This is a genomic window from Dongia sp. (genome assembly GCF_041909655.1).
GTDB lineage: Bacteria > Pseudomonadota > Alphaproteobacteria > Dongiales > Dongiaceae > Dongia.
In genome coordinates, this window is record NZ_JAYRDA010000002.1 from 285,012 (window position 1) to 342,682 (window position 57,671).

51 protein-coding genes (2 of these 51 cut by a window edge) are annotated in these 57,671 nt (G+C 62.1%); 24 read left to right on the forward strand and 27 right to left on the reverse strand.

The genetic code is table 11. The annotated features are described in order from the left end of the window. The 10 genes from ACE3PR_RS04505 to ACE3PR_RS04550 form a co-directional block, all read left to right on the forward strand. Nucleotides 1–575, forward strand: partial view of a circularly permuted type 2 ATP-grasp protein gene (locus ACE3PR_RS04505; protein WP_374368650.1) — the end only. The gene continues 856 nt to the left of window position 1, outside the view; 575 of the gene's 1,431 nt are visible here — the last part of the coding sequence; the start codon falls outside the window, past its left edge; it ends in the stop codon at nt 573–575. 1 nt (nt 576) lies between these two features. Then, nucleotides 577–1,518 carry an alpha-E domain-containing protein gene (locus ACE3PR_RS04510; protein WP_374368652.1) on the forward strand — a complete coding sequence of 314 codons (942 nt, stop codon included), beginning with the start codon at nt 577–579 and terminating at the stop codon, nt 1,516–1,518. Between the two features lie 11 nt (nt 1,519–1,529). Next, complete coding sequence (locus ACE3PR_RS04515; protein ID WP_374368654.1) at nt 1,530–2,420, forward strand: transglutaminase domain-containing protein; 891 nt, start codon at nt 1,530–1,532, stop codon at nt 2,418–2,420. Between the two features lie 116 nt (nt 2,421–2,536). After that, nucleotides 2,537–3,355, forward strand: coding sequence for a peptidase (locus ACE3PR_RS04520; RefSeq protein WP_374368656.1), 819 nt, complete (start codon nt 2,537–2,539; stop codon nt 3,353–3,355). A gap of 6 nt (nt 3,356–3,361) precedes the next feature. Then, nucleotides 3,362–4,798 carry an FAD-binding oxidoreductase gene (locus ACE3PR_RS04525; RefSeq protein ID WP_374368658.1) on the forward strand — a complete coding sequence of 479 codons (1,437 nt, stop codon included), beginning with the start codon at nt 3,362–3,364 and terminating at the stop codon, nt 4,796–4,798. Between the two features lie 48 nt (nt 4,799–4,846). Beyond that, nucleotides 4,847–6,637, forward strand: a complete 1,791-nt coding sequence (locus ACE3PR_RS04530) for an acyl-CoA dehydrogenase (protein ID WP_374368660.1) — start codon at nt 4,847–4,849, stop codon at nt 6,635–6,637. 141 nt (nt 6,638–6,778) lie between these two features. Continuing rightward, nucleotides 6,779–7,876, forward strand: coding sequence for an ABC transporter ATP-binding protein (locus ACE3PR_RS04535; protein ID WP_374368662.1), 1,098 nt, complete (start codon nt 6,779–6,781; stop codon nt 7,874–7,876). A 5-nt stretch (nt 7,877–7,881) separates the two neighbouring features. Beyond that, nucleotides 7,882–8,814: an ABC transporter permease gene (locus tag ACE3PR_RS04540; RefSeq protein WP_374368664.1), complete on the forward strand. Its 933-nt coding sequence runs from the start codon at nt 7,882–7,884 to the stop codon at nt 8,812–8,814. A 2-nt stretch (nt 8,815–8,816) separates the two neighbouring features. Then, a complete protein-coding gene (locus ACE3PR_RS04545; protein ID WP_374368666.1) occupies nt 8,817–9,632 on the forward strand; it encodes an ABC transporter permease in 816 nt (271 codons plus the stop codon). A gap of 24 nt (nt 9,633–9,656) precedes the next feature. Beyond that, nucleotides 9,657–10,700, forward strand: a complete 1,044-nt coding sequence (locus tag ACE3PR_RS04550) for an extracellular solute-binding protein (protein ID WP_374368668.1) — start codon at nt 9,657–9,659, stop codon at nt 10,698–10,700. Nucleotides 10,701–10,742: 42 nt separating this feature from the next. Here ACE3PR_RS04550 and ACE3PR_RS04555 read toward each other — a convergent pair whose 3' ends face one another. The 4 genes from ACE3PR_RS04555 to ACE3PR_RS04570 form a co-directional block, all read right to left on the reverse strand. Next, on the reverse strand, nt 10,743–11,846 hold the full coding sequence (locus ACE3PR_RS04555) for an ABC transporter ATP-binding protein (RefSeq protein WP_374368670.1): 1,104 nt from the start codon (nt 11,844–11,846) through the stop codon (nt 10,743–10,745). A gap of 11 nt (nt 11,847–11,857) precedes the next feature. Then, on the reverse strand, nt 11,858–12,724 hold the full coding sequence (locus ACE3PR_RS04560; protein WP_374368672.1) for an ABC transporter permease: 867 nt from the start codon (nt 12,722–12,724) through the stop codon (nt 11,858–11,860). Continuing rightward, nucleotides 12,721–13,605 (reverse strand): ABC transporter permease, encoded by an 885-nt coding sequence (locus ACE3PR_RS04565; RefSeq protein WP_374368674.1) that lies wholly within the window; start codon nt 13,603–13,605, stop codon nt 12,721–12,723. Before ACE3PR_RS04565 ends, ACE3PR_RS04560 begins: the two co-directional genes overlap by 4 nt. Nucleotides 13,606–13,683: 78 nt before the next feature. Then, entirely contained in the window at nt 13,684–14,829 is a 1,146-nt protein-coding gene (locus ACE3PR_RS04570) for an extracellular solute-binding protein (RefSeq protein WP_374368676.1), read from the reverse strand. A gap of 174 nt (nt 14,830–15,003) precedes the next feature. Between ACE3PR_RS04570 and ACE3PR_RS04575 the strand changes: the two genes are divergently transcribed. Next, nucleotides 15,004–16,581, forward strand: a complete 1,578-nt coding sequence (locus tag ACE3PR_RS04575) for an alkaline phosphatase family protein (protein WP_374368678.1) — start codon at nt 15,004–15,006, stop codon at nt 16,579–16,581. 5 nt (nt 16,582–16,586) lie between these two features. Here ACE3PR_RS04575 and ACE3PR_RS04580 read toward each other — a convergent pair whose 3' ends face one another. The 5 genes from ACE3PR_RS04580 to hisD all read right to left on the reverse strand — a co-directional run bounded on the left by ACE3PR_RS04580 (nt 16,587) and on the right by hisD (nt 23,920). Continuing rightward, a complete protein-coding gene (locus ACE3PR_RS04580) occupies nt 16,587–18,794 on the reverse strand; it encodes a N,N-dimethylformamidase beta subunit family domain-containing protein (RefSeq protein WP_374368680.1) in 2,208 nt (735 codons plus the stop codon). Nucleotides 18,795–18,874: 80 nt separating this feature from the next. Further along, on the reverse strand, nt 18,875–19,189 hold the full coding sequence (locus tag ACE3PR_RS04585) for a hypothetical protein (protein ID WP_374368683.1): 315 nt from the start codon (nt 19,187–19,189) through the stop codon (nt 18,875–18,877). Nucleotides 19,190–19,279: 90 nt separating this feature from the next. Further along, a complete protein-coding gene (pgi, locus tag ACE3PR_RS04590; protein ID WP_374368685.1) occupies nt 19,280–20,926 on the reverse strand; it encodes a glucose-6-phosphate isomerase in 1,647 nt (548 codons plus the stop codon). Next, a complete protein-coding gene (locus tag ACE3PR_RS04595; protein ID WP_374368687.1) occupies nt 20,923–22,572 on the reverse strand; it encodes an alpha-D-glucose phosphate-specific phosphoglucomutase in 1,650 nt (549 codons plus the stop codon). Before ACE3PR_RS04595 ends, pgi begins: the two co-directional genes overlap by 4 nt. 10 nt (nt 22,573–22,582) lie before the next feature. Further along, the gene (gene hisD, locus ACE3PR_RS04600) at nt 22,583–23,920 is read right to left on the reverse strand and encodes a histidinol dehydrogenase (protein WP_374368689.1); all 1,338 of its coding nucleotides are present in this window, start codon (nt 23,918–23,920) and stop codon (nt 22,583–22,585) included. A gap of 404 nt (nt 23,921–24,324) precedes the next feature. Here hisD and ACE3PR_RS04605 point away from each other — a divergent pair, with 404 nt between their 5' ends. From ACE3PR_RS04605 to ACE3PR_RS04645, 9 genes are all read left to right on the forward strand, one after another. Continuing rightward, nucleotides 24,325–24,489 carry a hypothetical protein gene (locus tag ACE3PR_RS04605; RefSeq protein ID WP_374368691.1) on the forward strand — a complete coding sequence of 55 codons (165 nt, stop codon included), beginning with the start codon at nt 24,325–24,327 and terminating at the stop codon, nt 24,487–24,489. A gap of 201 nt (nt 24,490–24,690) precedes the next feature. After that, the gene (gene rimO / locus ACE3PR_RS04610; RefSeq protein ID WP_374368693.1) at nt 24,691–26,019 is read left to right on the forward strand and encodes a 30S ribosomal protein S12 methylthiotransferase RimO; all 1,329 of its coding nucleotides are present in this window, start codon (nt 24,691–24,693) and stop codon (nt 26,017–26,019) included. Between the two features lie 83 nt (nt 26,020–26,102). Next, nucleotides 26,103–26,741 (forward strand): alanyl-tRNA editing protein, encoded by a 639-nt coding sequence (locus tag ACE3PR_RS04615; RefSeq protein WP_374368695.1) that lies wholly within the window; start codon nt 26,103–26,105, stop codon nt 26,739–26,741. Next, nucleotides 26,738–27,463: a hypothetical protein gene (locus ACE3PR_RS04620; RefSeq protein WP_374368697.1), complete on the forward strand. Its 726-nt coding sequence runs from the start codon at nt 26,738–26,740 to the stop codon at nt 27,461–27,463. Before ACE3PR_RS04615 ends, ACE3PR_RS04620 begins: the two co-directional genes overlap by 4 nt. A gap of 151 nt (nt 27,464–27,614) precedes the next feature. Further along, entirely contained in the window at nt 27,615–29,174 is a 1,560-nt protein-coding gene (locus tag ACE3PR_RS04625) for an ABC transporter substrate-binding protein (RefSeq protein WP_374368699.1), read from the forward strand. Between the two features lie 63 nt (nt 29,175–29,237). Further along, complete coding sequence (locus tag ACE3PR_RS04630; protein WP_374368701.1) at nt 29,238–30,257, forward strand: ABC transporter permease; 1,020 nt, start codon at nt 29,238–29,240, stop codon at nt 30,255–30,257. A 13-nt stretch (nt 30,258–30,270) separates the two neighbouring features. Beyond that, entirely contained in the window at nt 30,271–31,173 is a 903-nt protein-coding gene (nikC, locus tag ACE3PR_RS04635; protein WP_374368703.1) for a nickel transporter permease, read from the forward strand. A gap of 9 nt (nt 31,174–31,182) precedes the next feature. Beyond that, a complete protein-coding gene (locus tag ACE3PR_RS04640) occupies nt 31,183–32,022 on the forward strand; it encodes an ABC transporter ATP-binding protein (RefSeq protein ID WP_374369324.1) in 840 nt (279 codons plus the stop codon). After that, nucleotides 32,019–32,792 carry an ABC transporter ATP-binding protein gene (locus tag ACE3PR_RS04645; RefSeq protein WP_374368705.1) on the forward strand — a complete coding sequence of 258 codons (774 nt, stop codon included), beginning with the start codon at nt 32,019–32,021 and terminating at the stop codon, nt 32,790–32,792. The genes ACE3PR_RS04640 and ACE3PR_RS04645 overlap by 4 nt, the downstream gene beginning before the upstream one ends. A gap of 6 nt (nt 32,793–32,798) precedes the next feature. Here ACE3PR_RS04645 and ACE3PR_RS04650 read toward each other — a convergent pair whose 3' ends face one another. After that, a complete protein-coding gene (locus ACE3PR_RS04650) occupies nt 32,799–33,641 on the reverse strand; it encodes an LOG family protein (protein WP_374368707.1) in 843 nt (280 codons plus the stop codon). Nucleotides 33,642–33,759: 118 nt separating this feature from the next. On the opposite strand from ACE3PR_RS04650, the gene ACE3PR_RS04655 reads away from it, so the two are divergent. Next, nucleotides 33,760–34,392: an FkbM family methyltransferase gene (locus ACE3PR_RS04655; protein WP_374368709.1), complete on the forward strand. Its 633-nt coding sequence runs from the start codon at nt 33,760–33,762 to the stop codon at nt 34,390–34,392. Nucleotides 34,393–34,451: 59 nt separating this feature from the next. On the opposite strand, the gene ACE3PR_RS04660 is transcribed toward ACE3PR_RS04655, so the two are convergent. The 13 genes from ACE3PR_RS04660 to ACE3PR_RS04720 all read right to left on the reverse strand — a co-directional run bounded on the left by ACE3PR_RS04660 (nt 34,452) and on the right by ACE3PR_RS04720 (nt 49,141). Further along, complete coding sequence (locus tag ACE3PR_RS04660) at nt 34,452–34,688, reverse strand: hypothetical protein (RefSeq protein ID WP_374368711.1); 237 nt, start codon at nt 34,686–34,688, stop codon at nt 34,452–34,454. Nucleotides 34,689–34,711: 23 nt separating this feature from the next. Beyond that, complete coding sequence (locus ACE3PR_RS04665; protein WP_374368712.1) at nt 34,712–36,115, reverse strand: ammonium transporter; 1,404 nt, start codon at nt 36,113–36,115, stop codon at nt 34,712–34,714. 482 nt (nt 36,116–36,597) lie between these two features. Then, nucleotides 36,598–37,905, reverse strand: a complete 1,308-nt coding sequence (gene glnT, locus ACE3PR_RS04670) for a type III glutamate--ammonia ligase (protein WP_374368714.1) — start codon at nt 37,903–37,905, stop codon at nt 36,598–36,600. Between the two features lie 74 nt (nt 37,906–37,979). Then, nucleotides 37,980–39,317: an FMN-binding glutamate synthase family protein gene (locus tag ACE3PR_RS04675; RefSeq protein ID WP_374368716.1), complete on the reverse strand. Its 1,338-nt coding sequence runs from the start codon at nt 39,315–39,317 to the stop codon at nt 37,980–37,982. A 14-nt stretch (nt 39,318–39,331) separates the two neighbouring features. Further along, a complete protein-coding gene (locus ACE3PR_RS04680) occupies nt 39,332–40,015 on the reverse strand; it encodes a protein glxC (RefSeq protein ID WP_374368718.1) in 684 nt (227 codons plus the stop codon). A 2-nt stretch (nt 40,016–40,017) separates the two neighbouring features. Continuing rightward, nucleotides 40,018–40,917 carry a glutamine amidotransferase family protein gene (locus tag ACE3PR_RS04685; RefSeq protein WP_374368720.1) on the reverse strand — a complete coding sequence of 300 codons (900 nt, stop codon included), beginning with the start codon at nt 40,915–40,917 and terminating at the stop codon, nt 40,018–40,020. Between the two features lie 138 nt (nt 40,918–41,055). Next, the gene (locus ACE3PR_RS04690) at nt 41,056–41,766 is read right to left on the reverse strand and encodes a helix-turn-helix domain-containing protein (protein ID WP_374368722.1); all 711 of its coding nucleotides are present in this window, start codon (nt 41,764–41,766) and stop codon (nt 41,056–41,058) included. Between the two features lie 91 nt (nt 41,767–41,857). Beyond that, nucleotides 41,858–42,850, reverse strand: a complete 993-nt coding sequence (locus ACE3PR_RS04695; RefSeq protein WP_374368724.1) for a GlxA family transcriptional regulator — start codon at nt 42,848–42,850, stop codon at nt 41,858–41,860. A 19-nt stretch (nt 42,851–42,869) separates the two neighbouring features. Further along, a complete protein-coding gene (locus ACE3PR_RS04700) occupies nt 42,870–43,604 on the reverse strand; it encodes a hypothetical protein (protein ID WP_374368726.1) in 735 nt (244 codons plus the stop codon). A 1-nt stretch (nt 43,605) separates the two neighbouring features. Further along, entirely contained in the window at nt 43,606–46,524 is a 2,919-nt protein-coding gene (locus ACE3PR_RS04705) for a 2Fe-2S iron-sulfur cluster-binding protein (RefSeq protein WP_374368728.1), read from the reverse strand. Then, a complete protein-coding gene (locus tag ACE3PR_RS04710; protein WP_374368730.1) occupies nt 46,521–46,820 on the reverse strand; it encodes a sarcosine oxidase subunit delta in 300 nt (99 codons plus the stop codon). Before ACE3PR_RS04710 ends, ACE3PR_RS04705 begins: the two co-directional genes overlap by 4 nt. A 13-nt stretch (nt 46,821–46,833) precedes the next feature. Beyond that, nucleotides 46,834–48,090, reverse strand: a complete 1,257-nt coding sequence (locus tag ACE3PR_RS04715; protein ID WP_374368732.1) for an FAD-dependent oxidoreductase — start codon at nt 48,088–48,090, stop codon at nt 46,834–46,836. A 118-nt stretch (nt 48,091–48,208) separates the two neighbouring features. Next, nucleotides 48,209–49,141 (reverse strand): LysR substrate-binding domain-containing protein, encoded by a 933-nt coding sequence (locus tag ACE3PR_RS04720; protein WP_374368734.1) that lies wholly within the window; start codon nt 49,139–49,141, stop codon nt 48,209–48,211. 171 nt (nt 49,142–49,312) lie between these two features. Here ACE3PR_RS04720 and ACE3PR_RS04725 point away from each other — a divergent pair, with 171 nt between their 5' ends. Next, nucleotides 49,313–50,491, forward strand: coding sequence for an aromatic ring-hydroxylating dioxygenase subunit alpha (locus tag ACE3PR_RS04725; protein ID WP_374368736.1), 1,179 nt, complete (start codon nt 49,313–49,315; stop codon nt 50,489–50,491). Nucleotides 50,492–50,545: 54 nt separating this feature from the next. Next, entirely contained in the window at nt 50,546–52,240 is a 1,695-nt protein-coding gene (locus ACE3PR_RS04730; RefSeq protein WP_374368738.1) for a glycosyltransferase family 4 protein, read from the forward strand. 5 nt (nt 52,241–52,245) lie between these two features. On the opposite strand, the gene msrP is transcribed toward ACE3PR_RS04730, so the two are convergent. From msrP to ACE3PR_RS04750, 4 genes are all read right to left on the reverse strand, one after another. Next, on the reverse strand, nt 52,246–53,223 hold the full coding sequence (gene msrP, locus ACE3PR_RS04735) for a protein-methionine-sulfoxide reductase catalytic subunit MsrP (protein WP_374368740.1): 978 nt from the start codon (nt 53,221–53,223) through the stop codon (nt 52,246–52,248). Nucleotides 53,224–53,386: 163 nt separating this feature from the next. Beyond that, nucleotides 53,387–53,857: a Dps family protein gene (locus ACE3PR_RS04740; RefSeq protein WP_374369326.1), complete on the reverse strand. Its 471-nt coding sequence runs from the start codon at nt 53,855–53,857 to the stop codon at nt 53,387–53,389. 173 nt (nt 53,858–54,030) lie between these two features. Then, complete coding sequence (locus ACE3PR_RS04745; RefSeq protein ID WP_374368742.1) at nt 54,031–55,233, reverse strand: pyridoxal phosphate-dependent aminotransferase; 1,203 nt, start codon at nt 55,231–55,233, stop codon at nt 54,031–54,033. 111 nt (nt 55,234–55,344) lie between these two features. Beyond that, a complete protein-coding gene (locus ACE3PR_RS04750; RefSeq protein ID WP_374368744.1) occupies nt 55,345–56,238 on the reverse strand; it encodes a DMT family transporter in 894 nt (297 codons plus the stop codon). 113 nt (nt 56,239–56,351) lie between these two features. On the opposite strand from ACE3PR_RS04750, the gene ACE3PR_RS04755 reads away from it, so the two are divergent. Next, a protein-coding gene (locus tag ACE3PR_RS04755) for a PLP-dependent aminotransferase family protein (RefSeq protein ID WP_374368746.1) crosses the window boundary here: on the forward strand, nt 56,352–57,671 show its 5' portion. The gene runs 114 nt beyond the window's last position; only the first 1,320 of its 1,434 coding nucleotides appear in the window; it begins with the start codon at nt 56,352–56,354; the stop codon falls past the right edge of the window.

Sequence of the window (57,671 nt, forward strand, 5' to 3'; positions counted from 1 at the left end):
CCATGCTGGGCGTTCCCGGCCTTTTTGCCGCCTATGCCGCCGGCAATGTGACGCTGGCCAATGCCGTGGGCACCGGCGCCGCCGACGACAAGGTCGTCTATTCATATGTCCCCGACATGGTGCGCTTCTATCTCGGCGAGGAACCGATCCTGAAGAACGTGCCGACCTGGCGCTGCCGCCAGAAGGACGATCTTGCCTACGTGCTCGATCACCTTTCCGAACTCGTGGTGAAGGAAGTCCACGGCTCGGGCGGCTACGGCATGCTGGTGGGGCCGCATGCGACCGGGGCAGACATCGAGGAATTTCGCGCGCGGCTCATTGCCGCGCCCAACAATTACATCGCCCAGCCGACCCTCTCGCTCTCCACCTGCCCTGCTTTCGTCGATCAAGGCATCGCGCCCCGGCACGTGGATCTCAGGCCCTTCGTCCTCACCGGCGCCGACGGCATCCGCATCGTGCCCGGCGGCCTCACCCGCGTCGCCTTGCGCGAAGGCTCTCTTGTGGTGAATTCCAGCCAGGGCGGCGGGACCAAGGATACCTGGGTGATCGACGAACCCGACACGGCGGGTGCGTGAGATGCTGAGCCGCACTGCCGATTCCCTCTTCTGGCTGTCGCGCTATGTCGAGCGCGCCGATTACCTCGCCCGCGTGCTCGAAGCCGCGACCCGGCTCTCCGCGCTCCCAAAGGCCTATGGCAGCGGGACCAATGAATGGCAGAGCGCGCTGGCGACCGCCGGCTGCAGCGATCTATTTCACCGCTTTCACGATGAGCCCACGGCCGCGACGGTGATCGATTTCCTCGCTTTCTCCGAAGACAATCCCGCATCCATCCGCCGCTGCCTGGAAATCGCCCGCACCAATGCCCGCGCCGTTCGCACGGCGCTGACCGCCGAAATGTGGAATGCCATCAACGGCGCCTGGCTGGAATTGCAGCAGATGCCCAACAAGGCTTCTGACCCGGACGGCCTGATGCCGTTCCTCGATTGGGTCAAGGAAGTCTCGCTGCGCTTCGACGGCTCCGGCTATCGCACCATGTTGCGGAATGACGCCTATTGGTTCGCGCGGCTCGGCATCTTCATCGAACGTGCCGACAACACGGCCCGCATCCTCGACGTCAAATATCATGTTCTGCTGCCGGAACATGCCGCGGTCGGCGGCGGCATCGATTATGCGCAATGGTCGGCGATCCTACGCGCGGTCTCGGCACTCACCTCCTATCACTGGGTCTATCGGCAGGGATTGCAGCCCTGGCTCATCGCCGATCTGCTGATCCTCAACGAGCAGATGCCGCGTTCTCTTGCGGCCTGTTATGACGCGATCGTCGGCAATCTCGAGCGTCTGGGCGGCGCCTATGGCCGGCACGGCGAGTCGCAGCGCCTGGCGCGCTCGATCCATGTGCAGTTGGAGAACAGCCGTATCGAACAGATCTTCCAAGGTGGGTTGCACGAATTCATTTCCACCTTCATCGTGAACAACAATCGACTCGGTGGTGCTATTGCCACGCAATATCTGAGCTGAGGGATGACTTGATGCTGATCCATGTTCGCCACCGCACGCGGTATCATTACGATCAGCCGGTCCAATCGATCATCCAGGCGTTGCGCCTCATGCCCCGCAATCACGAAGGCCAATATGTGCGCCGCTGGCAGATCGATCTTGACCACGACAGCACCCTGCGTCCGGGTGAGGATGCCTTCGGCAACGTCCTCCACATGCTTTCGCTGGACGGGCCGTTAAGCGATCTCTGTCTCACCGTTGAGGGCGAGGTCGACATGCAGGACACCAATGGCATCCTGCGCGGCACCTGCGAACGTTTTCCGCCGGAATTCTATCTGCGTGAAACGCCCCTCACCCAGCCCGACGAAGCGATCAGGGACTTTGCCCACACAACGTCGGGAAAATGTGGCGGCAATGCATTGAAGACGCTGCACGCCTTCCTGGCTGCGCTTCATCTCGACATGGTTTTTGACACGCAGCAGACCGACACCACCACAAGTGCGGCGGTCGCTTTCGCCATGAAGCGCGGTGTCTGCCAGGATTTGAGCCATGTCTTCATCGCCGCGGCGCGGGTACTGGGTATTCCGGCGCGGTATGTCGGCGGCTATCTGATGCGCTCGGATGACGCCATTCACCAGGAAGCCGGTCATGCCTGGTCCGAGGCCTATATTCCGGGCCTTGGCTGGGTCGGATTCGACCCGGCCAATGGCGTCTGCCCCACCGAATCCCATATCCGGGTCGGGATCGGCCTGGATTATCTCGGCGCCGCCCCGATCCGGGGTGCGCGGCTGGGCGGCGCCACCGAGAACATGGCGGTCGAAGTCACCGTCGCCGATTCCTATCAGGGCGAGCCGACCCACCAGATCCAGTGGCAGAAACCGGCCTCCGCCATCGAACAGGCCGGCCAGCAATTCCAGGCATAACCTGTGGATTTTCCCTGACGATGATTGGCAGGGGATGGTTGGCGGCGCTATAACTGGGCAAGACTCGCCCGAAACGGGGCATCTTGAACCGACCCGAGCAACAGAAGACCGCCGAGATGACGTATTGCGTTGGATTGAAGCTGCGCGACGGCCTGGTGATGATTTCCGATACGCGCACCAATGCCGGCATCGACAACATTTCCTGCTTCCGCAAGCTGCACCTGTTCGCTGAACCGGGCGAGCGCTGCATTGCCATTGCCAGTTCCGGCAATCTGTCGATCACCCAATCCGTGATCAGTCTGCTGATGGAAGGCATGACCGATCCGGAAACCGGCAAGAAGCAGACGTTGATGAACATCCCCACCATGTTCAAGGCGGCGCAATTGGTGGGTGCCGCGGTGCGCGAGGTCTATCGCACCGACGGCCCCAGTCTCGAACAGCATCAGGCCGGCTTCGACGTCGCCCTACTTTTAGGTGGGCAGATCAGGGGCCGCCGCATGCGGCTCTTCATGGTCTATTCCGCGGGCAATTTCATCGAGGCCACGGGCGACACGCCCTATCTGCAAATAGGCGAGCACAAATACGGCAAGCCTATCCTGGACCGTGCCATCACCTTCGAGACCGATCTATCCGAAGCGTTGAAGATCGGCCTCATATCGATGGATTCGACCATGCGCTCGAATCTGGCCGTTGGCCTCCCACTCGACCTCATGGTCTTGCGGCAGGACGCCTACACGCCGGAACTGGTGCACCGGATCCATGCCGGCGATCCCTATTTCGAGCAATTGCGGCAGAGCTGGTCAGAGGCCCTGCGGGCCAGCCATCAGGCGATTCCGCGCCCGCCCTATAAAGGCGTCGCCGGGCCGATGGCTGATGGCGCGTCGAAGGATAAAGGCGCTGTCAGGAAAACCCGGAAATCGACGAAGCGCAAATAGCCGACAATGGCCGTGTCCGATACCCCCAGCGATGAGCAGATCGCCCACTTTCAAAAGGCGGCGACCGACCTGCTCGGCGCGAAGGGCTTCCTCATCGCCCCCGATATGCTGGCCCCACACGTCAAGGACTGGCGCGGCATCTTTCTGGGACGGGCCTGCGGGCTCGCCCTCCCCGCAAACACGGCGGAAGCGGCATCCCTGGTGAAGCTCTGCCGGGAATACCGGGTTTCCATCGTGCCCCAAGGCGGCAATACCGGGCTTTCCGGGGCAGCGACGCCGGATCAAAGCGGGCGCAGCGTCATCGTCAACATGCGCCGTATGAACCGCATCCGGTCGGTGGATATCGCCAACGACACGATCATGGTCGAAGCCGGCTGCATCCTGGCGGACATCCAGAACGCCGCCAACGAAGCGGACCGCTTCTTTCCCCTGAGCCTTGCTGCCGAAGGCTCGTGCCAGATCGGCGGCAATCTATCCACCAATGCCGGCGGCATCAACGTCCTCAAATACGGCAATGCCCGCGATCTGACGCTGGGCCTCGAGGTCGTCCTGCCGGATGGCAGCGTGCTCGACGATCTTGATACCCTGCGCAAGGACAATACCGGCTATGATCTGAAGCAGCTCTTCATCGGCGCTGAGGGCACCCTCGGTCTCATCACCGCGGCGACGCTGAAGCTCTTCCCGGCTTTGCGCGCGCGGGCGACGGCACTCGTCGCCCTGGCCGGAATCGACGCGGCACCCAAGCTGTTGACGCGTTGCCGCGCAGCCACGGCCGATCAATTGATCAGCTTCGAATTGCTGCCCAGATTCGGCCTGGAACTCGCACAGAGGCATTTCTCCGCGCGCAATCCGCTGGAAACGGCAGCCGATTGGTGCCTCCTCATCGAAGCCGCGACGCCTGCCAGCGACTTCGACATCACCCTCGCTTTGGAGCGCTCGCTCGGTGAAGCGCTGGAGGCCGGAGAGATTGCGGACGGATTGCTGGCCGAAAGCGAGACACAACGGCGCGAATTGTGGCGTCTGCGCGAAGCCATGGTCGAGGCCCAACCGCGCGAAGGCGCCGGCATCAAGCACGACATCGCCGTCCCCGTGGCCGCCATCCCGGACTTTGTTCGGTCGGCTGGCGCCGCACTGGCAGCGCTCGATCCCACTTTGCGCCCCCTGATCTTCGGCCATGTCGGCGACGGCAATCTGCATTTCAACATCCTGCAGCCGGTTGGAATTGAGGCTGCCGCATTCCAATCGCGGACGACGGAAATCAATCTTATCGTGCATGACAAAGTGGCTGCCCATCGTGGCTCGATCAGCGCCGAACACGGGATCGGCCAGCTGCGCCGCGCGGAACTGGCGCGGCTGAAATCACCCGTAGCGCTCGCTGCAATGCGGCAGATCAAGCACACCCTGGATCCCGACAACCTCTTCAATCCAGGCAAGGTCATCTGACGTAAAAGACGCTATACTGGCGCCATAAAAGCCGATCGGGGGAACGTCATGAGTGGCTATGAAGCACCTTTGGCTGACATCCTCTTCATGCTGGAGGAAATCGCTGGTCTGGGCGAAATAGCCGCTTTGCCGGGCTATGAAGAGGCCAGCCCCGAGACCATCGCAGACATCCTTACCGCCGCCGGCACCTTCGCTGGCGAGGTCCTCGGCCCCATCAACCGGAATGGCGACAAAGGCTGCGTCTTCAAGGATGGCAAGGTCACGACGCCGGAAGGCTATCGCGACGCCTATCAGCGCTTCGTCGCCGATGGCTGGAACGCCGTGGCGTTCGACCCGGAATATGGCGGCCAGGGCATGCCCTGGGCAGTCACGACGGCCTTGCAGGAGATCTGGAACGGCGGCAGCGTCGCCTTCGCGGCTTGCCCGATGCTGACCCAGGCGGCGGTCGAGGCGATCTATCATCACGGCAGCGAGGCGCAGAGGGCAAAATACCTGCCCAAGCTGATCAGCGGCGAATGGACCGGCACCATGAACCTCACCGAGGCGCAGGCCGGTACCGATCTCGGTGCTATCCGCACCCGCGCCGAAGAGGATGGCAAGGGCGGTTATCGCCTTACGGGCCAGAAAATCTTCATCACCCATGGCGAGCATGATTTCGTCGAGAACATCATCCATCTGGTCCTGGCCCGGCATCCGGGCGGACCGGAAGGCCATAAGGGGCTCTCGCTCTTCGTGTGCCCGAAATTCCTGGTGAATGACGACGGCTCGCTGGGTGCGCGGAATGACGTCGCCTGCGTCTCGATCGAACACAAGCTTGGCCTTCACGGCTCACCGACCTGTGTCATGGCCTATGGCGAGAACGGCGGCGCCTATGCCGAGCTGGTGGGCGAGCCGCTGCAAGGCCTGCCGCATATGTTCACCATGATGAACAATGCCCGTCTTACCGTCGGCGTCCAGGGCCTCGGCATCGCCGAGCGGGCAACCCAATTGGCCTCTGGTTACGCGCATCAGCGCGTGCAGAGTGCGGTCGTGGGTGCCCCGGCGGATGCCAGGCTGCCGATCCTGCATCATCCCGATGTGCGCCGGAATCTTGCCACCATGCAGGCGCTCACCCAGGGGGCGCGTGCCCTCGCCATTTTCACCGCGGGCGCCCTCGACCGCGCCAAGCGCCATCCGGATGCGGCGGAACGGGCGCGGCAACAGGCCCTGGTCGATCTCCTCATCCCGATCACCAAGGCCTGGAGCACAGATCAGGGCATCCGCGTGAGCTCGCTCGGCATTCAGGTCCATGGCGGGGCCGGCTATATCGAGCAGACGGGCGCCGCCCAGCATTACCGCGATGCCCGCATCTTTGCGATCTATGAGGGCACCAACGGCATCCAGGCGATTGATCTTATCGGCCGCAAGGTGCAACGCGACGAGGGCAAGGCCATGCAGGCGCTCATTGCCGCGATGACCGATTCCCTGGCAAAATTCGGCGTGGCGGGCGAGGATCTGCCGGCCCTGCGCGAACGTCTGCAGCCGGCCCTGCAGCGCCTCGGTTCGGGCACCGATTACGTCCTGCTGGCCGGCAAGGGCGATCCGCGCCGGGCGCTGGCCGTGGCGCAGCCCTATCTCAACCTTTGCGGCACCGTTATCGCCGGTTGGCTCCTGGCACAAGCGGCCCTGGCCGCCAGCAGGCGCCTTGCGGACGGTCAAGGAGATCCTGCCTATCTCCGGCGCAAGATCGCCCTGGCGCGCTTTTATGCCGACAACATCCTCGGCGACAGCAGCGCCTACCTGACCCAGGTCACCGCCGGCGGCGACAGCCTTCTGGCGATCGATCCCGAGGCGCTATAGCCACAATATCGCTGCGGCATAGGTGCAATGTCGGCGGGTTCCGCTTGCCAAGGTGTCGCCGAACCGACACATTTAAATCTCGGGGGTCGGGGCCAAAAGAGTGCCGGCTGGAGGCTATAAAACGGGAAAACCGATCGCGTCATGAATTCGCAATCCCTGCGGCGGGATGCCGTTGGCATCGACCAGGTGGTCAAGATCTATGGTGAGGGTGGCAATGCGGTCACGGCGCTGAAAGGCGTCTCGCTCGCCATTGCCGATAACGAATTCTTCACCCTGCTCGGCCCCTCAGGCTGCGGCAAGACCACCTTGCTGCGCATCATCGCCGGCTTCGAGCAGGTGAGCGGCGGGCGGGTGTTCCTGTTTGGTGACGAGATCGAGCAATTGCCGCCGAACAAGCGGCCGGTCAATACCGTCTTCCAGCATTACGCCCTCTTCCCGCATATGACGGTCGAAGAGAACATCGCCTTCGGCCTCAAGCGCCTCGGCCGCTCGGGCGCCGAGCTTCGCCAGCGCGTTGGTGAGATGATGGAGATCACCCAATTGAGCGGCTTTGCCGGCCGCCGACCCGGGCAATTGTCGGGCGGCCAGCAGCAGCGCGTGGCTCTGGCCCGCGCGCTTGCTCCGCAACCCAAGATCCTGCTGCTCGACGAACCGCTCTCGGCGCTCGATCTCAAACTGCGCCAGCAGATGCGCCTGGAGTTGAAACAGATCCAGGAGAATACCGGCATCACCTTCATCTTCGTCACCCATGACCAGGAAGAAGCCCTCGCCATGTCGGACCGCATCGCGGTCATGAGCCAGGGCGAAGTGCAGCAATTGGGCACGGCCGAGGAAATCTACGAACGCCCCAGCAACCGCTTCGTCGCCGATTTCATCGGCGATACCAATATCCTCGCGGCGACCATCCTCGCGCCGGACGGTACCGATCGCCGCCTGTGCCGGACGGCTCATGGCCTGGAAGTGATCGCGCGCGGCCAGGGAGATGCCGGCGCCAGCGTGCATATCTCGATCCGGCCGGAACGCATCGCGCTTGCCCCGGCCGGCATGGGACATCCCGGTGTTCCCTGCGTGATCGACCGCATCGTCTATCTCGGTACCAACCGGCAGGTGCTGGTGCGCCTGAATGACGGCGCGCGCCTCACGGTGCTGGTTCCCAATGCCAGCAATCTGGATCTCCAGCCCGGCGACAACGTTCTTGTGCAGGTGCCCCCGGGCACTGCGCAATTGTTGAAGGATTGACGGCAGTGGCCGCCCTCGCCCCGCTATCGACACAGCAGCAGACGGCCGCCGGCCTCACCGGCCGGGACCGCGCCTTGCTGCTGGCACCTGCCATGCTTGCCATCTTCGTCTTTCTCGTTCTCCCGCTTGGTTTCATCCTGGTCTATTCCTTTCTGACCAAGGGCACCTATGGTGGCGTCATCTGGGAATTCTCGGGCGCCGCCTATGAGCAATTCCTGTTCGAACGCGACCTCTTCACCGACGAATTGCTCTTCCACACTTCCTATTTGCAGATCTATGGCCGCTCCGTCCTGCAGGCCGTGGTGGCAACGCTCGCCTGTCTCGCCATAGGATTCCCCACCGCCTATTACATCGCGACGCGACCACCTTCGCAGCGGAACATGTGGGTCTTCCTGATCACCGTTCCCTATTGGGTCAATCTGCTGATCCGCACGGTCTCGATGCTGTTCATCATCCGCGACGAAGGCCCGCTCAATTCCTTCCTGATTGGCCTGGGATTGGTGGATCAGCCGATCCGCCTCGCCTATACCGATTTCGCGATCGGCCTCGGCCTCGTCTACAGCTATCTCCCTTTCATGGTGCTGCCCATTTACGCCGCCATCGAACGCTTCGATTTCCGTCTGGTCGAGGCTGGCCACGACCTCTATGGCGATCGCTGGGTGATCCTGCGCCAGATCGTAATCCCGCTGACCAAGCCCGGTATCATCGCCGGTGCTCTGCTTGTCTTCATCCCGAGCCTCGGCTCCTTCATCGCCCCCGATCTCCTGGGCGGCGGCAAGAATTTGATGATCGGCAACACCATTGCGCTGCAATTCCAATCCTCGCGCAATTGGCCCTTCGGATCGGCAGCCGCCATCATCCTCCTCACCATCGTGCTGATCGTCCTGGTCATTTTCGCCCGCCGCGCCCAGCAGGCGGCGGTGGCGGCGGGGAGATAGAGATGGCTGCAGCCCGCATCGATCTTAAACGCTATCCCGGCTTCGGCGCGCTCACCTGGCTCTGTATCGTGCTGCTCTATGCGCCGATGCTGGTGATCATGATCTATTCCTTCAACGAGCTCCGCTCGATCACCACCTGGGGCGGATTCAGCCTGGCTTGGTATTGGAAGGCACTGACCAATCCGCAATTGCATGCCGCGACGTTCAACTCGGTCGTGGTAGCGGTGGTGGCGGCGACTTTGGGCACGATCCTGGCACTTTGCGCGGCGCTCGCCATGGCGCGCGGCCGGCGGATGCGCTACCAGGATGCCGGCTTTGCGCTCATCAATTTGCCGCTCATGGTGCCGGAGATCGTCACCGCCATCGGCAGCCTGGTCTTTTTCCTGGCGATCGGCATCCAGCTCGGCCTCGGCACGATTATCATTGCGCATACGGTTTTTTGCATTCCCTTTGCCTATCTGCCGATCGCGGCAAGGCTGCAGGGCCTGGAAGGCTATTACGAGGAAGCGGCGCGCGATCTCTACGCCACGCGCTGGGAGACCTTCCGCTATGTGACACTTCCACTGACGCTGCCGGGCATCATCGCGGGCTACATGCTGGCCTTCATCGTCTCGCTCGACGATTTCATCATCACCAATATGGTGGCCGGACCCGGCGCCACAACCTTGCCGATGGCGATTTACGGCATGGTGCGCACGGGCTTTACGCCGGAGATTAACGCCATCTCGACGATGATGCTGCTGGTTTCGGCATTGTTCGTTTCCGCGTCCTATCTGATCGGGCGCCTCGGTGACAAACAAAAGAACACGATCAACTGAACTCAAGACAACAGGGAGAGCGACATGTCTAGCAAGATGAGATTGATGGCGGCCTCGGCACTCTGCGCCGCGACGCTGGTTTGCGCATCCGGGGCCCAGGCCGCCGGGGAGCTCAAGATCTACAATTGGTTCGATTACATTCCGCAGGACCTCCTCGACAAGTTTGCCAAGGAATACGACGTCAAGGTGACCATGGACACCTATGCCTCGAACGAAGATCTGCTGGCGCGCCTCAAGGCCGGCGTCACCGGCTATGACGTGGCGATGCCGGGCGACTACATGGTGGCAATCCTCGTTCAGGAAGGCTTGCTGGAGAAGGTGAATGCCTTCGAACTGTCGAACTTCAAGAATGTCCGCGAGGACATGCTGGGTGTCTATTGGGATCCGAAGCGCGAATATTCCGTGCCCTATCAGTGGGGCTCGACCGCCTTCATGGTCGACAGCGCCGTCTATGGCGGCGACATCAATACCTGGCAGGTGATCTTCGAGCCGCCCGCGGAGCTCAAGGGCAAGATCAACATGCTGAAGGAAGTGAACGAGGTCCTGAATGCGGGCCTCCGTTATCTCGGCTATCCCCGCTGCAACGACAATCCGGAGCAATTGAAGGCGCTCAACGACCTGCTGCTGAAATCCAAGGCCGATTGGCTGTCCTTCAACTCCGACGGCGCCAAGGAAGTGCTGGTGACCGGCGATGCCGCCGCCGGCCAGATCTATAACGGCTTCGGCAAGCGCGCCCGCGATGAGCGCGCCTCGTTGAAATACGCCTATCCGAAGGAAGGCTATACCGGCTGGTCCGACAACATCGTCGTCATCAAAGGCGCCCCAAATATCGAGAACGCCAAGCTCTTCATGAATTTCATGCTGGAGCCGGAGAATGCCGCCGCTCTCACCAATTTTGCTAAGTACTCCGCTGGCGTGAAAGGTGTCGAGCCATTCCTCGACAAGGATCTGGTGGAGGCACCTGAGCTCAACCCGCCAGCCGACGCGCCGAAGGCGGAATTCGTGCCGCCCTGCCCGGAAAATGTCGTGCTGATGTACGACAAGATCTGGACCAATCTGCTGAAGTAATCGCGATCAATCGACGCCGGGGCGCGATCCGCCCCGGTGTCGCTATTGCCGTGCCAATTCGCCTTCAGGAAGCGCAATCGCCGCCGCCGCCGCGAACGTGACCGCCACCCGCTCCTGACTTCCCAGGCCAGCCAGCGCACCGTCATTCGGCAATTGCACCTGCAAGGGCTGCGCATCCTGTGTGAGCAGCCGCAGATTCATGAAATTGCCTTCGAAATCCATGTCGACGATCTTGGCATCGAGACGGCCGCCATCGGCACCGGTGCCATTGGCGTCCGCGATGCTGGATCGTTCCGGCCTGACGAACAGCATGGCGCGATCGCCCTGCTTCAGCGCACCGTTATGACGGGCGCGCATGCGGCCCCAGGCGGTGTCCAATTCAATATCGCCGCCGCCCACATTCAGGACCCGGCCGCGAAAGACATTGGCCTCACCCACGAAGCTCGCTGCGAAGGCCGTCGCCGGTTGGTTGTAGACCACATCTGGCCGCGCTACCTGTTCGATCCGCCCATGGCTCATCACCGCGATCCGGTCCGACATGGTGAGCGCTTCGCCCTGGTCGTGAGTGATGTAGATGAAGGTGACGCCGGTGCGGCGCTGGATGGCGCGCAACTCTGCCCGCATGTGCTGGCGCAATTTGAGATCGAGCGCCGAGAGCGGCTCGTCGAGCAGCATGACCTTGGGCTCGACCGCGAGCGCCCGGGCGATGGCGACACGCTGGCGCTGGCCGCCGGAGAGATCGGCAACCTTCTTGTCGGCGGCATCCCGCAGCGCCACCAGATCCAGCAATTCCTCCGCCCGCTCCCGCCGCCGGGATTTTGCTATACCGCGCATCTCAAGACCAAAGGCCACGTTCTCCCAGACCGGCATCAGGGGAAACAAAGCGAGGTTCTGAAAGATGAGCGCTGTGGGCCGCCGGTTAGGCCCGATCCCGCGCATATCCTGTCCGCCGATCCGCACCACACCCGAGCTGGGCTCAGTAAAGCCGGAAATCAGCCGCAGGATCGTCGTCTTGCCACAGCCGGATGGCCCCAGGAAGCTGAAGAATTCGCCCGCCTCGATATCGAGCGAAACATTGTCCACAGCGGTGAAATCGCCAAAGCGCATCACCACACGGTCCAGTTCGACCTTTTCGCCAATGCTCATGATTTCGTCTCCTATTCGGCCGGCACGGGGGCGGCCTGGTCGATTGTGGTGGCTGCAGCCGCACGACGTTTCCGCGCCGGGCGCATCTCGGCGCGGCGCCGCCATTCATAGAGGACTGCGGCAAGAACGGTCAGCAGGATAAAGATGACCGAAAGCGCGTTCACCGCCGGCGTGAGGCCGATGCGCACCTTGCCGGCAAGATAGATAGTCAGCGTGCGATCGCTGCCATAGACAAACAAGGTCGTGTTGTAATTCTCGAAAGACTGCAGGAAGGCGATCACGGCAGCGCCGATCGCGGTCGGCATCAAAAACGGCAGGATGATTCGCCGCATCACCTGAAGGTGGCTGGCGCCTAGATCGAGCGCCGCTTCCTCCCAGTTGGGATCAAGGCGCTGCAGCCGCGCCTGAAACATCATCAGGCAATAGGAGGCAATGAAGGTCGTCTGCGCAAAGATCGAAAGATGGAGGCCGCCGCCGATATCGAAACCCCGCCAGAAGACCAGGGTGGAGATGCCCAGAATCACGCCCGGCATCAGGATCGGTGAGACCATGATGCCATAGGTAAAGGTGCGGGCACGCTTCTCCAGGCTGTGCAGCAGCAGGGCCGCATTGAGCCCGATCGGGATCGAGAGTGCCACAACGCCGATCCCGACCAGCACGCTGTTGACGAGGCTGTCCCACAGCATCGAGTCCTTGAAGAGATCGCCGAACCATTGCAGCGTGAAGCCCTGCCAGGGAACCGCCGCCGGCAGGCGGCTGTCGTTGAAGGCGGCGGCTGACATGTAGAGCAGCGGCAGGAACAGATAGGCGAAGAAAAGGCAGAGATAGAGCCCGATGAATATCCGCAGGATCTGCCGGGAAGAAAGAAAGGAGGTCATTTCGCCACCTCGCCCAGACTGACGCGGAAGATCCGCATCATCATGATGATGAAGCTGATGCAGATGATGAGGAGCAGGAAGGCAAAGGCCGCACCCCTGTTCCAGTTCATGCCCTCAAAGAATTGCGAATAGATCACCTCGGTGAACCAGCGCGATTGCGGCCCACCCAGGATCGTCGGCACGGCATAGCTGCCCGCTGCCAGCATGAAGGTCGAGATGCAGCCGACGGCGATGCCGGGCTTGGCATGCGGCAAGGCGATGCGCCAGTGAATGCGCCACCAGGGGGCGCCAAGATCCCGCGCCGCCTCGATCTGCGCATGATCGAGCGTGTCGAGGATGTTGTAGATCGGGAAGACCATGAAAAGGACATAGGCATAAACCATGCCCAGCACGATGGTGGGCGTCTGGCCCAGGAACACGATCGGCTGGTCGATGATGCCAAGGCTGAGCAACATCGTGTTGATGAGACCGCCGCGCGCCAGGATCAGCATCCAGGCGAAGGTCCGCAGGATCTCGTTGATCCAATAGGGCACAATTAGCGCCACGATCAGCAGCCGCGCCCGGCTGAGGCTGGTACCGCGCGCCAGGTAATAGGCCAACGGATAGCAGATCAGGAAAGCCGCCACCGTCACCAGGATGCTGGACCAGATGGTCTTGATGAAGATGGTGAGGAAGCCCGCATTCTCGAAAAGATACGCATAATTGTCGAGGCTGTAGACGTCCTTCGGCCCGCCGATCTCACCCACCGGTAGGGCCGGGCGGAACGAGTAGTCGATCATGGTAAGCTGCGGCAGCAGTAGCAGGCCGACCACCCAGGCGAGGGATGTGAAAATCATGAAGGCGGTGATGGGACCGCCATATCGCGTGATCAAAGCCTGCATGATTTACCTGACAGTCTTGGGAATAAAGCCGCCCCACCGTTCACTGAACGGTGGGGCGCGTCGTCATCTACCGGCCGTTTACGAGGCCAGCAGCTTGTCGCGGTATTCGTTGCGGATATTGGCAAGCGCCGTTTCCTCGGGCGGCCACCACCACAGATTGGCAATGGCATCGTCCGGATAGGCCGCGGCGAAGTTCTTGGCGTAGACGTCGCCGGCGAACTTGTCGGCATCCGCAGTGCAGCTGTTGTAGCCCGACTTCATCACATGGATGGCGGCATTTTCGGGCGTGTAATACCAGTTGATCCAGGCATAGGCCTGTTCGAGGTTTTCGGCGTTCTTCGGCAAAGCGATGCCGTCGAGCCAGGTGATGGCGCCTTCCTTGGCGGCGAGATAGGCGAACCGGTCGGGTTCCTCGGTCATCATGCGCATGCCGGGACCGTCCCAGATCTGGCCGATGACGCAGCCATTCTGCTTGAAGGCCGCTTCGGTTTCCTGCGCATTGGTCCAGAACTGGCCGACCGATGCCTTGTTTTCCAGGGCGAATTTGACGATCTCGTCATAGACCCGGCGCAAAGAGGCTTCGTCCTTGTAGGTGTCGACCATACGGCCCGACGGAACTTTGCCCGAGGCATCGAGATAGAGGCCGATGCCGGTCATGATCGAATTGGCGCGGCAGGTGACCTTGCCGGCGAATTCCGGCTGCCACAACGTGCCGTAGCTCGCCTCGCCATAGCCCATCTTCACGGCCGTCTTGTCGAAGCAGAGCGATTCGGTGCCCCAGTTGAACGGCAGGTTGAAGCGCTTGCCGGCGCTCTCGCCGCCCAGGGATTTCGACGATTCGTAGATCGACGGGATGATCTTGTCGATATTGACCTTCGCTTCGTCGATCGGCTGCAGCAGGTCGAACTCGACGTATTGCGGGGTGCGTGTGACCGAGGGGTTGATCACGTCATAGCCGGCGCCGCCCGAGGCGCGGATCGTGTTGAACACCTCGTCATTGGTGCCATAGGTCGCCAGATTGACCTTGATCCCCGTGCTCTTCTCGAAACCCTCGATCATTTCCGGGTAGATGTAATCGCCCCAGCTGAAGAGGTTGAGCTCGCCCGAGGTGGCAAAGGCCTTGCGGACGATCATCGGCGCGCCGATGGCCGCAGCACCCAGAAGGCCGGCGGATTTGAGGATTGTGCGGCGGGACGCCGCATCGGTCAGAAACGACCTGGTCATGAAATGTCTCCCTGAGGGTGTGACCTTGAAATAAGGGCGCCAACCTAGTCGGCGGGAATGTCAGTTCGATGACCGGTCGATGGATGTTCCGTGTCGACGAGCCATCTTCCAGGGCGCGATTCGGCACGATAGGATGCGCGCCATGCCGATTGACCGACATCAAGGACCGACCACATGACATCGCGGCGCAAAGTATTGTTCATTTCAGCCGACCAATGGCGTGGCGAATGCCTTTCGGCCCTCGGTCATCCCGTGGTCAAGACACCCCATCTCGATGCCTTGATCGCCAACGGCGCCCTGTTCAAGCAGCATTTTACCGTCGTGGCGCCCTGCGGGCCGGCCCGGGCCAGCATGCAAACCGGGCTTTACCTGATGAACCACCGCTCCGGGCGCAACGGTACGCCGCTTGATGCGCGCCACACCAATATCGCCCAGGAAGTCCGCAAGATCGGCCTCGACCCGACGCTCTATGGCTATACCGACACCAGTGCCGATCCCCGCGGCCGGCCGGCCAACGACCCGGCTTTGCGTACCTATGAAGGGCCCCTGCCGGGTTACACGATCGGCATGCTGTTTCCCGAATATATGCGCCTCTGGATGAACGATCTGCGGGCGAAGGGCTACAAGTTCAACGGGCGCGAGGATGTCTACCAGCCCAAGCCCGGCTTCCAGAAACCGGCCGATCGCGGCCACCGCTATATTCCGACCCTCTTCTCGGCCGAGGACAGCGACACCACTTTCATGGCCGACAAGGTCATCGACTGGCTGGGCGATCATCGCGAGCAGGACTGGTTCATGCATTGTGTGTTCCTTCGCCCGCATCCCCCGGTGATCACGCCGGAGCCCTACAATGCGCTCTACGACCCAGCAAAAATTCCGCTGCCCGCGCGGAAATCATCGCCTGAGGAGGAGGCGCGCCAGCATCCGCATGTGAAAGCCTGGATCGATAAGCTCCGGGCGCCCAGCAATTACGACGAGCACAATCCCAATAACCTCGTCACCATGCCGGATCTGGAACTCAAGCAGATGCGCGCCTGCTATTACGGCATGATGAACGAGGTCGACGACGCGGTCGGCCGCATCATCGCCCGCCTCAAGGAGACCAGGCAGTATGACAGCACGCTGATCGTCTTCACCTGCGATCACGGCGAAATGGGCGGCGATCATTATAGCTGGGGTAAGGAGCTTTATTTCGACCCCAGCTTCTATATCCCGCTCATCATCCGCGATCCGCGGCGGCAGGCCGATGCCGGGCGTGGCCGCCATGTCGATGCCTTCACGGAATCGGTCGATCTGATGCCGACCATGCTCGATTGGCTGGGCATGGAGATCCCCGCGCAATGCGACGGCCGCTCCCTGCTGCCCTTCCTCGAAGGCAGGCAGCCCTCAAATTGGCGCGAGGAAGCGCATATGGAATTGGATTTCCGCGGTGGCCCCAATGGGGGCTTGAATGGCGAGGAACTTTTCGGGCTCGATTCCAACGATTGCCAGGTCGCGATCCTGCGCGGCAAGCGTTGGAAATACGTGCATTTCGCGGCCATGCCGCCGCTCCTCTTCGATCTCTCCAGTGATCCTGCCGAGATGAACAATCTCGCGGGCGATCCGGCCCATGCCGGCATCATGCTGGAAATGGCACAAAAGCTGCTCTCATGGCGCTTGCGGCACCAGGAACATGTCTTGAGCAATTACCACGTCGGCGCCGAGGGTCTTGAGGATCGCGGCTATAACCGGCATCTCGGGCGAGCGGACTAAATCCGTCAGAACGAGGTCGGATCGGTAAACCGTCTGATCACATTCTCGGTGAGGCGGCTGACATTGTTGTCGTAGCCATTATGCGCCAGGGAGCCGGCATAGGAGATCGAGCCGGTCGAGAAGACGGCGCCGCCATTGGGCGTCTCGAAGAACATCATGTCGCAGCGGACGCGCGGGCAAGTGTCGCCGTTGACGGCCGAATGGGTGTGGTTCATTTCCTCGTTCACCCAATGATATGAATCAGGAAAATCGGTCGCCGTCGCCACCATCAGCGCATGGGGCGGTGTGCCAAGACGCGTATCGGCGCGGTCGATCTCCCAGCCGGCGGCACCGCCGCCGACCGTGCCGAAATCACCGATGATCTCGTCCCGCTCCAGCCCCTCAAACATAAAGGCGACGCGCGGGTCGCGGCTGTCTTCGGTGCGGTGATAGGGGACTGCGTTGACGAACCCCTGCGCGGCGAAGGCATTACCGACCAGCATATTGGGCGGGCGACCATTGCGCACCCAAAGCCCGGACAATTCACCAGTGAAGCTCATGTGATATTCGCCCGCTTCCGAGAACCAGGCACGCATGCCGTCCTCGGCGCGGCGATGCTCGATCACGCCGGGCAATCCTGGATGATAGGCAATACGCCAATAGAAGCCGTTGGCGCCCATATACATCAGTCGGCCGCCGCCATTGGTGAAGGCCTGCACCGCATCCAGCATCTCTTTGGAGTAATACTCCGGATGCGTACCGGTCATGACGCAGCGATAGGGCCGCAGGCAATCGAGTCCCTCCTGGTGCAGATCGTCATCGGTGATGACGTCGTAGGGAATGCCCTTTTTCTCCAGCCAATCGGTGAGATGCGTATCGGCATTGAACTGCCACAGATCCGTCTTCGGTCGCATGTTGAGAATGGGCCGCAGATGCGAGGAATGGCAGACGCCGCTGCCATCGGTATGTTCGTCATAGACCGAGAGGCCGAGGCTCTCATGCTCCTCGAGATAGCGATCGACCTCGCTCAGCGTGACGAATTTGCAGCTCGACAATTCGTCGAACCACCAGCTCGACACCATCTGCTGATTGGCATAGGCGAGGTAGCTCGCCGTCGGGATCAGCAAAGCCAAAGGCGCCGTCGCCGTACCGCGCGCGGGGCGCACGAAAATCGGGATGTAATCCTCGACGATCTGGCCGTCGGCTGCCTTCTGCGAGACATGGGCGCAATAGATGCCGCTTTTCATGCCTTCCGGAATGGTCAGCGTGAAATCGGTCTTCCAGCCGCAATCATAAAGATCGTCGTCGTGGAAATGGATGGCGCCGTAATGCGGCAGCTTCTTCTGCCAGTGGAACTCGCTGCTGTCCCAGTTCCAGCCGGTCATCGCGCGTGTCGGCAGATTGATGGTACGGCCGTGATGCCGGTTGCCCGACACATCCGTCACCTTGACGGTCGCAATACCGCGCGAGAAATCCCAAGCCGCAACCACATATTGCGCCAGATCCACATCCAGTGGCAGTTCGCGCAGGCGCGACACTTGCGCCGGCTGCAAGGCGCGGGCCGAGACGCGCGGCGCGTCGATCTTGCCGTTGAAATGTGCTACGGCCTGCTTGTCGTCATTCCAGGCGGCGATCAGGAAGCGCCCACCTTCGCCAACCGGCTCGGATACCAAACCGGTATGTGAGACTGACGCCGGCTGCCCATGATAGGCCAGCATGGCGTTGTGGCCGAGTGTCACCCGGCCGGTGCCGGAATCGAAACTGGCATAGACCTCGTACCAATGCCGCGCGAGGAGTTTCACTCCCGTGGAAACGGGCGCGTTCTTGCCGGCACGGAAGGCAAGGCATCCCTCTTCGTCGAGATAGAGCGCATAGCCGGTTCCCGCCGCCGCATCGAAATTGCCCAGAATGGATTGTGCCTTGCCATTGCCAGGCAGTGTCGGCCAGATCATCGCCTGCAGCGTGAAATTGCCCAGCACGAAGGGCTGGCGCGCCGTCACCCAGACATAGGATCCGGTCACGATTGGCTGCTGACGCGCCTTGTAGGAGCCGTCAATCGCACTGGCGATTTCTTCGTATTTCAATCCGGGGCCTTCCGGCGAATCGTCGCCGCAGATCAGGCGCACCAGGCGGGCGTCGAACTTTCCGGGCAGCGGCGCGCTGATCTTGAAGGCGACGTTGTCGCCTGGTGCTGCGCTCAGGCGATCGGTATAGCCAAGAATACGTTCGTTCATGACGGCTCAAATCTCATCATCTGCGGATTGATATGAAGCGCGGCCCGGTGGCGGATAAAGCGGCGCGCGCGGTCGCGTGCTCAGGCCACCGGACATGACTTGCCGGTGACCTCCAGCCAGCGGGCGCGGAAACAGGCCCAGACGGCCGCGTCATGATCGGTGAAGACCTCATCGTCGTTCACCTCGACCTTCATGCCGCGCTTGGCGCCCATGCGGCCCAGGCGCCATTCGGCATAAGGCTTGGTGCAAACGATGATGGTCCGGCCGCGCGCATGACCCCAGCGCAGCAATTGCAAAACTTTCTGCAGATCGGCGCTGTAGGGGCCCGAAGGGGCCGCCTTGAATTCGCCGGCGAGGGCCGCGCCACGCGTACCCTCGGCATCAATCTTGATCATAGCCTATGGACCCCCATCCCATTGCCACGCCAAGATCAAATTCCCGATGTCACCTCGGGCTTACCTGGGCGCAGCCATCCCCCGACCGCCTCAAAGGCGGTGGGCGCGGGCATCATATAGGGCCATCAACCCGGCTGTCGAGGAATCGGAAGGGCCGCCTTTTCCGCCCAAAAGGGCGTTCGCCATGTCCTTGCCCAGCTCGACGCCCCATTGGTCAAAGGCATTGATGCCCCAGATAGTCGAGGCGACGAACACCTTGTGCTCGTAGAGCGCGATCAGGGCTCCCAGATGATAGGGATCAAGCACCGGCAGCAGGAGCGTGGTCGATGGGCGGTTGCCCGGGCAGACGCGGTGCGGGGTGAGGCGCGCGATCGTTGCCTCGTCCTGCCCGGCGTGACGCATCGCCGTGGCGATGGCTTCCGCCGACCGGCCAAAAGCCAGCGCCGCCGCCTGGGCCAGCCCATTCGCCACCAGCATGTGATGCTGATCGGGAAAGGCCGAGCGATCCCGCGCGGTCAGAATGAAATCACAGGGCACCGGCTCCGACCCCTGATGGAGCATCTGATGAAAGGCATGCTGTCCGTTGGTGCCGGCCTGGCCCCAGATCACCGGGGAGGTCGCCCAAGTGACAGGCTTGCCGTCGCGGGTCACCGATTTGCCGTTGCTCTCCATCTCCAGCTGCTGCAGATAGGCCGGCAGGCGCCAGAGATCCTGCGCATAGGGAAGGATCGCCTGGCTGGCATGGCCGCAGAAATTGCGGTGCCAGACTTGCAGCAGCCCCATGATCACCGGCAGATTCTCGGCCAAGGGCGCTTCCAGGAAATGCCGGTCCATCGCCGCGGCGCCGGCCAGGAGATCGTGGAACTTGGCTGGCCCCACGGCGATCACGATGGAAAGCCCAATCGCCGACCACAGCGAATAGCGGCCACCGACCCAATCCCAGAATCGGAACATGTGCTTGGGATCGATACCGAAGGCTTTGACCGCCTCGATATTGGTCGATACGGCGACAAAATGACGATCGACCGCGCTTTCGCCGAGCTTCGCCGCCAGCCATTTCCGTGCCGCACGACCATTGGCCATGGTCTCTGCGGTGGTAAAGGTCTTTGACGCGATGATGAACAAGGTCGTTCCCGGATCGGTCCGCGCCAACACCTGATCGAGATGCGCGCCGTCGACATTGGAAACGAAATCGACCACGAAGCGACCGGCAATATCCGGCCGCAGCGCATCGGCAATCAAGGCCGGCCCCAGATCCGAACCGCCGATACCGATATTGACGATATGCTCGATGCGCTTGCCGGTGGCACCGGTAAAGGCACCCGAACGGACCTCCTGCGCGAAACCGAAGAGATGATCGAGTTCATGCTCGACCTCCGGCGCCACATCCTTGCCATTGGCGACAAAACTCAACCCCGTGCCTTGATGCGCCGCGGGCGCGCGCAAGGCCATGTGAAGCGCAGGCCGCCCCTCGGTATTGTTGACGGGGGCACCCGCAAAAAGCTGAGCGCGCGCCTCCTCCAGTCCTGATTCACGAGCAAGATCCAGCAACAACGAAAGTGTCACATCGCTGATGCGGTTCTTCGAGTAATCCAGCGTGATCTCGCCAAGATCGATCGAGAAATTCTGGAAGCGCGCCGGGTCATTGGCGAAAAGCTCGGCCAGGGTGACGCCGCCGAGGCGCGCGTGATGCTCGGTGAGGGCTTTCCAGGCTGCCAGTTTGGTCGGATCGCTCATGTTATGACATCCGGCGCGTTGCGGCCGGAACCTTTCCTGATGCCGATGATGTCTTCCGCACACGCAGCCAGATCCGCCAACGCTGCCTGCGGATCAAGATCGAGCACGCTGTTGCGCGGCTCAAAGCGCTCGAGATAGAGGCGCAAGGTGGCCCCCACCGTGCCGGTGCCGGAGAGCCGCAGAACCAAACGGCCGCCATTCGAGAAAATCAGCCGCAGCCCCTGCTTTTCGCTCACCGATCCGTCGATGGGGTCCTGGTAGCGGAAATCATCCGCCTCTTCGATGCGCCAATCCTTGTGCCCACGCGCCTGCAGATCCGGCAGACGCTGCCGCAGCGCTGCCACGATGGCATTGGCCTTGTCGCTGTCGATGGCTTCGTAATCGTGGCGCGAATAATAGTGACGCCCGAACCGGCGCCAATGCTCGGCCAGGATCTGCGGCACCGACTTCCCCGTCACCGCCAGCAGATTGAGCCAAAACAGAACCGCCCAGAGCCCGTCCTTTTCCCGGACGTGATCCGAGCCGGTGCCGTAGCTCTCTTCGCCGCACAGGGTGACGCGACCGGCATCCAGCAGATTGCCGAAGAACTTCCAGCCGGTCGGTGTCTCGTAACTGGCAATCCCCAATTCCGCGGCGACGACATCGGCGGCGCGGCTGGTCGGCATCGAGCGCGCGACACCGGCGATTCCGCGCGCATAGCCGGGAATGAGCGTCGCATTCGCCGTCATCACGGCAAGGCTGTCGCTGGGCGACACGGCGAGTTTCGGGCCGACGATCATATTGCGGTCGCCATCGCCATCCGAGGCGGCACCCAGGCCCGGCGCATTCGCTGTCCACATCGCCGCCATCAATTCCTCGGCATGGGCCGGATTGGGATCGGGATGGTGATTGCCGAAATCCGGCTTCGGGATCGCATTGATGAGAGATGCTGGTGATGCGCCCAAACGGTTCCGCAGGATCTCGGTCGCATAGGGGCCGGTGATGGCATGCATGGCATCGAACAGCATGCCATTGGCCTTCAGCCAGGATCGCATACGGTCGAAATCGAACAGCTTCTCCATCAGCGTCGCGTAATCGGCAACCGGGTCGACGATCTCGACCTCCAGGCCGCCCAGATTTTGCAGGCCCGGGCGATCGAGATCGATACTGCCCGCCACTTCCGGCAGGATGTCGTAGCCGGTGATGCTTTGTGAACGTGCGAAGATCGCCTCGGTGATGGATTCCGGGGCCGGACCGCCATTGGCAATATTGTATTTGATGCCGAAATCGCCCTCCGGACCCCCGGGATTATGGCTGGCCGACAGGATGATGCCGCCTTTGAGACCGCGCTGGCGGATGAGGTTGCTGACCGCCGGCGTCGACATCAACCCGCCGCGCCCGACAACAACCCGCGCGATGCCATGGGCTGCTGCCATGCGCAGGATGATCAGGCTGGCTTCGCGGTTGAAGAAACGCCCGTCACCACCCAGGGCGATGGCGGATCCTTTGAGATCGCCGACGCCGTCAAAGATCGCCTGCACGAAGGTGGCGAGATAATGCGGCTTCTGGAATTGCGTGACTTTCTTGCGGAGACCGGATGTTCCGGGCCGCTGATCGCTGAAGGCTGCGCAGGAAACGCGTTCGGTCCGCAACGCCGTCACATTCATGCCGTCAATCTCACTTTCGCCGTGTTGCCAGAAGATCGGCGCGGGTCGCCGAGACCGCATTGGCATGAGCGTCGAAACCCTCGTAACGCGCGAGAGTTTCGGCGGCGCCGGCCAATTGGGCGTAACCGGAGGGTGTCACATGCGCCACCGTCGCGCGCTTCATGTAGTCGAAGACCGAAAGCGGCGACATGGTCTTCGCCCAGCCATTGGTCGGCAGCACGTTGTTGGGGCCGATCACGAAATTGGCGAGCGTGTTCGACGTGCTTTCCCCCAGCAGGATTTCGCCGGCATTCCGGATATGGCCGAGATGCTGATAGGGTTCCCGGGCATGGATCATCAGATGTTCGGGGGCGTAATCGTTAACGAAATCATAGGCTGATTGCAGATCGGAGGTGAGCACGATGCCGCCCCGCTCGGATGACAACACCGTCATCGTGTAATCGATCCGTGTCTCGCTCATTTTTCCGAAGAAACCGGGAATGGCGGCAAGCGCCGCCTCGGCCACGGCGCGCGACGGCGTTACCAGGAAACCCGAAGAATCCGGGCCATGCTCGACCTCGACCAGCAGATCGAGGGCCGCCAGGCGACCGTCCGCGGTATCGTCCGCCAGGACCAGAGCCTCCGACGGCCCCGCCAGCATGCCGGGATCGATCCGGTCGGCCAGCAACTTCTTCGCGGCGATGAGATAAGGCGAGCCCGGCCCTACGATCTTGAGACAGCGCGGCACGGATTTGGTGCCGTAAGCCGCGGCGGCCACCGCCTGCGCCCCGCCGACACGATAGACCTCGCTTACCCCGGCGAGTTTCGCCGCCAGCAAAGTCGCGGCATCGGCGCGGCCATCGGGGCCGGGCGGGGTCAGCATCACCACCCGCCGTGCACCCGCGACGATCGCGGGAATGGCGGTCATCAGGGCGACCGAGGGAAACGAGCCCTTGCCGCGCGGCACATAGCAGGCGACGGAATCGATCGGCGTCCAGCGCTCGCCGGCAAAAACGCCGGGGCGCATTTCCTTCAACCACATCTCTTCCGGCATCTGGGCTTCGTGATATCGCCGGATATTGTCGGCGGCGAAAGCCAGTGCCTCCGCGACCTCGCGCGAAACCGTTTTCTCCGCCCAGGCGAAATCCTCGGGTGGGGTCGCGATCGCCTGGAAACTGGCCGGCGCGCCATCGAACCTCTTGGCATAGGTCACCAGGGCCGCGTCGCCCTCCGCCTCGACGGCGGCCACGATCGGCCTCACTGCGTCGACAAAGCCCTGCAGATCCTCCTCCGAACGCACCATCAGGCGCGCTCGGGCGGCAGCATCCATCTTGGCCAATTCGTATAGGCGCACCTGGCGGTCGGTCATTCTCGGGATTTCTCAAATAAGACGATCGGAGCAGATTAACCAATGGATGTATTGGCTTTCCACCCTGAATGCAATGCGGCCTTCAGCCCATCGTCATCCCCTAAAATGCCAAGTAATTCCGTCAGCGGCGCCAAGAAAAAGCCCAGCCACCGGGAAGGATGGCTGGGCGCCGACGACGAGGCGGGTGACCCTTTCGGGGGGTAGGTCCTGGGGGCGGGCCCCGCATCGTGCGGTGAGGTTTTGCAACGTCAATCAAAACGGGCCGAAGCCGGCCGTCATACGGACCGGCAAGGCGTGGGCAGCTTCAAACGATCCAAGTCTGATGAGAAACCACGGGGCCTTTCCCAAGGCGGGTAGCGGCGGAAGAACGGCGAGGGGCCGAAGAGGTCACCCAGGAAAGGCCGATGGCAACGGAGATCGCCCACATCACCATGGCCATGGCGGTAATCATCGTCCAGACGGTCATGATGATGCCCCTTGCTGTGCTGCCGCCCCACTACCGGAGGCAGCCTGCGTCACCGCTGAAAACTAAGGCGTCCGTACCGTTGCCGCCGCCGATAAGCCGGTGACCTGCGTGATAAGGCTGTGACCGAAATAAAATATATGAATATCAAATAATTAGAAGCCACCTTGCGATCTCCGGGAAATCCGGCTAGGTGAAGCCCGAGAATGGCTGGGCAAATGCCCACGCGCCTGTTTCAAAAGCGATTTTCCGGAGGCGCCGGGTCGCAAGCGCGACTGCCAGCACGAATTTCTGGACCTAGAGCATCATGAGCAAGAGCCAGCCGCGCGTCGGCATCGTCAGCTTGGGCTGTCCAAAGGCATTGGTGGATTCCGAGCGAATCCTCACCCAGTTGCGGGCAGAGGGCTACGCCATTTCGGATTCCTATGCCGGTGCCGATGTGGTGATCGTCAATACCTGCGGCTTTCTCGATTCAGCCCGCACCGAGAGCCTGGAGGCGATCGGCGAAGCGCTCAATGAAAACGGCAAGGTGATCGTCACCGGATGCCTGGGCGCCACCCCGGAACTGATCCGCGGCGAGCATCCGAACGTGCTCGCGATCACCGGCCCGCAGCAATACGAAACGGTGGTCAATGCCGTCCATGACGTGGTGCCGCCCAAGCACGACCCCTTCATGGATCTGGTGCCCCCGGCCGGCCTCAAGCTGACGCCGCGGCATTATGCCTATCTGAAGATTTCGGAAGGCTGCAACAACCGCTGCACCTTCTGCATCATTCCCTCCCTGCGCGGCGACCTCGCCTCCAGGCCTGCGCGCGAAGTGCTGATCGAGGCCGAAAATCTGGTTAAATCCGGCGTCAAGGAATTGCTGGTGATCAGCCAGGATACGAGCGCTTACGGTGTCGACATCAAATACGCCGAGAGCAAGTATCAGGGCCGCATGGTAAAGGCGAAATTCCTCGACCTTGCCCGCGAACTGGGCCAGCTCGGCGCCTGGACGCGCCTCCACTACGTCTATCCCTATCCGCATGTCGACGACGTCATTCCGCTGATGGCCGAAGGCCTCGTGCTGCCCTATCTCGACATCCCCTTCCAGCATGCGAGCCCCAACATCCTCAAGGCGATGAAGCGCCCGGGTAATCAGGAGAAGGTGCTGGAGCGGATCAAGAAGTGGCGCGAGATCTGCCCGGACCTCACCATCCGCTCGACCTTCATCGTCGGCTTCCCCGGCGAGACCGAAGCCGATTTCGATTACATGCTGGATTGGCTGGAGGAAGCCGAGCTCGACCGCGTCGGCTGCTTCAAATATGAGCCCGTCGACGGCGCCAAGGCCAACGATCTCGGCCTCGAACAGGTCGATGAGGACGAGAAGCACGATCGCTGGGACCGCTTCATGGAAGTGCAGCGCGTGGTCAGCGAAAAGCGCATGGCGCGCAAAATCGGCCGCACCCTCGATGTCCTGATCGACGAGGCCGACAAAACCCAGGCCATCGGCCGTTCCTCGGCCGATGCGCCCGAAATCGACGGTCAGGTCTTCGTCGGCAATCTAGGCCGCAAACGCCTCAAGGCCGGCGACATGGTCAAGGTCAAGATCGAACGCGCCGAGGATTACGATCTCTGGGGCGATCTGGTCGCTTAGTCGGGTAACAATCTTTCACGACGCGGCTTGATCCCCCGCCTTGGCCCCGGCAATCTGGCTATTGGATGTGCCGGGGGCCATTGATGCTGCGCAAAGTGTTCTGGGAAGATCCGTATCTGACGTCGCAGGAAACCCGCATCGCCGCGGTGTCGGGCGATGATGTGACACTGGAAGAGACGATCCTCTACGCCTTCTCCGGCGGGCAGGAGAGCGATCACGGCACGATCGGTGGTCATGAGGTGCTCTCGGCGCGCAAGGCCGGCGCAGACATCCTTTACACCCTTCCGCCCGCGCATGGTTTGCAAGCCGGCGATCCCGTCACCGTCGCGATCGATTGGGAACGACGCTACCGGCTGATGCGATTGCATTTCGCCGCCGAGATCGTGCTCGAGCTAGTCTATCGCGATCTGGGGCCGATCGAAAAGATCGGCGCCCATATCGCCGCCGACAAGGCACGGATCGATTTTGCCCGCGAGATTAGCATCGCGCCGGAACTCCCCGAGCTCACGACCCGCGCCGCCGCGATCATTGCCGCCGATCTCCCCATCACCAGTGCCTTCAGCGACGAAACGGCCGGCCGCCGATACTGGCAGGTACCCGGCTTCGATCCGGTCCCCTGCGGCGGCACGCATCTCCGGCGGACCGGGGAGGTGGGCAGCCTTTCGCTCAGGCGTCGCAATATCGGCAAGGGCAAGGAACGGGTCGAGATTTTCTTGACTTGATTGCTGCCATCAAGTTGCTTTTGTCGAGCATGGTAAAATTAGAAGTTGCAACTGATGCACAGGAGCGAGCCTTGATCCGTCACGTCTTTTCGATCGCCATCATCTGCTTGCTGGGGGCCTGCGCGTCCTCAAACTCGACGAAAGAAAAAGAGGGAGGCGCTGCGCAGATCGACCTGCCTGCCTATGAACTGCTTAAAGACGAGGCGGTGTTTGATGCCGTCGGAGCGCATTGGGGACTTGCCATCAAAAAATGCGGCGTCAAGAAAGGCATGAAAGAGGCTGACATTGATCAGGCATGCATTCTCGATTTGGTCGGGCGCTCGCTGCCGGATACCGAACTGGTCTCTGAATATTGCCAGCGGCAGGACGACTTCGTTGCCGAATCCGACTGCCTGACCATGTCATCCTTCGCCGTTGATCTTGCGCGCCGCGCCGAAAATCCGCCAATCCAGGCCTTTCTGGGTGACCTTCCGTCGAAGTACGGCGAAGCCTCCGGCAAAGCCGCAATGTTGCTCGCTGAAGCGATCTGGCAAAAATGTCCCGATGGCCCCGGCGCGGAGAAGTGCAGGGTCGACGAGGCGATGGCAAGGCTGCAAACGACGCCGGCCGACCTTTCTCGCTGTGAAGTCCTGCCGGAAGATCGCAAAATTGTCAGCTGCTTGATAATAGCCCGGTTCGTCCATCACATGAATGCAGGTACAGAAAAACTGACGGGCCTCTGACGGTCAAAAGCCTACTGCCCTTCTCAAACGGTCAGATTTTCATTGCAGATTTGTGAAGCCGGTATAGCCTAGCCATCACAATTGGGGTGGCGTGGGAACTGACCCCGCCGCCGGGGAAAACAAAATCAGATCACCCAACAGGAGGCTATCGATGAATATGCTTTTGAAGGCTGGCGTTGCCGGTCTGGCTCTGGTTGCCGCCGGCAGTTTTGCCGCAGAGGCGAAGACGCCACAGGATACCCTGGTCATGGCCTGGGTGTTCGACGACATCATCTCGCTGGACCCGGCCGAAATCTACGAATTCTCCAGCTCAGAATACATGGCCAACACCTATGACCGCCTGGTGGTCCAGGACCTGGACAATGCCGGGGCCGTCAAGATGCAGGCCGCCGAAAGCTATACCGTGTCCGATGACGGCAAGGTCTTCACCTTCAAGATCCGCCCCGGCATCAAATTCGCCTCCGGCAATGAAATGACGGCCGAGGACGCCGAATTTTCGGTCGAGCGCTATGTGCTTCTCGACAAGAGCCCGGCCTTCATCATGAACCAGTTTGGCCTGACCAAGGAAACAGTCGCCGAGAAAGTCCGCGTGGTCGATGCCGGCACCCTTGAGATCGAACTCGATGCCGCCTATGCGCCGAGCTTCTTCCTGAACTGCCTTTCCTTCACCTCGGCCGTGGTCGACAAGAAGGAAGTCATGAGCCATGAAGAGAACGGCGATCTCGGCTATAACTGGATGCGCACCAATTTCGCCGGTTCGGGTCCGTTCTTCCTGAAGACCTGGAAACCCAACGAATCGCTGATCCTCGATGCCAATGAGAATTATTGGGGCGGCGCGCCGAAGATCAAGCGCGTGCTGGCCAAGAACGTGACCGAAAGTGCCACCCAGCAATTGCTGCTGCAGAAGGGCGATGTTGATATCGCCCGCAATCTGCTGGGCGACCAGATCACCGCCGTCTCCAAGGATCCCAACATCACCATCGCGGCGACGCCGAAGGCGACCGTCTGGTATATGGGCCTCAACACCAAGAACCCGAATCTCGGCAAGCAGGAAGTCCGCCAGGCGATGAAGTATCTGGTGGATTATGACGGTCTTGCCGAATCCTCGTTCAAATCCGTGGGCATCAAGCACCAGACCTTCCTGCCGCGCGGCCAGCTCGGCGCCCTGGAAGACACGCCGTTCAGCTTCGATCTTGCCAAGGCCAAGGAATTGCTGGCGGCAGCCGATCTCCCCGACGGCTTCAACGTAACCATGGACACGACCAACAAGAGCGAGACGCGCGCGCTCGCAGCCTCGATCCAGAACACGATGGCCAAGGCCGGTGTCAACATCATCATCAAGATCGCCGACAACAAGACCACGCTGACCAAGTACCGCGCCAGCGAACACGACATCTATATCGGCCAGTGGGGCTCGGATTATCAGGATCCGCATTCCAATGCCGAGGGCTTCCTGATGGCACCGCTCGCCAAGCGCAATCAATGGCAATTGCCGGAGAACGAGACCGCCGTGCTCGCCGCCCGCGACGAGAAGGACGGCGCCAAGCGCGCGCAGATGTATGTCGACTTGCAGAAGCAGGCCCTCGACGACAGCCCTTATGTCATCCTGTTCCAGCAGGTCGAGAATGCGGCCATTCTCAACAACGTGAAGGGTTTCATCCTCGGCCCCACCTTCGATCTCAATCTCTACAGCAACGTGGTCAAGGAATAAGACTCTGGGTTCGCTGCCCGGCCACGGCCGGGCAGCTTGCCCGCGAGTCCGCGATTCCCGCGCATGAAGTCCAAGTCCATTCTGAAAGCGATCCTGCGCACTTTTGCCTCGGTCGCTTTCACCCTGTTCGGGTTGCTGCTGGTGACCTTCATCATCAGTCGCCTGCTGCCGGCCGATCCGGTCCTCGCCATCGTCGGCGATCACGCGACCGACGAATATGTCGAGCGTGTGCGCGAGCAGCTCGGCCTCAACAAGCCGATCCTGGTGCAGTTCTGGATCTACTTCACCAATGTCCTCCAGGGCGATCTCGGCCAATCCATCCGCACCGGCCAGCCGATCATTGAGGAATTGGCCAATGTCTTCCCGGCGACGCTGGAACTTGCCACGATCGGCACGCTGGTCGGCGTGGTTTTCGGTATTCCGCTCGGCGTCTGGGCCGCCATCAACAAGGATAGCTGGATCGACCATGTCGTCCGCTTCTTCGGCCTGGTCGGCTACTCGGTACCGATCTTCTGGCTGGGCCTGATGGGCCTCCTCGTCTTCTACGCCGAGCTGGATTGGCTGCCCGGCCCCGGCCGGCTCGATTTCGGCTATGAGGACATGATCGAGCCCGTGACCGGCCTGATGACCATCGACACGCTGCTGGCTGGCGAGACCGATCTGTTCTGGAACGCGCTCGGTCATCTCATTCTGCCGGCGACCTTGCTCGGCTATTTCAGCCTTGCCTATATCAGCCGCATGACTCGGTCGCTGATGCTGGGCCAGCTCAGCCAGGAATACATCCTGACCGCGCGGGTCAAGGGTGTGAGCGAGGCACGCATCATCTGGAAGCATGCCATGGGCAACATCCTGGTGCCGCTCATCACCGTGATCGCCCTCTCCTATGGCAATCTGCTGGAAGGGTCGGTATTGACCGAGACCGTCTTCGCCTGGCGCGGCCTTGGTCTCTACATCACGGATTCGATCTTCGGCCAGGATATGCCGGCCGTGATGGGCGGCACCATCGTCGTGGGCGCCATCTTCATCATCATCAACATGCTGACGGATCTGGCCTATCGCGTGCTCGATCCGCGCGCCAAATGAGCGAGGCACCGGAATGACGACCTCCGCTTGGCGGACCTGGCTCCTCAGCGACACGCCGAACTCGCGCTGGCAGGCACGGCTCGGTCGCTTCTATCTCGGCTGGCTGACCTTCGCGCGCAACCCCCTCGGCCTCCTGGGCCTTGCCATCCTACTGGTCCTGATCGCCAGCGCGTTGTTTGCACCTTGGATCGCCCCGCATAACCCGATCTCGGGCGAACTCGATGATCGATTGCTGCCGCCCAGCAGTGAATTCTGGCTGGGCACCGACCAGCAGGGGCGCGACATCTTCAGCCGCATCGTCTATGGCGCCCGCACGACCCTCTTCATCATCGGCCTGGTCGCCATCACCGCCGCCCCCATTGGCCTCCTTATCGGCACCACCGCGGGCTATCTCGGCGGCTGGGTCGAGACGATCCTGATGCGCCTCACCGATGCCTTCCTGGCCTTCCCGAAGCTCATCCTGGCCCTGGCCTTCGCCGCCGCTTTGGGGCCGGGGCTGGAGAACGCCGTCCTCGCCATCGCCCTCACCGCCTGGCCGCCTTATGCCCGCATCGCCCGGGCAGAGACCTTGAGTGTCCGGACCAGTGATTATCTCGCCGCGGCACGGATGACCGGTGCCGGATCGATCCGCATCCTCATCGGCCATATCATGCCGATGTGCATCCCCTCCCTCATCGTCCGCGTTTCCCTCGACATGGCCGGCATCATCCTGATCGCCGCCGGCTTGGGCTTCCTCGGCCTCGGCGTCGCCCCGCCGCAACCGGAATGGGGCGCCATGGTCTCGGAAGGGCGCGAACAGATTCTGGATCAATGGTGGGTCTGCACCTATCCGGGCATCGCCATTTGTATTGTGAGCCTCGGCTTCAACCTGATCGGTGATTCCTTGCGCGACGTTCTCGATCCGCGCGGCAATTGAGGTGGGATGATGACCTCTGACAACACCATCCTCGACGTCCAGCAGCTCAACGTGCGCTTCGACACGCCCAAAGGCGAGTTCCATGCGGTGAAGGACGTCACTTTCCGCATGGGCCGCGAGAAGCTCGCCATCGTCGGCGAATCCGGCTCCGGCAAGACTCAGACCGGCCGCGCCATCCTGGGCCTGACGCAAGGCCATATCACGGCCAAGCGGCTCGCCTTCCACGACACCAATCTGCTGGGCCTCTCGCCCGCCGGCTGGCGTGACATCCGCGGCCGACGCATCTCCATGGTGATGCAGGACCCGAAATATTCGCTCAATCCCGTAATGACCATCGGCGATCAGTTGATCGAGGCCGGGCGGCGCAATGCCAATCCTGCCCGGGCACGCGAACTGGCACTCGAGATGCTGGAGGCGGTCAAGATCCGCGATCCCTTGCGCGTCTTCAAGGCCTGGCCGCATGAGCTTTCCGGCGGCATGGGACAGCGCGCCATGATCGCCATGATGCTGATGGCCGAGCCCGAACTCCTGATCGCCGACGAGCCCACCTCGGCGTTGGATGTGACGGTACGGCTGCAGGTTCTCGCCATTCTCGACGATCTGGTGAAGACCCGCGACATGGGCCTCATCTTCATCAGCCACGATCTCAATTTGGTGCGCACCTTCTGCGACCGCGTCCTCATCATGTATGGCGGCCGCGTGGTCGAGGAGCGCGCGGCGCACGATCTCAAATCGGCAACGCATCCATACACACAGGGCCTGCTCGCCTGTGCGCCGGAGATTGACCATCCTGTTGCGCGCTTGGCCACCCTGCAACGCGAAGCCTCCTGGGCGGAGGCCGCGTCGTGATCAAGGTTGAAAATCTGCGCGTCCATTTCGGCGAGGCCGGCCAGCGCATCGTCGCCGTGGACGATGTGAGCCTGTCCGTGAAGGCCGGCGAATGTTATGGCCTGGTCGGTGAATCCGGCTCCGGCAAGTCGACCATCCTCCGTGCCATCGCCGGCCTGGTCGATCATTGGAGCGGCTTGATCGAGATCGATGGTCGTCCGGTCGGCCGCAAGCGCGACCGGGATTTCTACCGCCTGGTCCAGATGGTGTTTCAGGATCCCTTCGGCTCGCTGCATCCCAAACACACGATCGACCGCATCCTCAGCGAGCCACTCGCCATCCATGGTCTCGACGATGCCGAGAACCGCGTTCGGCATGCGCTGGAGCAAGTCCAGCTCGGCCCCAGTTTCCGCTTCCGCTATCCGCATCAATTGTCCGGCGGCCAGCGGCAGCGCATCGCCATCGCCCGCGCGCTTATCCTCAGCCCGCGCCTGATGCTGCTGGACGAACCCACTTCGGCCCTCGATGTCTCGATCCAGGCCGAGATCCTCAATCTGCTCGCCGACATCCGCCGCGAATTCGGCGTCACCTATCTGCTGGTGAGCCACGACCTCGGTGTCATCGCCCATATGTGCGACCGTTTCGCGGTGATGCGCCAGGGTAAGTTGGTCGAGGTGGCCGCCAACACCGATCTCAATTCCGGCCGCCTCAAGGAACCCTATTCCCGCCAGCTATTGCTGGCGAGCAAGGGCTATGACCGCGCCGTGGTGGACGCCTTCGCCGATATCTGATGCCGGCTACTTGCGGCGCTTGCGGCTCGCGGGCTTGAGGCCGCGCGCCTGCAGGGCGGCCCAGGCCTCGGCTCCGCTATCGACGATATCGAAGATACCGAGATCGGCGGAATCGATGAGGCCGCTTTCGGTCAGCGCCTCGAAATTGATCACCTTGTTCCAATAGGCCTTGCCGACCAGGACGACCGGTGTTGCCGTCACCTTCTGCGTCTGCTGCAGGGTCAGGATTTCGAACAACTCGTCCATCGTGCCGAAACCGCCCGGGAAGACGGCAAGTGCCGCAGCGCGCATGGCCAGATGCATCTTGCGCATCGCGAAGTAGTGGAAGCGGAAGGTGAGATCCGGCGTCGAATAGGCATTGGGCTCCTGCTCGCCCGGCAAAGTGATGTTGAAGCCGATCGAAGGCGCCCCCGCTTCATGGGCACCGCGATTGGCCGCCTCCATGATGCCTGGTCCGCCGCCGGTCGCAATGACGTTGTCGCGCTGACCGTCGACCAAATTGAGGGCGCCGCCTTCCTCCGAGACCAGCCGGCCGAAGGCACGGGCTTCCTCGTAATAGTGGACCCAGCCAGCGGCGCGTTCCGCCTTGGCACGGGCTTCCGGCGTGTTCGCCGCCGCCAGGGCCGCCGCCGATTTCTCCGGCGCAGGGATGCGCGCAGAACCGAACACAATCACGGTCGACCGCACGCCCCAATCACGCAGGATCATGTCGGCCTTGTAATATTCGACCGCGAAACGCAGGCCGCGCAGCTCGTCGCGATTGACCAGGAAGTCGGTGTCCTCCATCGGCAGGATATAGCTGGGCGCCTGCATCTGCAGGCGGTTGTTGGGCTTGGCGGGATCGGTCATGTCGTCTACCTTGTGGGCGAATCGCGTATCGGCACGATCATGCCTCTGCCCGGCCGATTTGTCCCGGCTTGAAATGCCGCGAAAAGCCCGCGACCGACCCGAAGACATGGAGCCTGTCATGACCTTTCCGATCGAGAGCTTTTCGTCCTTCGGCGAGGACCGCCTGATCCTGAAATTCCTCGCCAAGCAGCCGGCGGGCTTCTATGTCGATGTCGGCGCCCATGCGCCCATCGATTATTCCAACACCTATGCGCTCTACCAGCGTGGCTGGCGCGGCATCGCGATCGATCCGGATCCGGATGCCATTGCCGCCTTCCGGCGCGAGCGACCGGAAGACAAGGCCCTGCAGGTCGCGATCGGCACCCATCCCGGCAAGGTGACTTTGCATCTCTTCAACGACCGCTCGATGAACACGGTCGATACGGCGCTTTTCGAGCGCACGCTTGCCAATCCGCGCAAGCGGCATCTCGGCGACATCGTCGTCGAGCGCAAGACTTTAGCGGCGATTCTGGCGGAGCATGTGCCGGCTGGCAGCAGCATCGGCTTCATGAACGTCGATTGCGAAGGGGCCGATCTCGACGTTCTGCGCTCCAATGACTGGGCGCGCTTCCATCCGGCCCTGTTGGCGGTCGAGGATCTTGACCTCAATCTGGAAAGGGTGACGGAGAGCACGATCTTCCGTTTCCTGCGGCCCTTGGGCTATCGGCTGATCTCGCATCTTCATTACACCTCGATCTACCGGCTGGACTGAAAAAAGAAGCGGCGGCCAGGAGGCCGCCGCTATAGTTGGAACAATCTGGTTCGACGCAGCTACATGCTCCGCAGGACTTTCTCGCCCTTGAGGGCGCGCTCCAGATTGTCGCCCTTCTTCAGCACTTCCATGTCATCCACGTAATTGCTCTCTTCCATGCGCCATTGCAGGAAGTGCCAGGCGATCCAGAACGCCACGCAGATGATGAACATCACGAATTCCGAGCCGACAAAGGGATAGAGCGGCCCGATATCCAGCATATTGCCATGCCAGTTTTCAAAAGTTCCAGTGGACATGTTGATATCTCCTCTCTAGCCGATTAACGCAGGACGCCCGAAGCACGCGCTTCGGCAATCTCGGCCTGCAGGAGTTGATCCTCTTCTTCATAACGCGCCGCATATTCCGACAAATCGAGACCGACAAGTTCGATTTCGTGCGGAACCCGCAGCTTGTTGCAGGCCTTCAGGATACCGGCGACGATATAGGCTGGCACGAAGCCCAGCACGAAGAACATGATCACGGCCCCGGCGAAATTGCCCCAGGGCGTGATGACCGCCTCATATTTCTGCGAAGCCGGATAGCCCCACAGCATGAAGCCGGCAATGACCACGCCCAGGAACCCGCCGTAACCATGAACGGCGACGGCGCCGACCGCATCGTCGATCTTGAAGCGACGCTCGACCCAAAAATGCAGCTTGTAGCAGATCATGGGAACGATCGCGCCGATGATCATGGCCTGGAATGGGTGATAGAGATCGTTCCCGGCCGAGGCCCCGATGACGCCGCACAGACCCGCGGAATAGGTCCAGAAGGCATCGCCGCGCGAAATCAGGTATCCACCCATGAGGCCGCCGGACAGCGACATCAGGAAGTTCAACGTGATCGCCGACAACGTCGTCGGTGTCAGATATATGTTCGTGGCCGAGAAGAAGACGCCGTCACCTTCCTGTACATCGATGATCGGAATGTTGCAGGCGACATAGAATCCCCAGAACCCGGTATAGATCAGGAACAAGCCGACCGTGATAAGCCATGGATTGTGCGGCACGATGTTGCGGGGTGTTCCGTCCGGACGGAACTTGCCGATGCGTGGTCCGAGATGGATGAGCACCGCAAGAGCGGCACCGCCGGCGATCGCATGAATGACGCCCGAAGCATAGGCATCGTGATAGCCGAGCACCTGCACCATCCAGCCATCGGGATGCCAACCCCAGGCCGCGTCGATGATCCAGGCGAACGAGCCGATCACCACGGCGATCACCCAAAAGGCGCTTGATCGAACACGCTCGATCAGCGAACCCGAGATGATCGAGGCCGCCGTCCAGGAAAAGAGCAGGAAGGCCGCCCAGAACACGCCGTTGATGCGCGCCCAATATGCCGTGTCGTCGGCGGTGAACGTCGTTGAATCGGCGGGTGCGCCGCCCATATGCGCCCCCATCAACTCGCCCCAGGGTTCGGCCCAGGGTGCCGGAATGATATCGCCGATGATCCAGGGTCCGTTCGGAAAGGCGAAATAGATCCACCATCCGAAGAAGAAGAAGGTCACGGTGACCAGCGGGATCACCATCGTATTCTTCATCAATGTATGCATGTGATTCTTGCGCCGTGATGCGCCTACCTCATACATGCAGAAACCCACATGAATGAGGAACATGAAGACGACCGTCACCCAGTAATAGAATTCGCTGAAGATGATCGTCAGTGCCGTAACTTCATTGTCCATTTCGAGTCCCCTCCCCAAGAATGCGTTGGACGCAGCGATCTCCAAGCGTAAGCAGATCGCTCGTTCTCGACTGGCCAGGGGGATGGGCATGTCTGTCACTTGGCGCGAACAGACCCAAACAACACACATGACAATGGGTCCCGCGAACGGGAACCGAGCGCTTCCTCCTGGCGACATTGCCGGCTTGGCCGGTCAATTCTTTTTCTTTGATTGGGTCGAATTTTATCGGTCGCGCGCTGCTTTCTGCAGCTACCGACCGTAATTTTTTGCCGCCTGTGTCTCCGGCGGAGACTCTCTCGCCTTGCCGACTTGCGCTCGGCAAGAGCGGTGGAAAATCAGACCAGCTTCACCGCAAAGAAACGCAACCCATGGTCTTGCGACGAAAGTCTAATTGTACAATCTGGTATCACGTTTCTCTCGATTCGACCAGATTGTCCGGCATCGAATGCCGGACAATCCATAGTCGATCGCACCCAGCAGCCTTAACAATCGAGCGTGTTGTGCCGCTCCCATTCCGTGAGATGTTTGGTAAAGCTGTTCCACTCTTCTGTCTTCATGCGCACATAGGAATCGACGAATGAATCGCCGAATTGCTGGCGCACCACCTGGCTGCCATCGGCAAGACGCAAGGCATCCAGCAGATTGAGCGGCAGCTTCCGGGCACCTTTCACGGTATGGCCTTCGGTATACATGTTGATATCGAGGCGCTTCCCGGGATCGCGGTTGTTGGCAATACCGTCGAGGCCTGCCGAGACGATGCCGGCCTGCAGCAGATAGGGATTGGTGGCACCATCAGCGAGACGCAATTCGAACCGCCCCGCATCGGGCACGCGGATCATATGCGTGCGGTTATTGCCCGACCAGGTGATCGTGTTGGGCGACCAGGTCGCCCCCGAGGTGGTGCGCGGCGCGTTGATGCGCTTGTAGGAATTGACCGTCGGATTGAAGAAGGCGCAAAGGGCCGCGGCGTTATGCTGGATGCCGCCAAGGACCTGATAGGCGAGTTTGGAAAGACCCAGTTCACCCTTGGGATCGCTGAACAGGTTCTTCTTGCCGCTCTTATCCCAGAACGAGATATGAGCGTGCGCGCCATTGCCGGTCAGATTGCTGAACGGCTTGGGCATGAAGGTCGCGCGCAAACCATGCTTCTCGGCGATCGATTTCGCCATGTATTTGAAGAAGACATGGCGGTCGGCGGTCAACAGGACGTCGTCGTAATGCCAGTTCATTTCGAACTGGCCATTGGCGTCCTCGTGATCGTTCTGATAGGGCTTCCAGCCCAGGGTCAGCATGGCATCGCAGATTTCGGTGATGACGTCATAGCGGCGCATCAAAGCGAGCTGGTCATAGCATGGCTTGTCGGCGGTATCCGCCGCATCGGCGACGGCCTTGCCGTCCGGCGTGATCAGGAAGAACTCGCATTCGACACCGGCCTTGGCGCGAAGCCCCTTCTTCTCTGCTTCCGCGATCTTGCGCTTCAGCAGGTTGCGCGGCGAATCCGCGACCGGCTTGCCGTCCATCCAGAGATCCGAGGCAAGCCAGGCGACCTCCGGCTTCCAGGGCAATTGGATGAGGCTCTCGGGATCCGGCTTGGCGAAGAGGTCGGGATGGGCCGGCGTCATGTCGAGCCAGGTGGCGAAGCCGGCAAAGCCGGCACCGTCGCGCTGCATTTCGCCGATCGCCGCCGCCGGCACCAGCTTGGCGCGCAAGGCGCCGAAAAGATCGGTGTAGGAGATCAGGAAATACTTGATCTTGCGTTCCTTCGCGACCTTGGCGAGGTCGGTAGCCATGGCAAAGCCCCCTATGTGTAAAGCCTCAAGGTTTCATGATGTTCTTGTTTTCTTGCGCATTCTTGCAAATGCGATCAGTAACCCCCGCTCCCCTGACCGGGAATCCAGTTGGTGCCCGCGAGTGGAACGCGGGCCATGGCGGCGGATTCAACCGTCAGCGCGACGAGATCGTCCGGCTCCAGATTGTGGACGTGGCTCTTGCCGCAGGCGCGCGCGATGATCTGCGTCTCCATGGTGAGGACCGCCAGATAATTCGCCAGCCGATGGCCGGCCTTCACCGGGTCGAGACGGGCAGCGAGTGCCGGATCCTGCGTGGTGATGCCGGCGGGATCACGGCCTTCATGCCAATCGTCATAGGCGCCGGCCGTCGTGCCGAGCTTCTGATACTCGGCTTCGAGGCTCGGTGCATTGTCACCCAGAGCGATGAGCGCCGACGTACCGATGGCGACCGCATCGGCACCAAGCGCCAGGCATTTTGCGACATCGGCGCCGTTGCGGATGCCGCCGGAGACGATCAGCTGCACTTTTCTGTGCATGTCGAGATCCTGCAGCGCCTGCACCGCCGGCCGGATGGCCGCCAGGATGGGCAGACCCACATGCTCGATGAAGACTTCCTGCGTCGCCGCGGTGCCGCCCTGCATGCCGTCGAGCACGACCACGTCGGCACCCGATTTCACGGCCAGCGCCGTATCGTAATAGGGCCGTGTGGCGCCGACCTTCACATAGATCGGCTTTTCCCAATTGGTGATCTCGCGCAGTTCCGTGAGCTTGATGGCAAGATCGTCCGGCCCGGTCCAATCCGGATGCCGGCAGGCCGAACGCTGGTCGATGCCGATCGGCAGGTTGCGCATCTTGGCGACGCGCTCGGTGATCTTCTGCCCCAGCAGCATGCCGCCGCCGCCCGGCTTGGCGCCCTGCCCGATCACGACCTCGATCGCATCGGCCTTGCGGAGATCATCCGGATTCATGCCATAGCGCGAGGGCAGCAATTGATAGACCAGGATGTTGGAATGCCCGCGTTCTTCCTGGGTCATGCCGCCATCGCCGGTGGTGGTGCTGGTTCCCATCGCCGAGGCGCCCCGGCCCAGCGCTTCCTTGGCATTGCCGGACAACGCGCCGAAGCTCATGCCGGCGATCGTCACCGGAATCTTGAGCGAGATCGGCTTCTTGGCAAAACGCGTGCCGAGCACGACATCAGTGCCGCATTTTTCGCGATAGCCTTCCAGCGGATAGCGCGAGATTGAGGCCCCCAGGAACAGCAAATCGTCGAAATGCGGCACGCGGCGTTTGGCACCGCCGCCGCGAATGTCATAAATACCTGTCGCGGCCGCGCGCTGGATCTGGGCAATCGAATGCTCGTCGAAGGTCGCGGAGAAACGCGGCGGCGTATGGAAGGGGCTATGGTCACTCATCTTGTTCATTCCCCTCAATACGCATCGACATTGTCGACGTGGAAATTATAAAGACTCCGTTTGGAGCCATAACGCTTGAATTTCTTTGGATCGGCATCGATCCCGGCCTGTTTCAGCAAGCGGCCGAGCTTCGCCAGGTGATGCGGCGTCATCTTTTTCTCGATGCAATCCGACCCCAGACTCTCGACCTTGCCCTGGACATAGAGCCGCGCTTCGTAGATCGAATCGCCAAGGCTTGCCCCGGCATCGCCACAGACCACCAGGGCGCCCGATTGCGCCATGAAGGCGCTCATGGCACCCACCGATCCCTTGACGACGATGTCGATGCCCTTCATCGATATGCCGCAGCGGGTGCCGGCATCGCCTTCGATCACCAGCATGCCGCCCTGTCCGGTAGCGCCGGCGGCGGAACTCGCGGTCCCTTTCACGCGGACTTCTCCGGACATCATATTTTCGGCGACACCGACCCCGCATTGACCATGGATCACCACGGTCGCCTTCTGATTCATGCCGGCGCAGTAATAGCCGATATGGCCGTTGATATGGACCTCGATCGGCTGGGTGAGGCCCACCGCGCAGGCATGCTCGCCATGGAGGTTGTTGAGATGCCAGACCTTCTCATTGGTATCGGTGGGGAGGCTCTGGAGCTTGCTGTTGACCTCGCGGAGCGAGGTCTTGGTCAAATCGAACGCATTCATGATCAGTGCAGGCTCCAGCTATAGACGGTTGCCGGCGCCGGCTCCCAGATCTTCGCCTTCTCGATATTGGGGAGATAGGCAAGGCTGCGGAATTCCGAGGCCATCGCCACCCAATCGTCGTTTTCAGCCAGCACCGCTGGCTTGCAGGCGACGCCGTCGCGCAGCACCGCAAAACCGTCCTTGGTCCCCATGGTGAAGGTGAAGAAGCCGTCGAGATCGACCAGACCCGCTTCCAGCGCCTCGTTCAACGTGGCGCCTTCCGCCAGGCGATGGGCGAAGTAGCGCGCCGCCACTTCGGAATCGTTGTCGGTGTCGAATTCCTGACCATGGCGACGCAGCCATTTCCGGAGATTGTTGTGATTCGACAGCGAGCCGTTATGGACCAGGCACATATCCGGCGCCGGGGTGAAGGGATGCGAATGCTCGGTGGTGACGGCGCTCTCCGTCGCCATGCGGGTATGGCCGATGGCGTGGCTGCCCTGCATGCCGGCAAGGCCGTAGCGCTTGGCGACGTCGACCGGCAGGCCCATATCCTTGTAGACTTCCATGAGCTTGCCATAGCCCATGATGCGCACGTCCGGGTGCTTGGCCTTGAGCCAGCGGATCACATCGGCCTCGGTCGCCGACGCCGTCAGCAGGGCATGATTGCCGCGCTGTTCGGCATCGATCTCGATGTTGAGATCGGTCCCGAGCTCCCCCGCCAGCGCCCGCCAGGGATAGCTGGTATCGGCATTGAACAGCGTGAGCTTGCAGCGCTCGCCGGCCACGGGGCTGTGATAGACGGCGATCCCGGCGCTGTCGGGTCCGCGATCGGTCATGCCGATCAGCATGGTTTCGACATGCTTGCCGAGTTCCGGCTGCAAGGCCGGGTTCTTGAGGAAGAGGCCGACAATTCCGCACATGGCGTCGCTCCCGAAACGTGAGGCTAATCGATTGGCGATCAAGATAACGGCTGGCGCCGCCCTGTCAAGCCGGGTGAAACTTTGTTTACCTACAGGAAACACCCAATCAGCCGCGCGCCAACCCGTCCGTTGGGGCCGTCAGTCGTTGTCGCGGGTATAGGTAATGATGCTGAGAAAACGGGCCGGCAGCTTGATCAACTGCTCCGGGCCATGCGGCACATCGGAATCGAAATAGAGGCTGTCGCCGGGCCGCATGTGATAGAGCTTGTCGCCATGGCGGTATCCGACCTCGCCCTGCAGCATATAGATGAACTCGACCCCGTCATGCTGGAAGATCGGAAAAACATCCGAATCCTCGGTCAGCGTCACCAGATAGGGCTCCACCGCCAGGCCCCGGCTGAAACCGTGGCCCAGCAAGGAATATTGGTGCCCCGCCCGGGTGCCGCGCCGCTCGATCGGCAACCCCTGCCCCGCCGAAACAAAGGTGGCCGAACGTTCCTCCTCGAAGCCGCGGAAGAACGATGTCACCGGCACCTGGAGCGCCTGGGAAAGCTCCTGCAGGGTGGCGAGGGAAGGCGAGGTCTGGCCATTCTCGATCTTCGACAGCATCCCGGCGGAAAGCCCGGCGGCTTGGGACAATTGCGCGACCGTCATGTTGAGCTGATGGCGGAAATTCCGGACCTCGCGGCCGATCGCCGATTCCAGCGAGCGTTTCTTGCCGCTGAGCTGATGCGGATCCTGCTCCAATTGGACCGATTTCCGGGCTGGCGCGCCGGCGACGGATTTGGCCCGCAGCGCCTTGCTTTCCGGCTTTCTGTTCTTGCCCGCTTTCGCAGTCTCGCGCGGCATTCCCCACCCCTTTTGCCGACTCATTCTGTCGATATGGGAGCATAACCGGTCAAGAGGCGCCCGTCATGCCGCGCGATTCGGGCAGCCCGAGTCAGGCAGCCTGGCGGTCCTGCCGGGGGCTCACACTGAATTGCCGGCGATAGGCCTTGGCGAAATGCGACAGCGAAACAAAGCCGCAGGCGATGGCGATCTCGGCCACGCTGAGTTCGGTCTGGCGCAGCATCCGGCGCGCGCGCTGCAAGCGCAGCTGGGCGTGAAATTTTGCCGGCGTGCAGCCGAGATAGCGCTTCGAAAGACGTTCGAGCTGACGCTGCGAGACGCCCAGCTCGCGGGCAAGCCGCGCCGGCGAGACCGGCTCCTCGACCGTGGCTTCCATGCGCTGGACGGCGCGCTGGACGACGGCGTTGCGCACGGCTCCCCCCAGCAGCACTTGGCGCTGGCCCTCGGTCGCCCCGCGGATACCGCCATGCAGGAATTGATCGGCGATCTGGCGCGCAAGATCCCGCCCGTGATGGCATTGGATCAGTTCCAGCATCATGTCGAGCGCCGCCGTTGCGCCGGCGCAAGTGAGGATGCGGCCATCGACCACGAAGAGGTCGTTCAGCAGATCGACATCGGGGAAAGCCTCGCGGAACGAATCTGCATAATCCCAATGCACCGTGCAGCGCCGGCCGCCCAGCAATCCGGCCCGGGCCAGCAGAAAGCTGCCGGTGCTGACGGCCGCCACCGCCAGCCCCGCCCGGTGCAGGCGCCGCACGGCCGCTTCCAGGCTGGGATAGCGTTTCGATTCGGCATGGGTCGCGGCACAGACGATCACCATGTCGAAGACGCCCGGATCGAGTTCGGCGATCGATTTGGCGGCGACTTCGATGCCGCCATTCGATTCCACATTGCCCTGGGCGGGACCGAACAGATCCCATTCATAGAGCTTGCGGCCCGACAATCGATTGGCACCGCGCGCCGGTTCCACCACCGAGGCAAAGGACATCAGGGCGAAACGAGGAACCAGGATGATGGCGAGCCGGAAGGGCGCCGCGCCGATGGTGCGGGCCGCCGCGAAATCCGCGATTTCGCTATCGCTCATCTTCCGGGCCCACCGTTGCTCATGTCTCCAGATCTTGCAAAGCCTGGAGACCGACCGGCTTGCCGTCGAATTCGGCCGCCGCATCCATCAGACATGACCAGAGATATTCGGCCGACGCAATATCGGCCAGCACATGATAGGCCGGGTTCATCCGCCCCTCCTTTGCCTTGCGATCGGCGCGGATCACGATGGCGCTCATTTTCGCCATCGAAGTCTGCGCGATGGCGCCGTCGGCAAAATGGTCGCGCCGCAAATCGACGCCGCACATCCTGGCGAACATCTCCGGCACGCATGCGCCGGTCACCATGAACCAGGCATGGCTGTCCTGGCGCGGCATGGGATAGCCCTGCTGCGGCCGCGGTGCATTGGCTGCCCATTGCCAGGCCGAGTTCAGCCGCTGCAGCAGCGCACCGCTGCCGGCCAGCGAATCCAGCAGGAAGATTTCGGTCGGCGCGAGGCGTGCCGCCAGTTCACCGCCTGCCTGCGCATAAGCCTTGTTGCTGTCGGGGCCGATGGCGAGACCCTGAGTATTCAGCCACTCGACCGTGCCTTTCCCCTTGAAGCCGCCATGTGGCAGGACCGAAAGATCGGCGATGCCCAGGCGCCGCGCGGTTGCCAGTTCGGCCTCCCGGTCACCACCGAAATGAAGCGGCACAGCGCCGCCATTCACTTCGCCGAATTGCGCGCCCTGGGCGGCGAGAAGGCGGTAGATGAAGCTGCGACGCTTGAGCGAGGTGGGGGCGATGGCGTTCATCTCACATCTCCTGCCGCTTGTTGTCGGGATCGTAGAACGGATATTTGGTGACGATACCGGTGATGCGCCGGCCGCCATCGATCTTGATCTCGAACTTGTTGCCGGGCGCCGCGCCGTCGCCATGGACGTAAGCGAGGCCCACGACCTTGCCGAGGCTCGGCGAGCGCACGGCCGAGGTCACCCGGCCGACGATCTCCTCGCCCTTCAGAACCAGATGGCATTCCTCCGGACAGGGATCGCTGTCATTGGCAAGGGTGAAGCCGACCAGTTTCCGGGCGAGTTTGCTCCGGGCCATGATCTCGGTCGAACGGCCGCCGATAAAGAAGGGCTTCGATTTGGCAACCGCCCAGGCCATGTCGGCTTCCCAGATATTGGTGAGGCCGTCGGTATCCTGGCTGACGATGATATGGCCCTTTTCCAGACGCAAGACGCGTTGCGCCTCGACCCCGAAGGGACGAATGCCTTCCGCCTTTCCCGCTTCCATCAACGCATCCCACAGCGCTTCGCCATAGCTTGCCGGCACATGGATTTCGTAGCCCAGTTCGCCCACGAAGCCGACCCGCATCAGTCGCGCCGGAATGCCGGCGACAGTTCCCAGCCTCACGCCCATATAGGGGAAGGCTTCCGCCGAGAGATCGATATCGCTGCAGACTTTCTGCAGAACCGCACGCGAGCTCGGCCCGGCGATGTTGATTCCGGCATAGGCGGCGGTCACGTTCGCCACGTCGACGTCGAGCCGCCATTGCGCGTTCCAGAACAGCATCTGGCGATAGACCCCGTCGACACCGCTGGTCGTCGCGGTGACATAGAAATGCTCGTCATGGAACCGGCAGGCGACACCGTCATCGGTGATGACGCCGGAATTGTCGGTCATCAGCACATAGCGCGAGCGGCCGATCGGCTGCTTGGCATAAGCGAAAGTGTACATGCGGTTAAGGAATTCGGCCGCATCCGGCCCGCGCACGTCGAGCCCGCCCAGGGTCGAGACATCGATCAGCCCGACATTCTCGCGCACCGCCTTCACTTCGGCGGTGATCGCCTTGTCGCGATCCGCCTTGGCACCGTAATAAGCCGGCCGCCACCAGATACCGGCCGGCATCATCTGCGCACCCAGCTCCAGATGCCGGTGATGCATCGCCGTCCGCCGTTCGGGATCGAAGACGCGGCCGGCGAGATGGCCGAACTTTTCCGGCGTGTAAGGCGGGCGCTGCGTGGTCACGTTCATTTTGGCGATATCGGCGCCGGTCTCGCGCGAGACGATGCGGACCGAAGTTACCGCCGAATGGCGGCCCTGGCTCGGCCCCATGCCGACAGTGGAATAGCGCTTCAGCAATTCAACATTGTCATAGCCGTCGGCGATGCCGTTGATGAGATCGTGATATTTGAGATCCTCGTCGAAATCGACGAAATCGAAACCGCGCTCATGGGGGAAGATCGGCCAGGGATGGGTGCGCCCGACATTGCCTTTCTCGCTGGGTGCTGCCGGCAGATCGGCGACGGCAAGCCCCGCATCCCTGGCCGCAAGCGCTCCGGCGCGGCGGCCGTCGGCCAGCACGGCATCGAGATCATAGGCATTGTTGACGGACCCCGCCGCATGCACATTCGCCGGCAATTCCGTCGGAAAGAACATGTGGGAATCCGGGCAATAGCCGAATTTGGCACCGGCATGGTGCAGCAATTGCCCGGCCGGGCTGAAGCCAACCGACATCAGGATGAGATCGCAGGCCACCGTCTCGCCGCCCGGCGCGAAGGCGCCTTCACCCGCGACCGGCGCCAGCACGGCGCCGGAGATATGCGTCTTGCTGGCATAGAGCGCCTCGCTGATGCCATATCCCGCATGGACTGCAACACCGCGCGCCTTCGCAGCGGTGATGAGCGGCGAATGCGGCAGGCTCTGGCGGAGATCGGCGATCGCCGCCACCTCAACACCCGCATCGAGAAGATCGAGTGCTGCGCCATAGGCATCGTCATTGGCGGCAAGGATCACCGCCTTCCGGCCCGGCCGCACGGCATAGAGATGCAGGAGGCGCTGTGCCGCACTTGCCATCATCACGCCGGGCAGATCGTTGTTGCGGAACACCGCCGGCTGCTCCAGCGAGCCGGTCGCGACCACCACCGATTTCGCCCGCAGCTTATAAAAACGGTTGCCCTTGATCACGGGCAGCCAGTGATCGGCGAAATAGCCCGAACAGATGGCCCCGGTCATGACCGAGAGATTGGCGCGACCCTCGACGCCCCGGATGAGATCATCGCGCACGCTCACGCCGCGTTTCCCCTCCGCGTCGAAACGAGCATAGCCGAGACTGCCGCCCAGGGCCTCGTTCTCCTCAATGAGGATCACCTCGGCGCCCGTATCCGCAGCGGCTTTCGCGGCCGCCAAGCCCGCCGGCCCGCCACCGATCACCGCCACATCGGCGAAGAGATACTTCTTGTCATAATAGCTGTGATGGAAATCGGCCTTGGGATCGATCGCCCCCAAACCCGTCATCGCACGCACGATCGGCTCCCAGAACTTCCAGGACGACTTCTTCTCATGGAAGGTCTTGTAATAGAAGCCGACCGGCAGGAAGCGATGCGCCAACTCGACGATGCGTGCCATGTCGCTGTCGAAGGAGCCGAAATAATTCTGCGCCTTCACCTTCAAGCCATTCCGCGCCGGATATTTGTCGGCGAGGCAATTCGGCTCCTCGGGCAATTGCACCAGGGTGTTGGCATCCTGCCCCGCCATGGTGAGCACACCGCGCGGGCGGTGATATTTGAACGAGCGCGAGATCATCCATTGATCATTGGCACAGAGCGCCGAGGCGATCGTGTCGCCGGCAAAACCCTCGATGCGGCGGCCCTCGAACTCGAAGGCCAGCGGCTTGCTGCGGTCGATCAGGCGGCCATAGGGTGCCGCCAAGCGGTTCAACTGGCTCATGACCGCGTCTCCGCTTTCGCCGCGAAGTCGACGCGGGAATTGAAGACATCGCCCGCCGCATAGGTCTTGACGATCTCGTCGGTCACGGTGTTCCGCTCGGCAATGAACCAGAACGAGGTCGGCACATGGCACCACCATTCGCGCACCAATCCCGCCTCGTTGTTCTCGAGGAACAGGAATTCGGCCCAGGCCTTGTCGTCGGTCGCCGCCGGATCCGGCATCGGCTTCACCTCGCCACCCCAGACGAATTCGCTGATATTGCGCGGGCCGTTGAGCGGACAATTCATGATCTTCATGGTTTCTCTCCCCTCAATGGCCGACCGAGGCGGCACCCTTTTCGCCGACCTGGGCATATTCGACGAAGCGGTCGAGATAGAACGGCTTGATGAGATCGTGCGGGCTATCGTTGGCGATGGTATGTGCCATGGTCATGCCGCAGACCGGCGTGGCCTTGAAGCCCCAGGTGCCCCAGCCGCTGTCGATGTAATAGTTCTTGACCGGGGTGAGGCCCATGACCGGGCTGAAATCCGGCGTCATGTCGGTCATGCCGGCCCATTGCCGCATCACCTTCACCTCGCCCAGCATGGGCAGCAATTCCAGCATGTGGCCGAGCAGGCCTTCCTTGAAATCGAGCGTCGAGCGCGTGGAATAAAGGCCATAAGGATCGGTCGATCCCCCCATCACCAATTCGCCGCGTGAGCTCTGGCTGACATAAACATGGAGCGAACCCGACACGATGATCTGGTCGAGGAAGGGCTTCAGCGGCACGCTGACACAAGCCTGCAGCGGGATGGTGCGGATCGGCAGGCGGAAGCCAGCCATCTTGGCGACGACCGAGGTGTTGCCGGCCACCGCCTGCATCACCTTGTTCGCGTAAACTGTCCCGCGCGGCGTCTCGACACCCTTCACCGTGCCATTCTCGATCAGGATCTTCGTGACCGGCGTCTGCTGGTGGATCTCGACACCGAGCTTGGCGGCACCCCGCGCATAGGCCCAGGCCACCGCGTCATGGCGCGCGATCGAGCCCGGCGGGTGATAGAGCGCCCCCATGATCGGATAGCGCACCTTGTCCGACATGTTGAGATGCGGGCAGAGCTTGGCGATCTCGTCCGGATAGATCAGCTCGGAATCGACCCCCAATTGCTTGTTCACCTCGGCGCGCCAGCGGCTGGTGCGCACCGCCGCGTCGGTATGCGCCAGGGTAAAGTGCCCGCGCTCGGAATAGAGGATGTTGAAATCGAGCTCCTGGCTGAACTCCCGGTAGAGCTTCAGCGATTGCTCATAGAACCGGACACCTTCCGGGGTCAGGTAATTGGAACGGATGATCGCCGTGTTGCGCGCCGTGTTGCCGCCGGCGAGATACCCGCGCTCCAGGATGCAGACATCGGTGATGCCGTGGGTATGGGCGAGGTAATAGGCCGCGGCCAAGGCATGCCCGCCCCCACCGATGATCACCACGTCATAGGATTTCTTGAGATCCTGCGCCTTCGGAATGAATCTCTCGGCCGGGTATTTCTTGCGAAAGCCGTAGCGGAGGATCTTCAGGGGAACGAAAGCCGGGAGCATGTTCGAAGCCTCGCTAACTGCATCGCCTTCAGGATGGCGGCAAGGCTATCTCAGCCGTTTCCGGTGCATTGTCAATAATCGACATGCGAAGACGGAAAATCGTCAAAGCCGCCGGAGGTCAGGGCAGCGGCGCCGCTTCGCTTTCGCGGGCCTGTTCCAGCATCCAGTTGCGCAGCAAGGTCGTGGCAGGGCGCGGCCGCGCCCCGATCGGCTCGATGAGGTAAAAGGCGAGATTGGTGATGAGCACGTCCTCGAATGGCCGCACCAGGTTCTTGTCGCGCAGATAATCGTCGACGAAATAACGCCAGCCGATCCCCACCCCCTCGCCCGCCACCGCTGCCTGGACCAGCAGGGGATAATTGTTGAAACGGATGCGGGCCGCCGGCAGCTTCACCCGCTCCGGCTGGTTCTGCGCCCATTCCTCCCAGCCGAGCCAGCGCGGGTCGGTTGATTCCAGTTCGAGGAGCGGCAGGCCGCGAAACTCCTCAAGGCTCAAAGGCAGCTTCCTGCCCTTCAATAATTTGGGGCTGACGATCGGGAACAGCTCGCCGCCGAACATGCGCGTGGCATTGACCGCCGGCCAATGGCCGTCACCATAGCGCACCGCCATGTCGATCCGCTCGATGGCAAGATCACCGAGCCCGTCCGAAGCCACCAGGCGCAAATCCATCGAGGCGTTGGCCGACCGAAAGACCGGCAGGCGCGGCATCAGCCAGAAGGTGGCAAAGCCCAGCGAGGCGCCGATTGTGACGTTACGCCGCCCCTGCTGCTGCCGCAGGCTTGAAGCGGTATCGGCGATCGACGTGAGGCCCGAAGTGACCGAACGATAGAGAATGTCGCCCTCGGGGGTGAGGCGCATGCCCCGGCGCGAACGCGAGAACAGCAGGACGCCGAGATCCGCCTCCAGATGCTGGATCTGCCGGCTGATCGCCGCCTGGGTGAGGCCAAGCTCGCGGCCGGCCGCCGTGAAACTCTCCAGCCGCCCCGCGGATTCGAAGGCGACCAGGGAATTCAGCGGTGGCAGGGAACGGCGCAAACCGGGTCGGGCCATGGGATTTCCAATCTCTTATGACATCCGCTTGCGACAGCATACAGCGGCGGCATCATGAGCCCCCCGTATATCGCCATCACCTAAGTCCGGATTTACATCGGGAAGCAGCTCACCGACACTAAAAAAGCGACCGACAAGCGCATAGCTACGCCACATGGGGAGTTTTCCGCCTTGCAGCCACGTCACGATTCGCCGCGCCTGCCGTTTGATCCGGCCGCCCTGGAACGGGTGCTGCTTCCCATCGAGACGGCCCGCGGCCTCCCCAACGAGGCCTATACAAGCCCCGGCTTCCGCGATTGGGAACGCGACCGGGTGCTGGCCAAAACCTGGTTCTGCATCGGTTTCGGGCGCGACGTGCCCAATCCCGGCGACGCCTTCCCCAGCCAGATCCAGGGCATCCCGGTTTTGATGCTGCGCCGCTATGACGGCGGCATCGGCGTCTTCCATAACGTCTGCTCCCATCGTGGCGCGCAATTGGTGACCGAACCCTGCAGCGTCAAGCGGCGCCTGCGCTGCCCCTATCATTCCTGGGTCTACGACCTCGACGGCCAGCTCATCGGCACGCCGCATATCGGCGGGCCGCGCATCAACGAGATCGCGGGCTTCGACAAGAGCGAGCATGGCCTGAAGCCGGTCCGCCATGCGCAGTTCTGGGACATGGTCTTTGTCAATCTGAGCGGCGATGCGGAACCCTTTGAAACCTATATCGCGCCCTTGGCGGCACGCTGGCGCGATTTCGACATGAGCCATATCCGCCATCCCGGCGAAATCGGCAGCCTGAAACTCGACGTTCAGTGCAACTGGAAGCTCGCGGTCGAGAATTACTGCGAGGCCTATCATCTCCCCTCGATCCATCCCGGCCTCAATTCGTATTCGAAGCTCGACGATCACTACAATATCGAGGAGCCCGGTCACTTCTCCGGCCAGGGCAGTCATGCCTATACGCCGCTCCTGGTGAAGGACGGGCCGAACCTGCCGCAATTCCCGAACCTGCCGCCCAAATGGGACAAGGCCGCGGAATATGCCTCGCTCTTCCCCAATGTGCTGCTCGGCATCCACCGCGACCATTATTACGCCATCCGCCTGGAACCGCTCGGGCTCGACCGAACCCGCGAACATCTGGAAATCTATTATGTCGGCGACGCCTCATCGGATCCGGCCTTCGACGACGTGAAGAAGGCCAACCTCGCTGCCTGGCGTACCGTCTTCGCCGAGGATGTCGACGTGGTCCAGCGCATGCAGAATGGCCGCGCCTCACCCGGCTATGACGGCGGCGTCTTCTCGCCCGCGATGGATGGACCGACGCATTGCTTCCACCGTTGGCTGGCGGAGAAGCTGCTGGCGGCCTGAACGGCTGCAAACATTCACTTTTGCGGCGCGGGGTGATTTCGCTATGCTCCGGCCATGTCCCAGCCCAAGCCAGCATTCAACGCCGCGATCCGCTATTCCGCCGAAGGATTCGACACCAGCCGCCAGAAACTGATGGGCCGCCACGCCGCCGGCGAGGGCTTCCTCAAGGGCTTTCTGCGCCATAGCGGCGTCGAGACCCTCTATTGCCACGCTGCGAGCAAGGAAGTGGCCGGTCAGTTCCAGCGCGTCGTCGGCAGCTTCGGCAACAAGACGCTGGTTCGTTGGCTCGACGAAGCCGATGCCGCGAGCCCAGCCGCCGCCGGCACCCTCTACATGTCCGACCCCACGCTCTCGGCCTCCGCCTGGCGCCGGCGCGCGGTGGGCCAGCGGCTCTATTCGCTTTGCGGTGTTACCCACACCACCGCCTCGGCCGGCGCCATGGATTGGCTGGTCAGCCTGCTCGCCTCGCCGGTACAGGAATGGGACGCGCTCATCTGCACGTCGCAGGTCGTGCGCGACACGATCGACCGCGTGCTCGGCGAGCAGCAGGAATTTCTCGCCTCACGTTTCGGCGCCGATACCTTCGTGCGCCCGCAGCTCCCGATCATTCCGCTGGGGGTCGACACGGACAACTTCGCCTCGACACCGGACGAACGGCAGGCAGCGCGTGCGGCCCTTGGCATCGGCGAGACCGAGATTGTCGTGTTGTTCGTCGGCCGTCTCTCTTTTCATGCCAAGGCGCATCCTCTGCCGATGTATCTGGCCCTGGAACGCGTCGCCCAGGCACTCGCCCGGAAGGACGGCCGCAAGCTGCGCCTGATCCAGGCTGGCTGGTTCGCCAATGATTTCATCGAGAAGGCCTTCCGCAAGGGTGCGGCGGAATTCTGCCCCAGCGTTGCCTGCACCTTCCTCGATGGCCGCAAACCCGATCTGCGCCGGCAGGCCTGGTGCGCCGCGAATATCTTCACCTCGCTCTCCGACAATTTCCAGGAAACCTTCGGCCTGACGCCGATCGAAGCCATGGCTGCGGGATTGCCCGGCGTGGTCACCGATTGGAACGGCTACCGTGACACCTTGCGCGACGGCATCGATGGCTTTCGGGTGCCAACCCTGATGCCGCGCAATGGCCTCGGGCGCGATCTGGCCGATCGCCACGCCGCGGGACTCGACAGCTATGACGTCTATTGCGGCCTCACCAGCCAATTCGTGGCGGTGGATCCAGGCGCGGTCGCGCGCGCCTATATGACCTTGATCGAGGATGGCGATTTGCGGCAGCGCATGGGCGAAGCCGCACGCAAGCGTGCTGTGGAAACCTTCGATTGGTCGGTCATCATCAGGCAATATCAGACGCTCTGGGGCGATCTCGCTGAAAGGCGGCAAAGCGCATCGGAGAGCGCGCCTTTGCAAGAGAACCGGCCGTCGCATCCCGCCCGCGCCGATCCTTTCTTCGCCTTCGAAACCTACCCGACCGACATCCTGACACCGGATCATCTGGTGTCGGCGACGCCTGGCGCCGACGGGGCGCGGCTGCAATTGCTGCTGCACGCGCCGTTCCTTGCCTTCTTCAAACCGATGGCGCCGAATATCGACGATTGCGCTCGCGTGCTCGCCGATTTGCAGCGGCGCGGTGCCGTGTCCGTGGGTGAAATCCTGGAAAGCGTCCCCGAAGCAAGGCGCGAGAGCCTGGAACGCGGCCTCGTCTGGCTCGCGAAACTCGGCCTCGTCACCTTGCGCGGGGGGACTATTTAGGGCGGTTAGTAGAAATAGCGCCGGTCGTTCTGGTCGGGATAAAGCCCAGCCACGAATTCGCCATAGCCATTATAGATCTGCGTATCGACCCGCTCGCCGGAACCGAGCAGCCGCTCCGAGGCCTGGCTCCAGCGCGGATGCGCGAAGGCCGGATTCACATTGGCATAGAAGCCGTATTCCGCACCCTGGATCGCTTCCCACAATCCCACCGGCTGCTTGTCGGTGAAGGTGATGCGCTGAATGCCCTTGGCTGATTTGAAGCCGTATTTCCAAGGCAAGGCAAGGCGCAAGGGCGCACCGTTCTGCTTGGGTGCCGGCTTCCCGTAAATGCCGGTCACCATGAAGGCGAGATCGTTGGTGGCTTCGGCCAGTGTGACACCTTCGATATAGGGCCAGGGATACCATGGCTCCGATTGCCCCTCCGCCACCTCCGGCATCATGAAGCTCTCGAAGCGCAGGAATTTGGCATCCGACGTCGGTTTGGCGAGCGCCACCAGTGAGGCGAGCGGAAAGCCGCTCCACGGCACCGCCATCGACCAGGCCTCGACGCAGCGATGGCGATAGAGACGTTCCTCGAGGGGCATCTGTTTCAGCAGATCGTCGATATCGAGGGTGAGCGGTTTCTCCACCATGCCGTCGATGGTCACGGCCCAGGGCCGGATCGGCAAAGCCTGCGCCGCCTTGACGATGTTCTTGGACGTGCCGAATTCATAGTAATTGTTGTAGCTGGTGGCGTCCGCTTCGGGCGTCAATTCGCGGTCGAGCTTGTAGCGATCGTTGCGGGGCACAGGATAGAGCCCGGCCGAGGGATCCGCCGCCGCGACCTCTGCATCCGCATCGGCTTCCTTCTCACAGGCCAGCAAGGTGGGCGCGATGATCGCCCCCGCGGCACCCGCCAGGAAACGGCGCCGGTTCCGGAACACATCTTCCGGCGTGGCCGCACTTTCCTTCAATTCCCAGCCGCGTACCTTCTTGATCCACATATTGGCGATCCTCTTCCGCACGGCCACACCCGAATGGGGCCTCTTCCAAGGGAATACGCAGGAACCCGCCCCGAGATTACACCCCGTCCCCCGATGTCACAAAGAAAAGGGCCGGTACCGCGCATGGCGCCACCGGCCCTTAACCTTTGGAAATGAAGGCCTTTTACTTCGTCAGCAGGGCCCGCAGCATCCAGGCGTTCTTTTCATGGATCTGCATGCGCTGGGTGAGGAGATCGGCCGTCGGTTCATCGCCGGCCTTGTCCGCCGCGGGGAAAACGCTGCGCGCCGTCTTCGAAACCGCTTCCTGGCCCTGGACCAATTGCTTGATCATGTTCTCGGCCGTCGGCACGCCCTGCTCTTCCTTGATCGAGGAGAGCTTGGCATAAGCCGCATAGGTGCCGGGTGCCGGATAGCCGAGGGCGCGGATGCGCTCGGCAACGAGATCGACCGCCAAAGCGAGTTCCGTGTATTGCGTCTCGAACATGAGATGCAGCGTGTTGAACATCGGCCCTTCGACGTTCCAGTGGAAATTATGGGTCTTGAGGTAAAGCGTGTAGGTGTCCGCCAGGAGACGCGACAGGCCGTCAGCGATGGCTTTGCGATCCTTCTTGGAGATGCCGATATCGATTTCCATGGTCTGACCCTCGAACAAGGTTGGGAGCGGGATTCGGATGATGAAATGCTCTTTGGAGAGCTTCAAATGTGGCGCGTATCCCGGACCTTCGCAAGGCTTTAACCGGAAAGCGTACGAGCGATTTTGTCGCGGCCGATGATCGGCAAATTCGATCACCAGCCGCGACGGATCGCCTACTTCAACTTTTCGCAGGCCCGGATGATGCGGGTGCAGGCATCTTTGAGCGCCTCGGTCGAAGTCGCGTAGGAGATGCGGAAATGGGGGCTGAGGCCGAAGGCCGAGCCCTGCACCGCCGCCACACCTTCCGATTCCAGCAGATAGGTCACGAAATCGTCGTCGGTCGCGATCTTCTTGCCCTCCGGCGTGGTCTTGCCGATCGCCCCGGCGCAGGACGGATAGACATAGAACGCCCCTTCCGGCTTGTGGCAGTGGAGACCCGGCGCCTTGTTCAGCATCTCGACCACCATGTCGCGGCGTTCCTTGAACGACACGTTGTGCTTGGCGATGAAATCCTGCGGGCCGTTGAGGGCCTCGACCGCCGCCGCCTGGCTGATCGACGAGGGGTTCGAGGTGGATTGCGACTGGATCTTGGCGATGGCCTTGATGAGCGGCGCCGGCCCACCCGCGTAACCAATGCGCCAGCCGGTCATGCAATAGCTCTTCGAAACGCCGTTCATGGTGAGCGTGCGCTCATAGAGCTTCGGTTCAACCTCGGCGATGGTCGCGAACTTGAAATTGTCATAGACGAGATGCTCGTACATGTCGTCGGTCAGCACCCAGACATGGGGATGCTTCAGGAGCACGTCGGCCAGCGCCCTCAATTCGGCCGCGGTATAGGCGGCGCCGGTCGGGTTGCTGGGCGAATTCAGGATCAGCCATTTGGTCTTCGGCGTGATCGCGGCTTCCAGCATTTCCGGCTGCAGCTTGAACTGATGGTTCTGGCCACATTCGACGAAGACCGGCGTGCCTTCGGCCAGATGGACGATATCCGGATAGGAAACCCAATAGGGCGCCGGAATGATCACTTCGTCGCCCGGGTTCACCGTGGCGATCAGCGCGTTGTAGAGCACCTGCTTGCCGCCGGTCCCTACCGTGATCTGGTCGATCTTGTAGTCGAGATTGTTCTCGCGCTTGAACTTGGCGATGATCGCCTTCTTCAGCGCGTCGGTGCCGTCGACATTGGTGTATTTGGTGTCGCCCGCATTGATCGCCTTGATCGCCGCCTGCTTGATGTTGTCCGGCGTGTCGAAATCCGGCTCGCCGGCGCCCAGACCGATGATGTCGCGGCCCTGCGCTTTCAGTTCGCGCGCTTTCATCGTGACGGCGATGGTGGGGGACGGCTTGATGCGGTCGAGACGGTCGGCAAGGAAGGCCATGTCGGATCACCTTTGGAGGAGCGATTGGGAAGGCAAATGCGGGCCGGAACATAGCCCCCGCCTTCCAGCCTCGCAACCCCCGCTCATGCAGATCAGACGCGCCTCACATGCCTAGGCATAACGCCTTGCCTGGCTGACGGAAATTGTCACCATGACAGTTCCAAGGGCGATGCCGAGATCGAGCTTTTCGCCCAAAAAAGCGGCAGCCAGCAGCAATCCGATAAAGGGCTGGAACAACTGGATCTGGCTGACCTTGGCCGTGCCGCCCAGGACCATGCCCCGGTACCAGAAGAGGAATCCAACGAACATCGAAAAGACCGTCACGTAGCCAAGCCCGACCCAGGCCGATGCCGGGACCAAAGCGGGCGCCGCGGGCCAGGCCAGCAACATCGCCGGCAATGAGAGGGGCAGGCTGATGACGAGGCCCCAGGAAATCACTGCGGCCGGCGCCATCTTCTGCGCAAGGCGTGCGCCTTCGGCATAACCCACCCCGCTGCCGATGATCGCCCCGATCATCAGGAGATCGGGCAGGCTGAAATTGCCGCCGCCCATATAGACCGCGTAGGAAGCGACGCTGGCAGCCCCGAAGACCGCCCAGAACCAGAAGGCCCGTCGTGGCCGCACCGTGCCGATCATGGCACCGACGAGACAGGTCGACAGCGGAATGAGGCCGACGAAAAGAATGCCATGGCTGGCCGAGACCCATTGCATCGCCAGGCCCGTAAGGACCGGAAAGGCGATGACGACGCTCAAGCCCACGATGGCAAGACCGCGCCATTCCTGGCGGCTCGGCCAGGCAGCGCGCTCCCACAGCAGCCAGCCCATCCCCAGCAGGGCGGCACCCACCGCGCGCGCGGCGCTGACGAACCAGGGATCGAGGGCGAGCACCGCGGCACGGGTCGCCGGCAGCGAGCCGCCGAAAATGATGACCCCGATCAGGCCATAAACGAAGCCGCGCAGCACCATCGGGTTTCTCGGTGCGGCATCCAATGTGGCGGCGGTCATGCCGGCGGTCTCCTTCTTTATTGAGACCGGCAGAATGGGCGTGGGAGGCTGGCGCCGACAGGCACACTTCCGATACAATCTTCCAAACTATACCAGTACAAAGACCGATACAGATGGACTTATCGTTGGAGCGCGAGACCGGGCCACTCACCGCGCGCATCGCCCAGGCCCTCACCAAACGCATCGCGGCGGGGGCGCTCGGGGCCGGACAGAAACTCCCTTCCGTGCGGCGCCTTGCCGACCAGCTCGGCGTCAGCCCCTTCACGGTGGTTTCGGCCTATGACCGGCTGGTGGCCGAGGGCCTGGTCACGGCGCGGGCGAAATCCGGCTTCTTCGTGGCGCCGCGCGGAACGGCAACCAGCCAGCCCCTGGCGCTGGACCCGCTCCCCAGCCGGCGCACCGGGATCAACCCCATCTGGATGATGCGGCAATCGCTGACTGCCGGACCTGGCCAATTGACACCGGGTTGCGGCTGGCTGCCGCCCGATTGGTTGCCGGACGATTCCATCCGCGCGGCTTTGCGCGCGCTCGCCCGCCAGGATCCGAAGAATACCGGCCGCGAGCTGGTCGAATACGGCGTACCTCTGGGCTATCGCCCCTTGCGTGACCTGCTGGCGCGGCGCCTGAACGAGCTGGAAATTCCTGCCGAGCCGGACCGGCTGCTGCTGACCGACAGCGCCAGCCAGGCGATCGATCTGGTCTGCCGCTATCTGGTGGCACCGGGCGACGCTGTGCTGGTCGACGATCCCGGCTATTTCAATTTTCATGCGGCCATACGCGCGCAGCGCGGCACCTGCATTTCGGTGCCGATGACCCCGCAAGGCCCCGATCTCGATGCCCTCGATCGCCTTGCCGCCACGCATCGCCCCAAGCTCTACCTCACCAATGCCGGCCTTCAAAATCCCACCGGCGCGCGCATGGGTCTTGCCGTCGCACATCGCCTGCTCGGCCTCGCCCAGCATCATGATTTCCGCATCCTCGAAGACGACATCTTCCGCGATTTCGAAGCGCAGCCGGGGCTCCGCCTCGCCGCCCTCGACGGCCTCAACCGTGTCATCCATCTCGGCAGCTTTTCGAAGACGCTCTCCGCCGCCACACGCATCGGCTTTCTGGCCGCCGATGCCGCTACACTCACCGATCTTGCCGATCTCAAACTCGCGATCAGCTTCGGGAACAACGAGCTTTCGGCGCGCATCATTCATCGCCTGCTCAGCGACGGCAGCTACCGCAAGCATGTCGCCAACCTGCGCGACCGCCTGGCGCGCTGCCGGTTTCAGGTATCGAAACGCCTGGTCAATCTCGGCCTCACGCCCTGGCTGGATCACGCGGCCGACCCGGGCGAAGGCCTGTTCCTATGGATGGCCCTGCCATCCGGCAAGAAGGCGGAGGCACTCGCCGAAGCAGCGCGCGACATGGGCGTCATTCTGGCCCCC

Bases quoted from the DNA above. Each gene is read 5' to 3' on its own strand.
- ACE3PR_RS04510 (WP_374368652.1), top strand. From the start codon at position 577: ATGCTGAGCCGCACTGCCGATTCCCTCTTCTGGCTGTCGCGCTATGTC.
- ACE3PR_RS04515 (WP_374368654.1), top strand. From the start codon at position 1,530: ATGCTGATCCATGTTCGCCACCGCACGCGGTATCATTACGATCAGCCG.
- ACE3PR_RS04520 (WP_374368656.1), top strand. From the start codon at position 2,537: ATGACGTATTGCGTTGGATTGAAGCTGCGCGACGGCCTGGTGATGATT.
- ACE3PR_RS04525 (WP_374368658.1), top strand. From the start codon at position 3,362: ATGGCCGTGTCCGATACCCCCAGCGATGAGCAGATCGCCCACTTTCAA.
- ACE3PR_RS04530 (WP_374368660.1), top strand. From the start codon at position 4,847: ATGAGTGGCTATGAAGCACCTTTGGCTGACATCCTCTTCATGCTGGAG.
- ACE3PR_RS04535 (WP_374368662.1), top strand. From the start codon at position 6,779: ATGAATTCGCAATCCCTGCGGCGGGATGCCGTTGGCATCGACCAGGTG.
- ACE3PR_RS04545 (WP_374368666.1), top strand. From the start codon at position 8,817: ATGGCTGCAGCCCGCATCGATCTTAAACGCTATCCCGGCTTCGGCGCG.
- ACE3PR_RS04550 (WP_374368668.1), top strand. From the start codon at position 9,657: ATGTCTAGCAAGATGAGATTGATGGCGGCCTCGGCACTCTGCGCCGCG.
- ACE3PR_RS04555 (WP_374368670.1), bottom strand. From the start codon at position 11,846: ATGAGCATTGGCGAAAAGGTCGAACTGGACCGTGTGGTGATGCGCTTT.
- ACE3PR_RS04560 (WP_374368672.1), bottom strand. From the start codon at position 12,724: ATGACCTCCTTTCTTTCTTCCCGGCAGATCCTGCGGATATTCATCGGG.
- ACE3PR_RS04565 (WP_374368674.1), bottom strand. From the start codon at position 13,605: ATGCAGGCTTTGATCACGCGATATGGCGGTCCCATCACCGCCTTCATG.
- ACE3PR_RS04570 (WP_374368676.1), bottom strand. From the start codon at position 14,829: ATGACCAGGTCGTTTCTGACCGATGCGGCGTCCCGCCGCACAATCCTC.
- ACE3PR_RS04575 (WP_374368678.1), top strand. From the start codon at position 15,004: ATGACATCGCGGCGCAAAGTATTGTTCATTTCAGCCGACCAATGGCGT.
- ACE3PR_RS04580 (WP_374368680.1), bottom strand. From the start codon at position 18,794: ATGAACGAACGTATTCTTGGCTATACCGATCGCCTGAGCGCAGCACCA.
- ACE3PR_RS04585 (WP_374368683.1), bottom strand. From the start codon at position 19,189: ATGATCAAGATTGATGCCGAGGGTACGCGTGGCGCGGCCCTCGCCGGC.
- pgi (WP_374368685.1), bottom strand. From the start codon at position 20,926: ATGAGCGATCCGACCAAACTGGCAGCCTGGAAAGCCCTCACCGAGCAT.
- ACE3PR_RS04595 (WP_374368687.1), bottom strand. From the start codon at position 22,572: ATGAATGTGACGGCGTTGCGGACCGAACGCGTTTCCTGCGCAGCCTTC.
- hisD (WP_374368689.1), bottom strand. From the start codon at position 23,920: ATGACCGACCGCCAGGTGCGCCTATACGAATTGGCCAAGATGGATGCT.
- ACE3PR_RS04605 (WP_374368691.1), top strand. From the start codon at position 24,325: ATGGCAACGGAGATCGCCCACATCACCATGGCCATGGCGGTAATCATC.
- rimO (WP_374368693.1), top strand. From the start codon at position 24,691: ATGAGCAAGAGCCAGCCGCGCGTCGGCATCGTCAGCTTGGGCTGTCCA.
- ACE3PR_RS04615 (WP_374368695.1), top strand. From the start codon at position 26,103: ATGCTGCGCAAAGTGTTCTGGGAAGATCCGTATCTGACGTCGCAGGAA.
- ACE3PR_RS04625 (WP_374368699.1), top strand. From the start codon at position 27,615: ATGAATATGCTTTTGAAGGCTGGCGTTGCCGGTCTGGCTCTGGTTGCC.
- ACE3PR_RS04630 (WP_374368701.1), top strand. From the start codon at position 29,238: ATGAAGTCCAAGTCCATTCTGAAAGCGATCCTGCGCACTTTTGCCTCG.
- nikC (WP_374368703.1), top strand. From the start codon at position 30,271: ATGACGACCTCCGCTTGGCGGACCTGGCTCCTCAGCGACACGCCGAAC.
- ACE3PR_RS04640 (WP_374369324.1), top strand. From the start codon at position 31,183: ATGACCTCTGACAACACCATCCTCGACGTCCAGCAGCTCAACGTGCGC.
- ACE3PR_RS04650 (WP_374368707.1), bottom strand. From the start codon at position 33,641: ATGACCGATCCCGCCAAGCCCAACAACCGCCTGCAGATGCAGGCGCCC.
- ACE3PR_RS04655 (WP_374368709.1), top strand. From the start codon at position 33,760: ATGACCTTTCCGATCGAGAGCTTTTCGTCCTTCGGCGAGGACCGCCTG.
- ACE3PR_RS04660 (WP_374368711.1), bottom strand. From the start codon at position 34,688: ATGTCCACTGGAACTTTTGAAAACTGGCATGGCAATATGCTGGATATC.
- ACE3PR_RS04665 (WP_374368712.1), bottom strand. From the start codon at position 36,115: ATGGACAATGAAGTTACGGCACTGACGATCATCTTCAGCGAATTCTAT.
- glnT (WP_374368714.1), bottom strand. From the start codon at position 37,905: ATGGCTACCGACCTCGCCAAGGTCGCGAAGGAACGCAAGATCAAGTAT.
- ACE3PR_RS04675 (WP_374368716.1), bottom strand. From the start codon at position 39,317: ATGAGTGACCATAGCCCCTTCCATACGCCGCCGCGTTTCTCCGCGACC.
- ACE3PR_RS04680 (WP_374368718.1), bottom strand. From the start codon at position 40,015: ATGAATGCGTTCGATTTGACCAAGACCTCGCTCCGCGAGGTCAACAGC.
- ACE3PR_RS04685 (WP_374368720.1), bottom strand. From the start codon at position 40,917: ATGTGCGGAATTGTCGGCCTCTTCCTCAAGAACCCGGCCTTGCAGCCG.
- ACE3PR_RS04690 (WP_374368722.1), bottom strand. From the start codon at position 41,766: ATGCCGCGCGAGACTGCGAAAGCGGGCAAGAACAGAAAGCCGGAAAGC.
- ACE3PR_RS04695 (WP_374368724.1), bottom strand. From the start codon at position 42,850: ATGAGCGATAGCGAAATCGCGGATTTCGCGGCGGCCCGCACCATCGGC.
- ACE3PR_RS04700 (WP_374368726.1), bottom strand. From the start codon at position 43,604: ATGAACGCCATCGCCCCCACCTCGCTCAAGCGTCGCAGCTTCATCTAC.
- ACE3PR_RS04705 (WP_374368728.1), bottom strand. From the start codon at position 46,524: ATGAGCCAGTTGAACCGCTTGGCGGCACCCTATGGCCGCCTGATCGAC.
- ACE3PR_RS04710 (WP_374368730.1), bottom strand. From the start codon at position 46,820: ATGAAGATCATGAATTGTCCGCTCAACGGCCCGCGCAATATCAGCGAA.
- ACE3PR_RS04715 (WP_374368732.1), bottom strand. From the start codon at position 48,090: ATGCTCCCGGCTTTCGTTCCCCTGAAGATCCTCCGCTACGGCTTTCGC.
- ACE3PR_RS04720 (WP_374368734.1), bottom strand. From the start codon at position 49,141: ATGGCCCGACCCGGTTTGCGCCGTTCCCTGCCACCGCTGAATTCCCTG.
- ACE3PR_RS04730 (WP_374368738.1), top strand. From the start codon at position 50,546: ATGTCCCAGCCCAAGCCAGCATTCAACGCCGCGATCCGCTATTCCGCC.
- msrP (WP_374368740.1), bottom strand. From the start codon at position 53,223: ATGTGGATCAAGAAGGTACGCGGCTGGGAATTGAAGGAAAGTGCGGCC.
- ACE3PR_RS04740 (WP_374369326.1), bottom strand. From the start codon at position 53,857: ATGGAAATCGATATCGGCATCTCCAAGAAGGATCGCAAAGCCATCGCT.
- ACE3PR_RS04745 (WP_374368742.1), bottom strand. From the start codon at position 55,233: ATGGCCTTCCTTGCCGACCGTCTCGACCGCATCAAGCCGTCCCCCACC.
- ACE3PR_RS04750 (WP_374368744.1), bottom strand. From the start codon at position 56,238: ATGACCGCCGCCACATTGGATGCCGCACCGAGAAACCCGATGGTGCTG.